80 protein-coding genes and 2 riboswitches (2 of these 82 only partly in view) are annotated in these 54165 nt (G+C 40.9%); of the genes, 14 read left to right on the plus strand and 66 right to left on the minus strand.

Annotated elements, in window-relative coordinates:
* From thiC to MKY93_RS16775, 4 genes are all read right to left on the minus strand, one after another.
* On the minus strand, positions 1-1546 hold the 5' portion of the coding sequence (gene thiC, locus MKY93_RS16760) for a phosphomethylpyrimidine synthase ThiC (RefSeq protein WP_009498660.1). Its footprint begins 230 nt before the window's first position; the window shows 1546 of its 1776 coding nt (coding positions 1-1546); it begins with the start codon at positions 1544-1546; its stop codon lies beyond the left edge, outside the window.
* A 127-nt stretch (positions 1547-1673) separates the two neighbouring features.
* A riboswitch (TPP riboswitch) is annotated at positions 1674-1790 on the minus strand.
* Between the two features lie 45 nt (positions 1791-1835).
* Positions 1836-2357, minus strand: a complete 522-nt coding sequence (locus tag MKY93_RS16765; RefSeq protein ID WP_340760356.1) for a methylated-DNA--[protein]-cysteine S-methyltransferase — start codon at positions 2355-2357, stop codon at positions 1836-1838.
* A 10-nt stretch (positions 2358-2367) separates the two neighbouring features.
* Positions 2368-2688, minus strand: a complete 321-nt coding sequence (locus MKY93_RS16770; protein WP_009498662.1) for a DMT family transporter — start codon at positions 2686-2688, stop codon at positions 2368-2370.
* The gene (locus MKY93_RS16775) at positions 2685-3029 is read right to left on the minus strand and encodes a DMT family transporter (RefSeq protein ID WP_009498664.1); all 345 of its coding nucleotides are present in this window, start codon (positions 3027-3029) and stop codon (positions 2685-2687) included. The genes MKY93_RS16770 and MKY93_RS16775 overlap by 4 nt, the downstream gene beginning before the upstream one ends.
* A 154-nt stretch (positions 3030-3183) precedes the next feature.
* A riboswitch (SAM riboswitch) is annotated at positions 3184-3287 on the plus strand.
* Between the two features lie 81 nt (positions 3288-3368).
* On the opposite strand from MKY93_RS16775, the gene MKY93_RS16780 reads away from it, so the two are divergent.
* The gene (locus tag MKY93_RS16780) at positions 3369-4499 is read left to right on the plus strand and encodes a methionine biosynthesis PLP-dependent protein (RefSeq protein ID WP_040759850.1); all 1131 of its coding nucleotides are present in this window, start codon (positions 3369-3371) and stop codon (positions 4497-4499) included.
* 91 nt (positions 4500-4590) lie between these two features.
* Here the strand turns inward: MKY93_RS16780 and MKY93_RS16785 are convergent, their stop codons facing one another.
* The 3 genes from MKY93_RS16785 to MKY93_RS16795 form a co-directional block, all read right to left on the minus strand.
* Complete coding sequence (locus tag MKY93_RS16785; RefSeq protein ID WP_009498667.1) at positions 4591-4773, minus strand: hypothetical protein; 183 nt, start codon at positions 4771-4773, stop codon at positions 4591-4593.
* A gap of 290 nt (positions 4774-5063) precedes the next feature.
* Positions 5064-5579 carry a type 1 glutamine amidotransferase domain-containing protein gene (locus MKY93_RS16790; protein ID WP_078818507.1) on the minus strand — a complete coding sequence of 172 codons (516 nt, stop codon included), beginning with the start codon at positions 5577-5579 and terminating at the stop codon, positions 5064-5066.
* A 209-nt stretch (positions 5580-5788) separates the two neighbouring features.
* Complete coding sequence (locus MKY93_RS16795) at positions 5789-6022, minus strand: spectrin repeat,Rudiment single hybrid domain protein (protein WP_009498669.1); 234 nt, start codon at positions 6020-6022, stop codon at positions 5789-5791.
* Positions 6023-6568: 546 nt separating this feature from the next.
* Here MKY93_RS16795 and MKY93_RS16805 point away from each other — a divergent pair.
* The gene (locus tag MKY93_RS16805) at positions 6569-7165 is read left to right on the plus strand and encodes an Ltp family lipoprotein (protein WP_340760362.1); all 597 of its coding nucleotides are present in this window, start codon (positions 6569-6571) and stop codon (positions 7163-7165) included.
* Between the two features lie 101 nt (positions 7166-7266).
* Here MKY93_RS16805 and MKY93_RS16810 read toward each other — a convergent pair whose 3' ends face one another.
* The 33 genes from MKY93_RS16810 to MKY93_RS16970 form a co-directional block, all read right to left on the minus strand.
* Positions 7267-8007 (minus strand): peptidoglycan recognition protein family protein, encoded by a 741-nt coding sequence (locus tag MKY93_RS16810; RefSeq protein ID WP_340760364.1) that lies wholly within the window; start codon positions 8005-8007, stop codon positions 7267-7269.
* 2 nt (positions 8008-8009) lie between these two features.
* Positions 8010-8273 carry a holin gene (locus MKY93_RS16815; RefSeq protein WP_340760367.1) on the minus strand — a complete coding sequence of 88 codons (264 nt, stop codon included), beginning with the start codon at positions 8271-8273 and terminating at the stop codon, positions 8010-8012.
* A gap of 3 nt (positions 8274-8276) precedes the next feature.
* On the minus strand, positions 8277-8600 hold the full coding sequence (locus MKY93_RS16820; RefSeq protein ID WP_340760368.1) for a hypothetical protein: 324 nt from the start codon (positions 8598-8600) through the stop codon (positions 8277-8279).
* Between the two features lie 107 nt (positions 8601-8707).
* Positions 8708-9151, minus strand: a complete 444-nt coding sequence (locus tag MKY93_RS16825; protein WP_340760370.1) for a hypothetical protein — start codon at positions 9149-9151, stop codon at positions 8708-8710.
* A 71-nt stretch (positions 9152-9222) separates the two neighbouring features.
* A complete protein-coding gene (locus MKY93_RS16830; protein ID WP_445683497.1) occupies positions 9223-9360 on the minus strand; it encodes a CD1375 family protein in 138 nt (45 codons plus the stop codon).
* Entirely contained in the window at positions 9357-9548 is a 192-nt protein-coding gene (locus tag MKY93_RS16835) for a hypothetical protein (protein WP_078818510.1), read from the minus strand. Before MKY93_RS16835 ends, MKY93_RS16830 begins: the two co-directional genes overlap by 4 nt.
* A complete protein-coding gene (locus MKY93_RS16840; RefSeq protein WP_340760374.1) occupies positions 9545-11641 on the minus strand; it encodes a hypothetical protein in 2097 nt (698 codons plus the stop codon). Before MKY93_RS16840 ends, MKY93_RS16835 begins: the two co-directional genes overlap by 4 nt.
* A gap of 250 nt (positions 11642-11891) precedes the next feature.
* Positions 11892-12488 (minus strand): hypothetical protein, encoded by a 597-nt coding sequence (locus tag MKY93_RS16845; protein WP_340760377.1) that lies wholly within the window; start codon positions 12486-12488, stop codon positions 11892-11894.
* 5 nt (positions 12489-12493) lie between these two features.
* Positions 12494-12832 carry a hypothetical protein gene (locus MKY93_RS16850; protein ID WP_340760379.1) on the minus strand — a complete coding sequence of 113 codons (339 nt, stop codon included), beginning with the start codon at positions 12830-12832 and terminating at the stop codon, positions 12494-12496.
* 3 nt (positions 12833-12835) lie between these two features.
* Entirely contained in the window at positions 12836-13537 is a 702-nt protein-coding gene (locus tag MKY93_RS16855) for a hypothetical protein (protein ID WP_340760381.1), read from the minus strand.
* Entirely contained in the window at positions 13534-14703 is a 1170-nt protein-coding gene (locus MKY93_RS16860) for a baseplate J/gp47 family protein (RefSeq protein WP_340760383.1), read from the minus strand. The genes MKY93_RS16855 and MKY93_RS16860 overlap by 4 nt, the downstream gene beginning before the upstream one ends.
* The gene (locus MKY93_RS16865; RefSeq protein WP_340760386.1) at positions 14696-15052 is read right to left on the minus strand and encodes a hypothetical protein; all 357 of its coding nucleotides are present in this window, start codon (positions 15050-15052) and stop codon (positions 14696-14698) included. The genes MKY93_RS16860 and MKY93_RS16865 overlap by 8 nt, the downstream gene beginning before the upstream one ends.
* A gap of 10 nt (positions 15053-15062) precedes the next feature.
* The gene (locus MKY93_RS16870; protein ID WP_340760387.1) at positions 15063-15578 is read right to left on the minus strand and encodes a Gp138 family membrane-puncturing spike protein; all 516 of its coding nucleotides are present in this window, start codon (positions 15576-15578) and stop codon (positions 15063-15065) included.
* On the minus strand, positions 15575-16360 hold the full coding sequence (locus MKY93_RS16875; protein ID WP_445683512.1) for a phage protein: 786 nt from the start codon (positions 16358-16360) through the stop codon (positions 15575-15577). Before MKY93_RS16875 ends, MKY93_RS16870 begins: the two co-directional genes overlap by 4 nt.
* A complete protein-coding gene (locus MKY93_RS16880) occupies positions 16353-16667 on the minus strand; it encodes a phage baseplate plug family protein (RefSeq protein ID WP_340760391.1) in 315 nt (104 codons plus the stop codon). The genes MKY93_RS16875 and MKY93_RS16880 overlap by 8 nt, the downstream gene beginning before the upstream one ends.
* Positions 16664-17164 (minus strand): phage baseplate protein, encoded by a 501-nt coding sequence (locus tag MKY93_RS16885; RefSeq protein ID WP_340760393.1) that lies wholly within the window; start codon positions 17162-17164, stop codon positions 16664-16666. The genes MKY93_RS16880 and MKY93_RS16885 overlap by 4 nt, the downstream gene beginning before the upstream one ends.
* Positions 17165-17166: 2 nt before the next feature.
* On the minus strand, positions 17167-19341 hold the full coding sequence (locus MKY93_RS16890) for a phage tail protein (RefSeq protein ID WP_340760395.1): 2175 nt from the start codon (positions 19339-19341) through the stop codon (positions 17167-17169).
* A 59-nt stretch (positions 19342-19400) separates the two neighbouring features.
* Entirely contained in the window at positions 19401-19589 is a 189-nt protein-coding gene (locus MKY93_RS16895) for a hypothetical protein (protein ID WP_340760397.1), read from the minus strand.
* Complete coding sequence (locus MKY93_RS16900; RefSeq protein WP_078818523.1) at positions 19573-19827, minus strand: hypothetical protein; 255 nt, start codon at positions 19825-19827, stop codon at positions 19573-19575. The genes MKY93_RS16895 and MKY93_RS16900 overlap by 17 nt, the downstream gene beginning before the upstream one ends.
* Positions 19828-19845: 18 nt before the next feature.
* Entirely contained in the window at positions 19846-20244 is a 399-nt protein-coding gene (locus tag MKY93_RS16905; protein ID WP_340760399.1) for a phage structural protein, read from the minus strand.
* A complete protein-coding gene (locus MKY93_RS16910) occupies positions 20241-21266 on the minus strand; it encodes a DUF3383 family protein (RefSeq protein ID WP_340760401.1) in 1026 nt (341 codons plus the stop codon). The genes MKY93_RS16905 and MKY93_RS16910 overlap by 4 nt, the downstream gene beginning before the upstream one ends.
* Positions 21259-21768, minus strand: a complete 510-nt coding sequence (locus MKY93_RS16915) for a phage neck terminator protein (RefSeq protein WP_340760403.1) — start codon at positions 21766-21768, stop codon at positions 21259-21261. Before MKY93_RS16915 ends, MKY93_RS16910 begins: the two co-directional genes overlap by 8 nt.
* Positions 21755-22105 (minus strand): hypothetical protein, encoded by a 351-nt coding sequence (locus tag MKY93_RS16920; protein ID WP_340760405.1) that lies wholly within the window; start codon positions 22103-22105, stop codon positions 21755-21757. Before MKY93_RS16920 ends, MKY93_RS16915 begins: the two co-directional genes overlap by 14 nt.
* Complete coding sequence (locus MKY93_RS16925) at positions 22105-22563, minus strand: hypothetical protein (protein ID WP_340760408.1); 459 nt, start codon at positions 22561-22563, stop codon at positions 22105-22107. Before MKY93_RS16925 ends, MKY93_RS16920 begins: the two co-directional genes overlap by 1 nt.
* Complete coding sequence (locus MKY93_RS16930; RefSeq protein WP_340760409.1) at positions 22563-22955, minus strand: phage head-tail connector protein; 393 nt, start codon at positions 22953-22955, stop codon at positions 22563-22565. Before MKY93_RS16930 ends, MKY93_RS16925 begins: the two co-directional genes overlap by 1 nt.
* Positions 22933-23151 (minus strand): hypothetical protein, encoded by a 219-nt coding sequence (locus MKY93_RS16935; protein ID WP_340760411.1) that lies wholly within the window; start codon positions 23149-23151, stop codon positions 22933-22935. The genes MKY93_RS16930 and MKY93_RS16935 overlap by 23 nt, the downstream gene beginning before the upstream one ends.
* 43 nt (positions 23152-23194) lie before the next feature.
* Positions 23195-24385: a phage major capsid protein gene (locus MKY93_RS16940; protein ID WP_340760414.1), complete on the minus strand. Its 1191-nt coding sequence runs from the start codon at positions 24383-24385 to the stop codon at positions 23195-23197.
* A 20-nt stretch (positions 24386-24405) separates the two neighbouring features.
* Positions 24406-25056 (minus strand): HK97 family phage prohead protease, encoded by a 651-nt coding sequence (locus MKY93_RS16945; RefSeq protein ID WP_340760416.1) that lies wholly within the window; start codon positions 25054-25056, stop codon positions 24406-24408.
* 122 nt (positions 25057-25178) lie between these two features.
* Positions 25179-27212: a phage portal protein gene (locus tag MKY93_RS16950; protein WP_340760418.1), complete on the minus strand. Its 2034-nt coding sequence runs from the start codon at positions 27210-27212 to the stop codon at positions 25179-25181.
* Positions 27213-27225: 13 nt separating this feature from the next.
* Positions 27226-28788: a terminase large subunit gene (locus MKY93_RS16955; protein ID WP_340760421.1), complete on the minus strand. Its 1563-nt coding sequence runs from the start codon at positions 28786-28788 to the stop codon at positions 27226-27228.
* Complete coding sequence (locus tag MKY93_RS16960; protein WP_340760423.1) at positions 28781-29275, minus strand: phage terminase small subunit P27 family; 495 nt, start codon at positions 29273-29275, stop codon at positions 28781-28783. The genes MKY93_RS16955 and MKY93_RS16960 overlap by 8 nt, the downstream gene beginning before the upstream one ends.
* A gap of 167 nt (positions 29276-29442) precedes the next feature.
* Entirely contained in the window at positions 29443-29805 is a 363-nt protein-coding gene (locus MKY93_RS16965; RefSeq protein WP_340760425.1) for an HNH endonuclease, read from the minus strand.
* A gap of 12 nt (positions 29806-29817) precedes the next feature.
* The gene (locus MKY93_RS16970; RefSeq protein WP_340760427.1) at positions 29818-30066 is read right to left on the minus strand and encodes a hypothetical protein; all 249 of its coding nucleotides are present in this window, start codon (positions 30064-30066) and stop codon (positions 29818-29820) included.
* 335 nt (positions 30067-30401) lie between these two features.
* On the opposite strand from MKY93_RS16970, the gene hpaB reads away from it, so the two are divergent.
* Entirely contained in the window at positions 30402-31853 is a 1452-nt protein-coding gene (gene hpaB, locus MKY93_RS16975) for a 4-hydroxyphenylacetate 3-monooxygenase, oxygenase component (RefSeq protein ID WP_340760429.1), read from the plus strand.
* Between the two features lie 550 nt (positions 31854-32403).
* On the opposite strand, the gene MKY93_RS16980 is transcribed toward hpaB, so the two are convergent.
* The 5 genes from MKY93_RS16980 to MKY93_RS17000 all read right to left on the minus strand — a co-directional run bounded on the left by MKY93_RS16980 (position 32404) and on the right by MKY93_RS17000 (position 34628).
* The gene (locus MKY93_RS16980) at positions 32404-32952 is read right to left on the minus strand and encodes a site-specific integrase (RefSeq protein ID WP_078818537.1); all 549 of its coding nucleotides are present in this window, start codon (positions 32950-32952) and stop codon (positions 32404-32406) included.
* Positions 32949-33392, minus strand: a complete 444-nt coding sequence (locus MKY93_RS16985) for an ArpU family phage packaging/lysis transcriptional regulator (RefSeq protein ID WP_340760431.1) — start codon at positions 33390-33392, stop codon at positions 32949-32951. The genes MKY93_RS16980 and MKY93_RS16985 overlap by 4 nt, the downstream gene beginning before the upstream one ends.
* A 14-nt stretch (positions 33393-33406) precedes the next feature.
* Complete coding sequence (locus MKY93_RS16990) at positions 33407-33595, minus strand: hypothetical protein (RefSeq protein ID WP_340760433.1); 189 nt, start codon at positions 33593-33595, stop codon at positions 33407-33409.
* Positions 33596-33679: 84 nt separating this feature from the next.
* The gene (locus MKY93_RS16995; protein WP_340760435.1) at positions 33680-33847 is read right to left on the minus strand and encodes a DUF3954 domain-containing protein; all 168 of its coding nucleotides are present in this window, start codon (positions 33845-33847) and stop codon (positions 33680-33682) included.
* Between the two features lie 70 nt (positions 33848-33917).
* Positions 33918-34628: a polysaccharide deacetylase family protein gene (locus MKY93_RS17000; RefSeq protein ID WP_340760437.1), complete on the minus strand. Its 711-nt coding sequence runs from the start codon at positions 34626-34628 to the stop codon at positions 33918-33920.
* 396 nt (positions 34629-35024) lie between these two features.
* On the opposite strand from MKY93_RS17000, the gene MKY93_RS17005 reads away from it, so the two are divergent.
* From MKY93_RS17005 to MKY93_RS17020, 4 genes are all read left to right on the plus strand, one after another.
* Positions 35025-35360, plus strand: coding sequence for a L,D-transpeptidase (locus tag MKY93_RS17005; RefSeq protein WP_340760438.1), 336 nt, complete (start codon positions 35025-35027; stop codon positions 35358-35360).
* A gap of 143 nt (positions 35361-35503) precedes the next feature.
* Complete coding sequence (locus tag MKY93_RS17010; RefSeq protein WP_340760440.1) at positions 35504-35926, plus strand: ferritin-like domain-containing protein; 423 nt, start codon at positions 35504-35506, stop codon at positions 35924-35926.
* 25 nt (positions 35927-35951) lie between these two features.
* Positions 35952-36200: a hypothetical protein gene (locus tag MKY93_RS17015; RefSeq protein WP_340760442.1), complete on the plus strand. Its 249-nt coding sequence runs from the start codon at positions 35952-35954 to the stop codon at positions 36198-36200.
* Positions 36201-36323: 123 nt separating this feature from the next.
* On the plus strand, positions 36324-36704 hold the full coding sequence (locus tag MKY93_RS17020; RefSeq protein WP_340760944.1) for a DUF1259 domain-containing protein: 381 nt from the start codon (positions 36324-36326) through the stop codon (positions 36702-36704).
* A gap of 201 nt (positions 36705-36905) precedes the next feature.
* Here MKY93_RS17020 and MKY93_RS17025 read toward each other — a convergent pair whose 3' ends face one another.
* From MKY93_RS17025 to MKY93_RS17095, 16 genes are all read right to left on the minus strand, one after another.
* Complete coding sequence (locus tag MKY93_RS17025; RefSeq protein ID WP_340760444.1) at positions 36906-37319, minus strand: hypothetical protein; 414 nt, start codon at positions 37317-37319, stop codon at positions 36906-36908.
* 204 nt (positions 37320-37523) lie between these two features.
* Positions 37524-37775 carry a hypothetical protein gene (locus tag MKY93_RS17030; protein ID WP_340760446.1) on the minus strand — a complete coding sequence of 84 codons (252 nt, stop codon included), beginning with the start codon at positions 37773-37775 and terminating at the stop codon, positions 37524-37526.
* A gap of 221 nt (positions 37776-37996) precedes the next feature.
* Positions 37997-38707 (minus strand): hypothetical protein, encoded by a 711-nt coding sequence (locus MKY93_RS17035; RefSeq protein ID WP_340760449.1) that lies wholly within the window; start codon positions 38705-38707, stop codon positions 37997-37999.
* 21 nt (positions 38708-38728) lie between these two features.
* Positions 38729-39133, minus strand: coding sequence for a replication terminator protein (locus tag MKY93_RS17040; RefSeq protein WP_340760451.1), 405 nt, complete (start codon positions 39131-39133; stop codon positions 38729-38731).
* Between the two features lie 20 nt (positions 39134-39153).
* The gene (locus tag MKY93_RS17045) at positions 39154-39282 is read right to left on the minus strand and encodes a hypothetical protein (RefSeq protein ID WP_281250681.1); all 129 of its coding nucleotides are present in this window, start codon (positions 39280-39282) and stop codon (positions 39154-39156) included.
* Positions 39283-39284: 2 nt separating this feature from the next.
* A complete protein-coding gene (locus tag MKY93_RS17050; RefSeq protein WP_340760454.1) occupies positions 39285-39752 on the minus strand; it encodes a hypothetical protein in 468 nt (155 codons plus the stop codon).
* Entirely contained in the window at positions 39749-41023 is a 1275-nt protein-coding gene (locus MKY93_RS17055; protein WP_340760456.1) for a replicative DNA helicase, read from the minus strand. Before MKY93_RS17055 ends, MKY93_RS17050 begins: the two co-directional genes overlap by 4 nt.
* Positions 41008-41814: a conserved phage C-terminal domain-containing protein gene (locus MKY93_RS17060; protein ID WP_340760458.1), complete on the minus strand. Its 807-nt coding sequence runs from the start codon at positions 41812-41814 to the stop codon at positions 41008-41010. Before MKY93_RS17060 ends, MKY93_RS17055 begins: the two co-directional genes overlap by 16 nt.
* Before the next feature lie 11 nt (positions 41815-41825).
* Positions 41826-41990: a DUF6906 family protein gene (locus MKY93_RS20465; RefSeq protein ID WP_445683498.1), complete on the minus strand. Its 165-nt coding sequence runs from the start codon at positions 41988-41990 to the stop codon at positions 41826-41828.
* On the minus strand, positions 41950-42639 hold the full coding sequence (locus MKY93_RS17065) for an ORF6N domain-containing protein (protein WP_340760460.1): 690 nt from the start codon (positions 42637-42639) through the stop codon (positions 41950-41952). The genes MKY93_RS20465 and MKY93_RS17065 overlap by 41 nt, the downstream gene beginning before the upstream one ends.
* Before the next feature lie 83 nt (positions 42640-42722).
* A complete protein-coding gene (locus tag MKY93_RS17070) occupies positions 42723-43106 on the minus strand; it encodes a hypothetical protein (protein WP_340760462.1) in 384 nt (127 codons plus the stop codon).
* Between the two features lie 163 nt (positions 43107-43269).
* On the minus strand, positions 43270-43413 hold the full coding sequence (locus tag MKY93_RS17075; RefSeq protein WP_176132606.1) for a hypothetical protein: 144 nt from the start codon (positions 43411-43413) through the stop codon (positions 43270-43272).
* 9 nt (positions 43414-43422) lie between these two features.
* The gene (locus MKY93_RS17080) at positions 43423-43707 is read right to left on the minus strand and encodes a helix-turn-helix domain-containing protein (protein ID WP_078818552.1); all 285 of its coding nucleotides are present in this window, start codon (positions 43705-43707) and stop codon (positions 43423-43425) included.
* Between the two features lie 122 nt (positions 43708-43829).
* Positions 43830-44027 (minus strand): hypothetical protein, encoded by a 198-nt coding sequence (locus tag MKY93_RS17085; RefSeq protein WP_078818553.1) that lies wholly within the window; start codon positions 44025-44027, stop codon positions 43830-43832.
* Between the two features lie 12 nt (positions 44028-44039).
* Positions 44040-44228: a helix-turn-helix domain-containing protein gene (locus MKY93_RS17090; protein WP_078818554.1), complete on the minus strand. Its 189-nt coding sequence runs from the start codon at positions 44226-44228 to the stop codon at positions 44040-44042.
* Positions 44229-44258: 30 nt separating this feature from the next.
* Entirely contained in the window at positions 44259-44468 is a 210-nt protein-coding gene (locus MKY93_RS17095; protein WP_078818555.1) for a helix-turn-helix transcriptional regulator, read from the minus strand.
* Positions 44469-44637: 169 nt separating this feature from the next.
* Between MKY93_RS17095 and MKY93_RS17100 the strand changes: the two genes are divergently transcribed.
* The 3 genes from MKY93_RS17100 (at position 44638) to MKY93_RS17110 (ending at position 46758) form a co-directional block, all read left to right on the plus strand.
* Positions 44638-44994: a helix-turn-helix domain-containing protein gene (locus tag MKY93_RS17100; protein ID WP_078818556.1), complete on the plus strand. Its 357-nt coding sequence runs from the start codon at positions 44638-44640 to the stop codon at positions 44992-44994.
* An 86-nt stretch (positions 44995-45080) separates the two neighbouring features.
* Positions 45081-45584: an ImmA/IrrE family metallo-endopeptidase gene (locus tag MKY93_RS17105; protein WP_340760469.1), complete on the plus strand. Its 504-nt coding sequence runs from the start codon at positions 45081-45083 to the stop codon at positions 45582-45584.
* A complete protein-coding gene (locus MKY93_RS17110; protein WP_078818558.1) occupies positions 45577-46758 on the plus strand; it encodes a tyrosine-type recombinase/integrase in 1182 nt (393 codons plus the stop codon). The genes MKY93_RS17105 and MKY93_RS17110 overlap by 8 nt, the downstream gene beginning before the upstream one ends.
* Positions 46759-47035: 277 nt before the next feature.
* On the opposite strand, the gene MKY93_RS17115 is transcribed toward MKY93_RS17110, so the two are convergent.
* The gene (locus MKY93_RS17115) at positions 47036-47359 is read right to left on the minus strand and encodes a four-helix bundle copper-binding protein (protein WP_009498670.1); all 324 of its coding nucleotides are present in this window, start codon (positions 47357-47359) and stop codon (positions 47036-47038) included.
* Positions 47360-47524: 165 nt separating this feature from the next.
* Between MKY93_RS17115 and MKY93_RS17120 the strand changes: the two genes are divergently transcribed.
* Positions 47525-48022: a DUF3231 family protein gene (locus MKY93_RS17120; RefSeq protein ID WP_078818559.1), complete on the plus strand. Its 498-nt coding sequence runs from the start codon at positions 47525-47527 to the stop codon at positions 48020-48022.
* A 160-nt stretch (positions 48023-48182) separates the two neighbouring features.
* The gene (locus MKY93_RS17125) at positions 48183-48359 is read left to right on the plus strand and encodes a hypothetical protein (RefSeq protein WP_009498674.1); all 177 of its coding nucleotides are present in this window, start codon (positions 48183-48185) and stop codon (positions 48357-48359) included.
* Positions 48360-49069: 710 nt separating this feature from the next.
* Here MKY93_RS17125 and MKY93_RS17130 read toward each other — a convergent pair.
* The 3 genes from MKY93_RS17130 to MKY93_RS17140 are packed head-to-tail and all read right to left on the minus strand — an operon-like array spanning position 49070 to position 52652.
* On the minus strand, positions 49070-50194 hold the full coding sequence (locus MKY93_RS17130; RefSeq protein ID WP_221837557.1) for a Ger(x)C family spore germination protein: 1125 nt from the start codon (positions 50192-50194) through the stop codon (positions 49070-49072).
* On the minus strand, positions 50191-51288 hold the full coding sequence (locus tag MKY93_RS17135; protein ID WP_340760476.1) for a GerAB/ArcD/ProY family transporter: 1098 nt from the start codon (positions 51286-51288) through the stop codon (positions 50191-50193). Before MKY93_RS17135 ends, MKY93_RS17130 begins: the two co-directional genes overlap by 4 nt.
* Positions 51285-52652, minus strand: coding sequence for a spore germination protein (locus MKY93_RS17140; RefSeq protein ID WP_009498679.1), 1368 nt, complete (start codon positions 52650-52652; stop codon positions 51285-51287). The genes MKY93_RS17135 and MKY93_RS17140 overlap by 4 nt, the downstream gene beginning before the upstream one ends.
* 187 nt (positions 52653-52839) lie before the next feature.
* Here MKY93_RS17140 and tatA point away from each other — a divergent pair, with 187 nt between their 5' ends.
* Entirely contained in the window at positions 52840-53052 is a 213-nt protein-coding gene (gene tatA, locus MKY93_RS17145; RefSeq protein ID WP_078818562.1) for a twin-arginine translocase TatA/TatE family subunit, read from the plus strand.
* Entirely contained in the window at positions 53053-53862 is an 810-nt protein-coding gene (tatC, locus tag MKY93_RS17150; RefSeq protein ID WP_078818563.1) for a twin-arginine translocase subunit TatC, read from the plus strand.
* A 9-nt stretch (positions 53863-53871) separates the two neighbouring features.
* Here tatC and rpoN read toward each other — a convergent pair whose 3' ends face one another.
* Positions 53872-54165, minus strand: the final stretch of a protein-coding gene (gene rpoN, locus MKY93_RS17155) for an RNA polymerase factor sigma-54 (protein WP_245799543.1). It continues 993 nt past the right edge of the window; only the last 294 of its 1287 coding nucleotides appear in the window; the start codon falls outside the window, past its right edge — the gene reads right to left on this strand; the stop codon is at positions 53872-53874.

Genomic DNA, 54165 nt, shown 5'->3' on the forward strand with positions numbered 1-54165 from the left:
GACTCAGATTGAATTGATCTCTCCAACGAAATTCGAAGCGAGCTTTGGATAATGCATCATCGCGCTTTTGTGCATTTGGATGGCCTTTCGCTAAGTCTGCTGCATGGGCAGCTATTTTATATGTGATGACACCTTCACGAACATCCTCTTTATTTGGTAATCCGAGATGCTCTTTTGGCGTTACATAGCACAGCATCGCAGTCCCGAACCACCCGATCATCGCAGCACCAATTGCAGATGTGATGTGGTCATACGCAGGCGCGATATCTGTCGTCAACGGACCTAATGTATAGAATGGTGCCTCCTGACAAATTTCCATTTGTTTATCAACATTTTCCTTAATTAAATGCATCGGTACATGCCCAGGTCCTTCGACCATCACTTGCACATCGTGCTTCCAAGCAATTTTCGTCAGTTCACCAAGCGTATCCAGCTCAGCAAATTGCGCTTCATCATTAGCATCTGCAATCGATCCCGGACGCAAGCCATCTCCCAATGAAAATGCGATATCATACTGCTTCATGATTTCACAAATTTCCTCGAAATGCGTGTAGAGAAAACTTTCTTCATGATGAAGCATGCACCATTGCGCCATAATCGAACCGCCACGTGAGACAATGCCTGTCACTCGGTTAACCGTCAGCGGTATATAGCGTAGCAGTACCCCCGCATGAATCGTGAAATAGCTGACGCCTTGCTCGGCCTGTTCAATCAATGTGTCGCGGAAGACTTCCCATGATAAATCTTCCACTTTTCCATTCACTTTTTCGAGCGCCTGATAGAGTGGAACTGTCCCCACCGGTACAGGGGAATTTCGGATGATCCACTCACGTGTCGTATGGATATTCTTACCTGTCGATAAATCCATAATATTGTCCGCACCCCAGCGTGTTGCCCACGTCATCTTCTCCACTTCTTCTGCAATCGATGAAGAGACTGCGGAATTTCCGATATTCGCATTAATTTTGACATGAAATTTACTGCCGATAATCATAGGCTCTGCTTCGGGGTGGTTAATATTGGACGGAATGATTGCCCGTCCTCTCGCAACCTCATCGCGCACCAACTCCGATTCAACGCCTTCACGAATCGCAATGAACTCCATTTCAGGTGTGATCATCCCTTTTCGTGCATAATGCATCTGCGTAACATTCTTTCCCTTTTTAGCTCGCAGCGGTTTGCGCTTCAATAAAGGAAATTGCGCATCGTTATTCATTTGCTCTATTGAACGATAGCCATTATCCTGTGGTTTTACTTGTCTTCCTTCATATTCTTCCACGTCATTACGTTCCCATATCCAATTTTCCTTAATGGCTGGAAGTCCTTTTTTAATATCGACTTCATAGCCTGCTTCCGTGTATTTTCCGCTCGTATCATAAACGCGGAACGGTTCATTCGGAAACTCATCTTGCTCTGTCACGGTTGGTGATAGTTCAATTTCGCGCATAGGTACAAGCAAATCGGATCGACTTCCTTGTACATATACTTTTCTGCTTGCCGGAAAACAATCGTGAATGTGGATCTCTTTTTCTGTCGTTTGTTTCATTTGTCATCGTCTCCTTTGTGAGGGCAGACCATGACTCCATCCGAGTAAAGGGAATCAGCAGCACAAAAAAAGACCAGCTCCATAAAAAAAGGACCTGGTCTTTCAAAAACGCACAAAAGTACGCTGATTGATAGATTGAAAACTTCCCCACGCTGGTACGAGCCAGATCAGGTCCAAAGAGTTCGGAATGCATTTTACTCATCCCATCTCAGTCCAGTCGCGCTGGACACCCCTAGTTATGATTATTGAATTGTCGAACAACTATAGTTTATCATAGAGTAATGCTTTGTCAACTAGAGGAAGTAAAAGAATTACCTTCCATTCGAATCAACCGATCTTTCAGTTGCTGACCATCCCGGTAGCCCGATAGACTTCCATTTTTTGCGATGACCCGATGACATGGGATGACAAGCAACAACGGATTCTTTCCAATCGCGGAAGCAGCTGCTCGAATTGCAGAAGGATGACCGATTATCTCGGCAATGTCTGAATATGTCACCAATTGTCCATACGGGATATCTTGAAGCGCTTTCCACACCTTGTTTTGAAATGGTGTGCCTGACCAATCCACGGAGCATGTGAAATCTTGCACTTCTCCAGACAAGTAACTTCTCACTTCATCTGCGTATTCACTTAATCTGTCTGCATTTTCCTTCACTTCGCCAGCGCCATATTGTTTGGTGAGCCAACTCTTCATTTTTTCCTCAGCATCTTCAGCTAAGCCTACATAGAGAAGGCCTCTTTCAGTCGCTGCCATTGTTACGTTCCAACCTTCCACATCAAAACTTGTCCAATAAACCAGTTTCCCCACTACCTTTCTATTAGCCAAACAGCTTCAATCCAACGGCCCCTACTATAATCAATGACAAAAAGAAAATCCTTTTCACACTTGCAGACTCTTTAAAGATTAGAATACCAGCCAGGACTGCCCCTGCCGCTCCCAATCCTGTCCAGACTGCATAAGCCGTACTCATTTGAATATCGCGCATCGCTAACGATAAAAAAACAAAGCCGAAACTGAATACTCCAACTATGAGTAGGAGACGCTTGATCGTACGTTTCTGCAAGTAATAATTGATGCTTATAACCCCAAAGATTTCTCCAAGACTGGCAATCGCTAAATAAACCCAAGCCAACGTCAACTGCCCCCTTCTTGATTCGCTTCATCCGACTGCTCATCTGTAGTCAGTTTGATACCAACAACCCCGATGACAATCAAACAGATAAATGACAGCGTAATCCAGGTGAAGTCCGCGTGGAAAACGAAAATATCAACTAATAGAATGGCTGCAGCGCCTGAACCGGTGAAGACAGCATAAACAGTCCCTGAAGGCAATTTCTCACATGCCTTAATAATGAAATAAAAACTAAATATAATCGCGCCTCCAGTTCCGATCCAATGCAGAAACGTCTCCGAATAGCGCAGTCCCACCACCCAAAATATTTCTACGACCGCAGCTAAAGCGACATAACTCCAAGCCAAAGTTAACGTCTCCTTTCATTCGCTCTATAGTGTCTATTAGTATAACAAACCTTTCAGTTAAACGAAAAAAGCATTCCTAGTAGAAGTAAGCTTGCATCTGCTATGTTCGCATGATAGAATGAATCCACTAATAATTTTTCCTATATTAAGAATATTCTTATCGAGAGAGACGGAGGGATAGGCCCAAAGAAGTCTCAGCAACCAGCCAGCTTGGCATGGTGCTAATTCCAAGGGTGAACACCGCCTTGAAGATGAGAATACTGAAGAAAATGTTGTATGTTCGAGGGCCTATTCGAAATGAAGAGGCTCTTTTTTATTTTTCTGAAGGGGATGGATACTATGACAAACAATGAATTAGAAACAAGATTAGTCCAGCTGGGGAATAACAGCGATAAGAAAACGGGCGCAGTCAATACACCGATTTATTTATCAACAGCTTATCATCACGAAGGGTTAGGTCAGTCTACCGGCTACGATTATACGCGGACAAAAAATCCGACTCGTTCTATTTTGGAAGACGGCATTGCCGATTTAGAATCCGGTGATCAAGGCTATGCCTGCAGCTCCGGAATGGCAGCTATTCAACTAATCTTGTCACTGTTTAAAACAGGTGACGAAATCCTTGCCCCTGAGGACCTGTATGGCGGCACCTATCGTTTATTCCAACAGTATGAGAAAACCTATCAGATTTCTACACACTACCTAACATTTGAAGATGTTTCAGAAGTTGAACAAGCAATTACAGATCGTACAAAAGCGATATTTTTGGAGACACCTACCAACCCGCTTATGCTGCAGATTAACGTCGCAACTTATGCAGAACTTGCTAAAAAGCATGGCCTGTTGCTAATTGTTGATAATACGTTCCTTACACCGTATTTCCAACGACCGATTGAGGAAGGTGCGGATATCGTTATCCATAGCGCTACGAAATATATCGGTGGTCATAATGACGTGCTTGCTGGTCTTGTCGTAGCAAAAGGCGAAGAACTTTGCGACCGCTTGTTCACGAACCATAATGCGAGTGGCGCTACACTATCTCCGTTTGATTCATGGCTCGTAGTCCGCGGTCTCAAAACACTCCATTTGAGAATGAAGCAGCATGACGCGAATGCAAAAGAAATGGTAGCCTATTTGAAGCAAGAACCTTTAATCGCAGATGTCTTGTACGCCGGCATCGGCGGTATGCTCTCGTTCCGCGTACAAAACAGCGAGTGGGTAGGACCGTTCTTAGAGAATATGAAACTCATTTCCTTTGCAGAGAGTCTTGGAGGCGTCGAAAGTTTCATCACGTATCCAACAACACAGACGCATATGGACATTCCGATTGAAGAACGGAATCGACGCGGTGTCGATGATCGACTCTTGCGCTTCTCAGTCGGGGTGGAGGATGCGGATGATTTAATTGCCGATGTCAAACAAGCACTGTACGCTGCGAAAGAAGCAGTAGAAGCCGTAAATATTCATTAATCCCATCTCCTCTTGCGTTCAAGTGCAAGAGGATTTTTTCTTTCCTAGCAATAAAAAAGACATCCTAGAGAGAAGGATGTCTGTTAAATGCTCATTGAGTTTGCTGCCATTTCTTCTTTTCCGCTGAGTAAACAACTGTTGCCGGCACTACAATAAATGCCAATGCCGCCACACCTGCCAGCATGCCCGCCCACTCTTTACTCCCTAAGGAAAACCCGGCAGTCGTGCCTATGCCAATACCCGCTATAATTGCCAATGTAATCAACTTATACATAACAAGATCCCCGACCTTTCAAGTTAAAGATTCCCCAAAGGTTCTGAATAATTCGTTGTATTTAGCATACTCTAGTTGAGAACAATTTTCAAGTGTAAGTGAGAACCTTTTTCAATTCGAATGCTATCGGTTTATTCTACTTCACGATTAACTTGAAATATGCATATTAGTCCAACAAAAAAACTGCATTGCTTCGGGGCGGCTGTACTTTAGCGTGTTCTTTGTTCTCCCCAAAGAAAAAACTGCCCTAAAAGCCATTTCTGACTTTCAGGACAGTCTCTTTTCAACTATTATTTTTCCAACAGTTTTAAGGATTCTCTGTTAAATGCCGGGATATCATCAGGCTGACGGCTTGTGACTAGCTGATTCTGACAGACAACGACTTCTTTGTCTGCGTACTTTGCACCCGCATATTCCATATCGACACGAATCGATTTGTATCCTGTTGCGTCACGACCTTCTAATGTTTTCGCCGTGATCAATAGCTGTGGTCCATGACAGATAGCAAAAACTGGTTTGTCGGCATCCATGAATTCTTTGACAAACTTTACGAAACGATCATCTGCGCGCAAAATATCTGGGGAGAATCCACCTGGGATAAATAAAGCATCATAATCTGATGACTTCGCATTGTCAATTCCTTTATCGACTTTTACTTTCGTGTTTTCTTTCATACCGGTAACTGCCGATCCAGCTTCCGTCCCAATCACTTCGACTTCATGTCCAGCATCTTTATAGGCTTTGGCCGGCTTCGTATATTCTGAGTCCTCAAACATGTCTCCTAGTACTGTTGCGATCTTTGCCATTGCTTACCACTCCTTATGTGATGTTCTAGACCTACTATTCCACGAATTAAAAGATCTAAACATCGCACGGCTAAGCTGTATCTTATCCTCAGTATCTAAATTTACGGTCGTATTCGTTTCATCTTTCCAGAAAATTCGCCTGCTTATATCAACTTGAATCTCTGTGCATATTCCTGGTACTTTTCTAATTACATTAGAAAAAAACTCGTTTAAAAAAATATACCAATGATGACAAGAGCGGCGATAATAAGACCCCCAACGGTTTGGACCAGTTCCGTCGACACAACCGGCTTCTTCTGAAAGACATTAATCAATTCCAAGTCTTCACGCAATTGCTTCACTTCTTTACGAAGCTCTTCTACTTCTGTATTCAGCGTACTGATTTCCTGCGATTGCTTAGAAATTAGTTCATTTTTTTGCGGAGATGTTTCATTCGTATCCATAGATCTAATCGCTCCTCCAAGTTTTCTTCTTTATACGTTTTTATAACCGCTTAAGTTTCGTTTCATTGAAAAACTTTCCATTTGCATTTTCAGCTGTTCGGGTGTATTATAAATTTACAAGCTGTATTGTTCGTATGACATTAAGTTTTAACCTTTAAGCTGTAACAGGGAGTTTATTACGGAACGGAAATGGCATGCCGGGTTCCTTTTAGCAACTCGGACGTACAGGAACGTTTCTGCAAACACCCACTTCGAGGAGTGGTGGTTTAAAACTTTCTATGACTAAATTACGGCAAAGACGGCTTAACAAACCGCATAGTTTCAAGGTTTGCGAGAAGGCATCACTCCAATCGAGTGATGCTTTTTTTGTGCATTTTTCTGGTTGGGGTTAAACTGGGGTTAAAACTCAAAACAATTTGTATTAAATACTGATAACCAATTAAACTGGATCACCTTCATTTTCTAAAAAATATTTGAAAAACCGAATAGCCTTTCTTACCTATATCATGTATCCTGTAAATATACATAATTATGGGAGGGGTACCATTGGGAGACAAGAAGAAAGTTAAAGTTAAAAAGCCATTTTATAAAAGATGGTGGTTTATCACTATTGTAGTTATTTTTATTTTAGGTGCTATTGGATCAACTATGGAAGAAGAGGCGGAGGAAGAACCGAAAAAAGTGGAGACTTCAGCTGATGCAAAACCAGACATTGGAAAAGAACCAGGTTTAACAGAAGAAGAAAAAACTCAAATTGCTAAAAAAGAAGAGGAAAAGAAAGCTGCAGCTGGACAGAAAGCTAAAGAAGAGAAAGAAGCTAAAGCAAAAGAAGAAAGCATCCCCAGAGAGCATAAATCTGCATTAAAGAAGGCTGAAACATATGCGAAAACTATGCAAATGTCTAAGGCTGGTATTTACGATCAATTGACTTCTGAATATGGAGAGAATTTTCCTCCTGAAGCAGCTCAATATGCTATTGATAATATTGAGTATGATTGGAAAGAAAATGCGTTGAAAAAAGCAAAGACCTATGCTGACACAATGAGTATGTCAGATGCGGCTGTTTACGATCAACTGATTTCAGAACATGGAGAAAAATTTACTGCTGAAGAAGCACAATACGCTATTGATAATTTAGAATAAAAAAAGCGACTCCGTCCGCAATGGATAGAGTCGCTTTAACTATGCATTGGCCATTTGACAAACCGTGTTGTATCAACGTTTGATTTATGGCCATATGCTTCTTATTTATTGACATCCACAATGTATTTGGCAGCCAATCCTAACAGATCGGCATCCGTGATCGTACCTTCATTCAGCTTTACTTTCCACGATTCGTGAGCGCCTTCTGCAACTGCCGCATTTACGATGATTTCACGTCTGGCTTTACTGCCTAGCGTCAATTCGGTTTCTGCTTTTAATGCTGGACTGGAAAATCTCAATTCGTCACCCTCCTTATCTACTGCAGCTACTTTCTTGCCTTCATATTCAGCCAACACCATTTGTTTAAACTGCGTCCAGTTGATTCCTTTGCGACCACCACGTAAATTGTAAGGGCAGTCTTTGCCGGACCAATGGTTATGCTGCACAACCTTGCTGATAGGGATATTATGCATTTTCATCAGCTGGGCAGCGACCGACGCGGCGTTTCTGACAGCTTGCGAAAAGTCACCATCACTATTTATACAAATCTCAATGCCGATGGATCTCGGATTTCCTGATGTGCGCGGGTATGATGCACCAGCATGCCAACAAATAGACGTATCTAAAAATGAGCGTATAGCTCGCTTTTCATCCACAGTGATATGCCAAGAAGCTTCCCTGTTGTTACCGTTTGCCTGTAATCGTGCATGTGCGTTTGCGTCAGAGCCCTTGTCTGTATTACCTGTTTCATGGATTGTGATATATTCACGCGTGTTCACCCCTGTACTAATGACTTTAACCGCAAAGCGATTTGGAACTAGATTTGATTCAATTTTGACCATTATTACTCCTCCTTGCTCGCACCTTCCTGATTATCCATCAACTCAAACAATCCTGTAGCCGACAGTCCTGCTAGTCCGCCTGCCCATAATCGCAAAACAATATCCAAGTCTGTAAATGGTGCAGCTACCGCACCAACAAAAATGCCCACCGCAAATGCGATGAGCGAAAGGTAATTGTTTTTGATATTGGCTGTCTTTTTAATAAGTTGTACCAACGCTAAGATAATTGGCGCCAGCACCGTTGCAAAGATTAATACGTCTGTCATGATTTATCCCCCTATCCATTTCTGAAACGTTTCAATCAACAAAAACAAGAGACCGCCGCCCCCGACTAATGCGCCGATCAGATGCCATTTTTGCTTGTTATTATCTTGCTTGATACCAAGCGTATGACCTAGCAATGTATTAAGCATATTGGTTTGCTCTTTCTGGTGTCGATCGATTAATTCACGCTGCTCTGTATTCTGTGTGTAGATCATGTTCTCGATTTTCGACTGCGAAGTTTGAACAACCGTAATTTCTTTTTTCACTTCGCTGTAGTTTTTTTCTAATTCAAGGATCCGTTTCTCATGGTCTTGTACAATACTTTCCATGGTTTTATCCTCCATTTCCTGCTGCGTCATATCTCACCCCACCACACTTTTCTCTTTTTGAATATAAAAAAGAACGCCCGTGTGGACGTTCCCCTTACTTTCTTTCTTCAATTTGAATATTTATTAATTTCTTTCTCTAATTCTGAAGCCTGCATTTCTAAATCTTTTTTGTAATCGTCTAGCATAACCTCGAGAAATTTAAATCCTTGCATGGCCTGTTCAAAAAGTCCATCCCTTATTAAGGTTCGTGCAAACGTGTTTTTAATTTCATTAGTATTTAAATCAACCTTCACAAATCCTTTATCCAATACATAAACAACTAGACTATGTTCTGATGGATAATAACCAATTACCGGACCACCTAACGATCCATGCTTAATTTCAGGATGCTTAAACTTATAGCCTTTATTTTTGTAAAGTTCGATAAGTGATTTGTACTTCTCGGGTTGGTCTAACAACATTTCCTCTTGTTTGTCAAGAAGCTCCGCATTTCTTTCCATTATTCGATTGTACTCTTCATCTATAACGTTGAAATTATCTACTGTAATCACTGAAGACTCACCTCCCCTCTATCTCCACATTTCGACAGAGAGGAAGTATTATCCTTCTATTTACCTAAGACTTATTTCTCTTTCTCAACCTCGGCAGCCAAATGCTCCGCAACTGGAACCTGATACTGTTCAGGTAGACTATCAATCTTCCTTGCACTAGCTTTCACCAATAGACCGTAAACAGGAATCATATAATCAAAGACCATCATTCCTCACCTCCTTCATATTTGGCAACTTTAGCAGTGAGCACTTCAATCTGCTCCTGCATGCCTGCCATCGCTCCTAGCATGATTAATTGGGTTTCATCTAATTTCTCTACCGCGTCAGATGGAAAAAGAGGCTCATAAGGTCCCTTTTCTCCATTCGGCAATGTGCGCCTTACCAAAGGTATACTCATGAGAATAACGCCCCCGATACTTGAATGATTGGTTTATCGCCTGTCCATGATAATTTGATTGCAATATGTTCAGCAGGACTATCTGACTCATACTTGAATAGATCGTTGATATAATTATCGGCTGGTCCGCTCGAATCTAATTCCATTGGCTTGAAATCTTCCGGTTCCGTTCCGTTCGTCATGCTGATCTCAGCCTTAACCGAATTATTTGGATCACGTAATATCCAGAGTGCAATACTCTTAGCAGACCCTGCTGGTGGCTTGATAGTGTATCTCATTGTAGATGAGGTCAACGGTGTAAGTTTTTTGTCTTTAGTTAGCACGATTGTTTCAGATGCCTTGAAATCATACGTATCAGCTACTTCAACGACGATGCTATTTTCACCGTCTTTTAGCTTGGACAACGAAATATCAAATGAAAACGGTCTAGCAGGTCCATTGTGAATTTCTACGTTTATACCATTGTTGATGCGATACCGAACTACTACGTCATTGCCGTCAGGATCATATGACTCCCCGGTAACGGTTACTTTATCAACGTTGATTAAATCGGATTGGTACTCGATCGGATCGATAGTTAAGGATGGAGGACGATTGGGAACGACATAGAATATACGTCTTTCAATTTCTGATTCCCCGCCCTGATTATCCGCTGCCCAGACCTCCAAGGTGTGAGCAGTGCCCTCTGTGAGTTTGCCAGTGATTTCCGTCTCGCCTTTGTAGAGTCTGCCCGACTGGAAAAGCAGTTGTTCGTTAAAAGGGATTGCTGATCCGTCAGATAGCTTGGTTTCGATGCCTCTAGCAGTGCCGCCGTTTAAGCGATAGTAGACGATTAGAACGTCTCCAACGTCTGGTTCTATTGCGGAACCTTTAATCGTAAACGTGTCTTTTTCGTAGAGAGTTTTGTTGTTTTCGGTTTCGAGCGTCAAAGTCGGTATCTTGTTGTGCTGGATCGTGAACGCTTCGGAATACACATAGTCCGAATAGACGCCGCTTGTATTTTTAGCGCGCACGCGGAACTCAACGGTCGTTAATGACTTATCTGTCGTTACGGTAAATGCACGGGTTAGTGCGTTGGTGTGCGTTCCAACATTTTGCCATGCACCGTTATTGTATCGGCTTTGGACCTCGTATGTGCTGATAGATGGTGCTGTTGATGCGCCGAATGCGAGAGTTAAGGCTTGCTTAGGTTCGAGTACGGCATTGATTGCTGGCGCTGTAAATGCCGATGGTGGTGCGATTGATTGCGATACGCGGGAACCTCGGACGTACCAATAACCATCGGAATGCACTCCGTTAACTGGGTAAGTGCCTTCAATGGCGTTAATGTCGCTTTGGATAAGCGCCCCTCTAATATCGCGCGTTTTAACTCTCCCGATACTGTGTGCCGATTTCGCTTCACTTATCTTTTGGAATCTATCAACAAAAGTTGACCCGGAGCCAGAAGAATAAACATACATACCGATAGATATATCCGAACTGTATAAATAAGTGCCGGCAGTGTAGAAGTAGATACCCTCCACTCGAAAACTGCTATATCCATTTCTAACACTGGTTTCTTCTTTATACTCAAAATCGACGTAATTTTCGGCTCCTTTATGGTATTTACTCCAATAATACATCGGTTTAGTAACCGTAAACTGCGCACTCTCCCGATAACCTGATTCTAGCCCTCCTGAATCAGCTGCCTTGACGCGCATTTTCAGCGAGGTTGCAGTCGGAATGGTATATGTGAAGCTAGGCGTCGATGTTTCGCCTACTTTCGCGAAAGAACCGCCGTTGATAGCCGCTTCCCAAATGTATTTCGACAAGTTGCCCTCCGCGTCACTGGAAGCTCCTACGGAAAATACTTTGGCGTCACCGATTTCTAGTGTTCCGGTTGGTTGTGTGAAGGCCCCTGGTGTTGTTGGCGCTGTGTTGGCCAACGTCCCTCTGACATACCAATAACCATCCGTATGGTAATCATTTGCAGGGTACGTCCCATTTTCGGCCACTAGAGTAGCTAAAAGCGTACCTGAATTCTCCCTTCTTATTAAAGAAGTCTCCGTAATATCAGCTTCATCTACATAACAGTAAATATTGTTGTAAGCCATGCTGTTTCCACTCTCGGTACTCCTGTACCTAAAGACTTTATTTAAGGATTGAGCATATCCGTAATCTTGGTAGTTAACCCTGTCGGCATCTGCATAAGACCCGAAAAAATTAAATCTTCTTGCGTCACTGTCCCACTCTATGACTCGACTGAGTCCAGTGAACATCACCCGGAAATTCTGTTGATTTCTAAATGGTGGCGTCGACCAAACCTCTTTAACTCGGTATCTGCTGTAGTTGTACTTGGCCATCTCACACCACCTCCATTACTGAATAGGTACCCCAAGCACCATTATCCATCCGTCCATCCGCGATCGTCACGTTACTACGAGCAATAACCGCGCCTTTGACGTAATCATGTTGCAACGGCTGAACAGTGATCGTAGACTCGGTGACATCCGTAATCAGCACGTCCTCATGATTGATAGCGTCGTAGACCGTCACCTCTGTAAATGGTTTAAATCCGTCTGTATTATCAACATTAAGGACGGTAGTTCCCGCCGACCGTGGGGCTGTTAGGACTGCAGCTGTTGTCTCTCGCTTAATCCGAATTGGATCTCCGATAAATGTATCTGCAAAGATACCGCTATTGCCTTTCGTGTCTCCCTCTAACGCCTGTTGGATTTTGATTTGTACAATATCACTTTCATGCAAATTCCAATGCTCTGCTAATTTAGCTATCATAATATCCATAGGGCTTAAAGTTTCCGCGTTCAAAGGTGTTCCTGGTTGAAAAATCTCTCCTTCATCCGGCTCTAAACTTACTGTTCCATCATCGTTTTGAACAAAGCGGAAACGGTTAGGAAACTCAACAATGTGATCATCAAAATTAACCTTGATATAATCCAATTTCCTCAATTTTTAACACACTCCTTCATCGGCGTTTCAACGAATGCCATTTCAAATCTAACTAAAAGGCCACGCAAACTAGTCTTTTGCAAGACCTCAATGTTTTCCGCTAATTCTCGCCCATGACGATCAATCAATCGAAAATCTTTGATTTCTCCTTCGGTAATCTTATTTAATAGAAGAAAAACACGTAGACGATTGCCTTCTACAGTTTTTTTATATAACTCGAATTCTGTAGCAACGCCATTGACCAAAACTCTTGAACCTGTAATTTCTTTAGCGATAGCGTTCAGAAAGACTTCGAAACCTAATGGAGTAATAATCGTCTTTGCCAATGCACTCAATATTTACACCTCCCCAACAAATAAATTCCCGCCCGCTAAATATCTGCCAGTCACAGGGTAATAGCCACCATTTACAATGCTGTCTGTCACAAGCGCAACGTCAGTATTCAAGCTGATTCCGTCAAATGATCTGTACGGTTTCACTCCACACGAAAACGTGCCACACAACCAATACGGATAGGTGATGGCATCACTGTATGTTGCTATTTTGATTTCGACAGGTGACAATACGAACTGCCAGTAGACTTTAACGCCACCACCCTTGATACGTTCAATGGCAATCATATTGACTGGTTTGTCGGTCTGTTGAAAGGAAATGAGTAACGCGGCAGGCTCATGGTCTAATTCTGACTTGTACCACACTTCTTCCACGCCTACATAGGCATCCCCTAAAAAGACATGACCAACTTCATTTATCGTTTCGATTTCACCTGCACTTCGATTTAGACGGATTCGCATCTTGATAAAATCCCGAAACAATTCATCTTCCTTTTGTCCGCGCTCTTCCTTAACACGTTTGGCCAAGTCGTCTAGAGGTACGCCTTCCGCATTATCAATATCCTGCCAGTCTTCAATTTTGTGAAAGACATTTTTAACGGCTTCCAATTCAGAAAAAACAAGTTGAAACACTTTGCCGATGTTGCTGTCTCTTGCTTTTCGATAGTTATCCGTCAGTTTATCTAAAGCGGCTTCAATTAGGTTCATGTGACCACAACCTTATCAGCAGAAGTGGAAGCGATCTTATCAAAATCAATCGATACATTGCCCACAATAAATTGCTTATCCGCTGACAATCCTAATTTCAAATCGATGTCATCAATACCATTCGTCTCGTGGATGGCAGCAATCAATTTGGTATAGCCTACACTTTTACCAATACCGAGTCCTGGATGCTTGTTACCGTCTCCAATATATTTCACAATACTTTCACAGACTAAATCGAACCCATTAAGTGGGAATCTGTCATTTGTAGTCAGCTTCACATCTACATAAATATCAACTGTGGAAGGTCGCGTGTAGCCAATTGGATGAGTGTTCCCATTGCTATCTACAACATCTACTACAGTCGTTCCATATGATTGGATACCACCTGTCTTAGCAATAAAAATAGTACGTGCAATTACGTCATCCTCTCCACCATGAACGAATGGAGCAATACATTTTGGTGGTAATCCATCCACTTCGATTATTTCATCATTCTCGAAAACGAAAGCATCTACTACACCAGCTGCATCTAATAAGTTGGAGCGTACTGCATCGACGTTAGAAGCGCCACCTCTGGTAGCTGATAGTCCGTTACGCTGCCGAAAAGACTCATCGTCTTCAGCGTCACGACCAACCACGATTTGCTTCAACACTTCTACACTGAAAACGCCTGCTACTGGATTCGTAATCTGATGGATAGCTGTTAAACTAACATTTCCAGACACTCCTGCTTCTAGTGCTTCGATTTCCGTGTAAGCCCATCCATCGTCATCAGCGACCGCATAAGTGAGTGTACGATATAAAATGTCACCCTCCGTTTGTACGGTGAATCCTTCTTGAATAGGAATGCCAGGATCCGCTTCTAACTTAACTGCATACCTGGCAGCTACAGCTTTTTGTCGGGTCGTACCGATAAACTTTGATGTTTTATCCAAATTGATACCCTCCGCTGTATCTGGCGACATACTGTTATAAACCTTTTCTGCCAGCATCCAAACGATAGCCAAAAACCACGCACATAAACGGATGAATAATCCTAAAAAAGTTCGTTCAGAGAGATTGATATTCTCCCCAAACAATTCACGGGATTTCATTTCCATATCTTCAATCAAATCTGCGTATTGCTTACGCTTGAAACCCTTCTTCGTCAATCCGTAGTCATCCAATCGGGAACACCTCCTCGATCACATTTCCACTGTTCATACGGACACGGACCAATACTTCTGCTTTCCTTTTAGGACGCTCTTGAAAAAACTCAACCTTTTCAACTTGATCAACCCGCTCGTCTTGATGGATCGTTTCAATAATGGCAAGTCTTGACCGTTGTTCATCGAACGGCTTAGCGAAAATAACCGAATAGGCTAGCCCGTGAAGAATATTCAAGAACCACTCTTCCTTATTTGTGGTCAACGCCCTTTCAAGAGATTGTCCTTCTTCTACTTCTTCTTCGATCACTACGAAGTTTCCAAGTTGATCAATAACAATATCGTCGTCCTCTATTTTTAAAGCCTTCATTATTTCTCACCTAACTTCCACTTGATCGTCTATCAGTAATGTTTACTAATCCACTGACGGTAGAAAGATTAATATTCCCCTGCTCACTAGTCAGATTAATATCTTGTAGCTTGGTTGCAATTGAGACCTTTCCATTTTCGTCAATGATAATTTTAGTGTCCATGTTTTCATGAGCAATGAGTAAATCATTTTCATGTTCAGCTGGCATTGGCATTTCCGATAGGCCTGAAACAATCATGGCATCATCCAAATGGTGTCGGCGTTCCCCTGCATCATCCAAAGGGTAATCATTAAAAACAACAATGACCTTATCCCCTTTTTTAAATGGCATACGAATAAAAAACGCTCCTGCTCTATGTAAAGAAACAGGAACGTCTAATATTGGAGGGAGATCACCTTGTAACGGCTGGATATCAGCTTTCATCGCCACATGATCAAACTTCAAAATTTCCGCTTGCATGGCGACACGCAAACCATCCATCATGCCTTCAGCAAAACCGTCGAAGAAACCAACCGCTTCACTCATACAGCTTTCACCTCCATTTTTGTATGCCAAGAGGAGCCATCATGACTGCCTTTCACAACACGGAAATTTCCTGTCACCGTGCGGCTCTCAATTCGAATCAAGCTGTCTTCTCTAATCCGATGATTCAGCAAGCACGTAACAGAGTAGTCAGCATCCTCACTGTCCATTTGTTCAGGCGTTCCAACTAGACCAGTATCCGAATTTAACACGAATCCTGTATTCACGCCTTTACTTTTAGGACGAATGGAGATGACGCTATTCGTAATGAGTAATTTACTTTTACAATCATTCACCACAATCTGGCGTAATTCCCGTTGCAATGGTCCGTGAACTACCTTTCCTTTTTTATAGACGACATCTTTTTCGAGTTGGATTTCGCCAACTTCTAAACCAAACAAACCGATGACGCCCCTAATAACTTGGGAAGCTCTAGTATTTTGCTTAAATGTCTTGGACACCTTCGTTTTCATCCACTCTGCCGCACCATCGCCCATTGTAACGGTTGTTATCTTATCTACACCGCTCCATGTGGTTTTAGCAGTAATGATTCCACCTGTAAAGATGGAACCGCTATTGGATTGATAACCAGCATTTAAAATACAAGGCGTACCCTTTTTCAGTTTAGAAATTGTGTCTTTGGAAAGGTTGTATATTTTGACCTCCGCTGTGCTTGGTTCTGGATCATCATCGAAATCCACTTTGAAATCAAAATGTAAATCAGGATAGTTGATTGTCTTACCTGCCACATGGAATGATGCCTTCCGAATCCACAAATCATTCATCGAGTTCACCGTCCATCATATACAGAAAAACACTTTCTTCTAACTCTTCCCATCCAATACGCTTTGCGTTTCCTGATTCATCGAAAGGAATGATTGGGGTTAATGGCTTGGTTTGTACATTTTCAAATAAAGGCTTACCATATACTAACTTTTCTCCAGCAACAATCAAGTCATCAAGACGTAATAAATCGACAGTAAAGAAATCATGTTCAGCATTGTAACGGACCTCAAACCCCCAGGTAACGTTGTCGAGTTGCATCTCGAATGAATAAGGAATTGCTTCTTTATCAATTTCAATGTAATTCATTTCTTACGCCCCTTTCGACTTTGAGTGTCCGATTTCTGCTTTGGTGTTTTCTTTTTCGGCTGCTGCTTGCCTTTACTGGTAGTCTTCTTCGTTTGCGTTTTGCTGACTGACTTTGCAGGGACAACGAGTTTCACTTCTTTTAATTTTGCAATTCGTACCTTGCGTAAAGTCAAAGAGAATTCAAAGCCATCGCTAATTTTAGCCGATCGTTTTCTCGAAAAACTCGCTATGACTACTTGCTCGAATGTTTCAACACCGATAAAAGTAAGCAGTTCTCGTTCTTGCCGAAACCGTTGGAGTCGGGCTAGTTTTTCATTAGCCCGCTCCCCAGTGATCACTCCATTAAGAGGAATGGTTTCTGGTTTAACCTGCACATGATCAGCAACGTCAGATCCTTCTTCCACAGAATGATCGGTGACTTCACTTGGTTCGTTCACTGATTCATCTATTACTGCATTGAATTCGACTTCACCACTTAGACCAATTAATTTTGACAACATTATGCAGGTTCACCCCCTCTTTTAGCCGCTAACATTGCAAAAAACTGTTCCATCATCTCAGGGAAATAGCGTTCCAATTCATGTTTAACATCTTGACCATCTGCATTACCCTGAATAATAATTTCAATTGTTGGATTAAACGAGATACCCTGAGTCGATGACTGATTCGAAGGTGGTGAGGTTTCAGGGTTGAAGGATCTAGCGATATCATACCCAACATTTTCTGCCGCATCGCTTGCATGTTCAGCCTGATCTTCAAATCCAATTTGATAACCCATCATGGTATTGACACCATACTCTTTGAAAAGACGAGACGGTGAAAAGATTTGCAGGGCACCTTTAAACTTACTTGCAATACCACTAGCGATATCACCAACTTTTTTCCATACAGCATCAGCCATGCTGTCAATTCCGCTAATTAATCCTTGGAGAATATTAGCACCAATATCAAACAAATTGATATTTGCGAAGAAGCTTTCAATATTATGCCAGATACTTTCACCGATACCCCTTATGATTTCCCAGGCTCCGCTCCAGTCACCTTGTAGTATCGCCATTCCGGCACTGATAAGGCCAAGCACAATGTCAATACCAGTTGAAATCACTGTCTTGATCAATTCCCACGCAATTGTCACTATACCTGTAATTAATGGCCATACGATTTGGAAAATCCCTTGTATAATACCCATAACCATCTGGATAGTTCCCAAAATGCTATTGAATCGTTCTTGGACAATAAACATAATGAACGCACTATTGGTATCCCAGAAGTCTTTAAAGCGGCCGACTATGCTCATTGCAAACTCCATTGCCACTCCGAAAACATTCATTACAATCTCGCTAATCCATCCGAATGCAACGGATGTAGCTTCTTTGATCCAATCCCAAGCAGCATGAACGCCATCCCTAAACCATTCGATTTTGGTGTATGCCAGTACAAGTGCACCAATAATTAAACCAATGGCAGCAACTGTTAGAACTATAGGATTAGTTAATACGGCGAATATTCCTCCTGCTGTTTTCACCGCACCCGATACCTTCGTAAATAAACTATAGAGAGGGGGTAACTTCGTCAATATACTACCGAGCACCATGAGGACAGGTCCAATACCAATAATGAAAGCAGATCCGATTAAAGCGCCATATTTGACGATTCCTTGCATAATCGGTGAAAGCTCATCAAACGCTGATTTAGCCGCCTTGACTTTATCCACTGCACTTGAAAAGAAATCTCCAAATTTTTCTCCCGCTTTTTCTGCAATTCCTCCCATATCATCTACACGAGCTGTGATATCAGAAATCAACGGTTTTAATTTGGAAAAGAAACCGCCGCCTTTACCACCCGCATCAAGGAAGGATGCTCCAAGTCGACCGACTGCTGACCACATGTTAGCCATCCCAGCGGTAAACGATTCTTCACCCATCGTTTTAGCCGCGCCGCCGATGTTATTTTCAATCGCGTTCATCAGCATTTTAGAAGATATTTTACCATCGGACGCCATTTTAAACACCGCGTCTCCGGTCACTCCGGCCTCGTCTGCCAGCCATTGATAGATGGGCAGCCCTCTGTCGGATAGTTGTTGCAACTCACCGTTATAAGCTTTACTGGATGTCTGGACTTTATTTAAAATCGAACCCATCTCGCCCATTCCCATTCCAGCAATTGCTGCCGCATCTCCGGTTAAAGTGAGATATTTAGTCAGCTCTTTCCCTGGCTTAACTCCTGCTGCCGCGGCATTAGCTGCGGTGGTTGCTGCTTCGCCCATACCAAACGATGTGCCTTTTACAGAATCTAAGGCAGATGTCATGATCACGTCAACGCCTTCTGCGTCATGACCAAGACCTTTCAGTTTGGCACGGGCTGTGTCAATACCCACAAGCCTGTCGAACCCTTTGACCAAAGCTATACCACCTAAAGCAGTAGCAGCCCCCACCGCCGGGGCAGTTATCCATTTTGTCATGTTCTTACCGATACCGCTCATTTTGGTGCCAATACCGTCTAATTTGGAAAACATGCTGCTGGTAGTAGATTCAGTGACGCTACCCATTTCCGCAATGCTGCCTCCCGAATCAATGGCACTATCACGGATATCATCCACAGCGGTGTTCACTGCCAATAGTTTATTGACGTCAGAGTTAAACATAATGTCTATTGCTAATTGTCTTAAACTCAACTAATTTCACCCGATTCGCGTTGAGACATATAAAAAAAGACACCCGATCAACGAGTGTCTTACTTTTGTTTATTTTTTGCTTCAATCTTTTCGATATAAATATCAAGGGCCGCGTTAGCTTCCATGATTTCATCCATTGTCATTTTCTGCAATTCGGGATAAGAAAACTTCTCCTCCATAACAAGGCGCCAAAACCACCAATGTTCTGTTGCACTTTTCCGATAGTGACCTTTACTCTTCGTCTCCACCTTGTTGAAAGTTGACTGCTTCCTTGACTAATTCGTCAAGTTCACCCCAATCATCAAAATCCTCTATTTTCATTTTTGGTGAAACAACAATGTGAGCGAGAACTTCCTTATACGTTTTTTCCTCACTAGGCACACCAAATTTGTTTTTACAGCGGTCACGAATCTTTAGCCATTCAACCGGGAAAACCTTTTGCAACGTAAATTCTTTTTCATTAATCGTAATTGTTTTCTGTTCCATTTAATATCTCTCCCTTAATCACTCATCTATTTCTAGTACAGGCACTACAATAATCCATTCACGCTCACTAATTTCTTTCCCGAACTCTAAGTTAGGCGGCTTTTCAATCCAGCAATCATTCCCGCCAGATGTAGAACCGAAATTTTGATCTACAACTGATACTGAAAAAGTATCTTTATCCCTAGCCATTTTTGACAAAATAGAATTAGAGGGGCTGTCTTGTGATAGCGTCACGGTAATTTTCCCCATTTTGTTTGCATTGCGTGCGCGGGCTACTTCACCTTTCGCGCCTACGTGTGCAGTGTAACTCTCTTCGTCACGTTCTACGTTTATAAATGTTCCATCAGCAAAACCTGTCAGAATCGTATTATTTACTACGACATTGGTGTCTAACGGATCGTACGTATTTACACTCATGCCGCTGCCCCTCCTTCGTTATACGTCATAGTTAAGCGTAAAGTAGTTCCATGAATCGCTCCTGCTAACGGCACAAGGATTACTAAACCATCATATACACGGTTGGCCACATCATTAGGTAGACTATTTTCACGACTGCGTGCTTGAATTTCCCACAAGCCATTCCCCGCATCATCTTTTAAAACAATGCCTTGCTCAGTTGCTCTTTTTAAAACAGCAGTAGCAGCTGATACTATTAATGCGATCCCGCTATTCTCATAAGCAACTTTTTTCTGTGTGAAAAACACTCGCGAAACTTCTTCAGTCAAACGTGCATCTAAGAAATCTTGTGATTGCATAACGTAGATATACTCACCACTTGTTACTTTGCCTTCACTCGTCTGAAGAATGCCAAATTTACGAAGATACGTATTTCCATTGTCTGTGTGCAGTTGTGTAATATCACTGATACCGATATTAGCTGCTTTCACACCATTTACCGTTTTGAATTTCCATGTGATGCTACCTGGTTCTTCGGGGGCACAGCGTGCAATTAATCCTTCTGCTACATAAGATTCCGGATCGTCGTGATAAAATAAGAATGTACGATCAGATTCAATCTCTTTAAGCAAGTCTATATTTTGTGTGGTGACACCGTATAGTTTCTTCTGCGTATCAATCCATTTGGAAAGAGCAGTAATTTCATTGTCACCGTTCTGGTCACACTCCAAGTAATACCAATCATTCTTAGTTTCAATTAATTCATTTAAAAATGTCACTAAGGTTTCAGGGTTTGATTCCGCATAAGCTATGCCAGCCATAGCGATCATTGGTGGACGCGGTGTTTGGCCAAAAATCCTTGCCGCGATTTTATAGGCAGCCGTATCTACTGGATAATCTTTGGCCACTTGCTCAATGCCTGTGTATTCGCTGTATTCTTTTTCTCCATTAGTCGCCAAAATAAAAGGAAGACCAAAGCCTTGTTGCGTTAAGGCTGCAGTCTCCCTCGTTATAATGACTTCAACGTCTTTAACATTAGTCAATGATAGTCACTTCCTTTTTAAAAGGTTTATTATTAATTGTTCCTTTTACAACTTTTATTTCTTCCACAACCCTACTTTGCGTGTGGACGAATCGTAAAATCACATCAAATCCTCGCTTGCGTTCATAGTCATCCACAATCAAACTGTCACGATTCATAACAGATTGAATTTCTGCAACAACGTAACCAGCCTCCTTCAACTGCCTGTAACCAGTGAAGGTAAACCAATCGTGTGCCTGCTGGATTAAACCCGATGTATTATCAAAGTCATTTCCATAAGCTGTCAAACTTAGGGACATAGTAGGCTGAGAAGTCGATACTCTGTTAATATCCTCAACCAGATCTTCATCATAATTCGATGGTCGCCCACCAGTCGGAATGAACGACACGATTTCTTTAATAGCGATGTATGGATAAGATGGTTTTGGACTTGACTGCTCCGCTAAAATCACCGGACGTGTTAGATGGCTATCCAAACTTCTAATAATATCAGTTACTCGCAATGCCATCCCTCCTAATCACATACATTCGTAAACCCTTGCCATAAAATGAGTAATCTCGTTCTTCCATCACAGTGTAATCTAACTTACTAACTGTAACGGATTGACCACGTTCTAATTTTTTATAGGTATAGAGCTTTTCATCATCAGTGGAATACGTACCACCTTCTTCGAACTGCAAAATGTCATCCGTAAAATTTGTGATAACTGCACGGAATGGCGTTTTTGTATCAGTACCTGGCACCCAGACACCATCCACATACTCCCCATCGCTACCATCTGCACGTTCATTTAGATAAACGGTAATCATGTAGGGACGCAAAAATGAACGGAAATCCATTATTTACGCACCACCTTGAATCCAATGGCATCTCGAAGATCACCAGTTTTCACTAGATCTACGCTTGTCACATTCTCACTAATTTTTTTCGATGCAAATTTCCCTATCTCTTCGTTAATTTCATAGGCAGTGGCATTCCCTTGTATCAATAGATCCAGTAACTCCTCCGCTTTTTTATTAATACTACCTTGGTTAGCATCAAAACCTGAACGAAAATAAGAGCGTTCAGGAATATGAATATGCGTGGTAGACTTTTTGAGCGGCATTCCTTGCCCTAAAAACCAACCGCGCATCTTAGGCGTTACTTTTATATCGAAACCATATTCATGCACCCAAGCTACTGTAAAAAGTTTATCCCCACTAGGTGCATCAATAACTAACTGAATTTTGTTTCGATTTATTTGTTGCAATTGGCGAGCTAAATCTGGAATTCGATTATTGTCTCTCACTCTTGCCATTATCCATACACCATGTTTCGATATGGATCGATTAAAGCTAAAACAGATGGGGGTGCGGGGATCACCTTTCCATCTATGTGCTGTAGTGCATAATTTTTCTGACCAAGACCGTCAATTCGTTCACTAGAAACACCCATATTCCCACCTGTATTGATACGATACGTACACCATAATATACACGCATCTTCCACATCATAGGGTAGCCGCGGAATGACTTCAGAAGGTTCTTCACCAGGCAAAGTATATTCACTGGAGAAAGCCCTGCGACAATATGTTTCAATTGCTTCAGACACGGAACGAATGATGCGTTCCAATTGGTGGTCTTCATCCTTGTCTTCCACAGGAATGAACAGCTGTCTCTTCAATTCATCAATCGTTGTCAGCATCGTCATCACCCTTTTTTGCCTTTTTGGATGCAGATTTTTTAGTAGCTGTTTCTTTGACAGGTTTATTTTTGGCTGTTTCGACCACTTCTGCAATTTTGTGTTTCACGAATTGATCACCTCGATCTTTGCTAGTCTCCACAACTTCTCCTGCGGCATAACTGTAGGTAGGGGATGAAATGGATTGTAAAAGTCTCACCTTCACGTTCACACCTCCTAATTAAAAAGAGTAGTCATCGACTACCCTCTCACTCGCCTGCATGTGTAATTGTTTTAACCGCTTCTGGTACAAGCAATTTTCCATCATGACGGAACGTTGCACGGAATCCAACTTGGCCAGTCTCTGCATACAGTTCATCAAGACGTTGAATCGCAATGCCAAGACGATCCATGATGCGGTAACGACCAATATCACCAAACGCTACTGATTTTGCGCCTGCTCCAATCTCAGGCATAAAATCGGACGTTGTCACTGGGCGCCCAAGAATACGATCCGGTTCCCCTGCCTGTAGACCTGGCTGCCATAGATAATCGTTGTCACCAGTACGCTTCATTTTCCGAATGGCTTTGATAGATGAATCACCCATCAGGAATGTTCCGCGTTGACGATAGCCACGCTTGACAGAATAGAATAGGTCAATCAGGTTGTCTGCTGTTACACCGTCCGTGGTAGCTTCAACGCCTTGTTTCGCGTCAAGCAATAGACCACGTGGTTTTTCGTCACCATCACCTAACAAGAAGCTATGCTCTTCCAATTCAGATTCCGCTTCCACAAACTGAGAGCGAATTTCAGCTTCAAGATTAAAAGAGGCGTCTTGCATTAATTCCTCTGATATAAGTAAAATCCCTCCACCTTTATGTGCGCCCATATGTTGCACAGCAAAAGACATGCTTGTTTTACCGTACGTGCCTTTCTCCGCGATATAGTTAAATTTAGGACGATCAGCAACCATAGGGATTTTGCGATCTGTGGAAGACTGCATGACGGTCGCAAGCTGTCTCATGACAGTAGCCTTTGTCAATTCACGTAGTAAAGTGGTTTCAAATTCTTCAGGCGCCAAGTATCCACCTTTTGCATCTTCTGCTTTGAATAGATCACGCATTTCTCGTGGATCTGCGTTACGTCCTTCTTTCAATACATTCCAGAAAGAGTTTCGATATTCTTTAGTAGCACGTGGACCAGAACGATCTTCAGGCTCATCGTCAATCACAGGAGTAGTGTTACGCTGAGTAAATTCTCCCTCGATGCCAACTAGGCGCTCTTCACGTTCAATTTGGGAACGTAGGCTGTCCACTTCTTTCATGATTTTATCGTAATGCTCTAGTTCGTCAGCAGCCAGTGAACGCTTTTCTGTTGTTTCTCGTTCTAAAATTCCACGTGCCTCTTTTACCAATCCAGCACGCTTGTTACGTAATTCTTGTACTTTTGCAATAGTCATATAGATGACCTCCAATTAATTTAATAGTTTTCTTCCAATACCAAGCGTCTCATCAATATATCAATTGAATATGATGGAGTAGGCTCATTCGGTGGTGCCTGCCGTTCTTCTTGCATTACATCCTTAATTACAGAACGCAAGATTTCTTTAAAATCTACATCTTGAATAGCTTCTGTAACAGATCGTGCGCTGACATTCGTCGATGGATAAGCCGGAAACGGTGTAGGGCTAATCTCAATCAGCTCCACGTCTTCTAGCGTCCGAATCGATTGTTCAGGGTTCGTATTATCCCAACTATCTTTTTTGACAGAGAAGCCAAACGAAACACCATCTACGTCCTTTCGTTGAATGGCAACGCCAGCATCACGTCCCCATGAGTTATCCGGCAAATCCAATTCAAAAAGCAGCCCTCTTTCATCTTCTTCGAGACGTAGAGTGCTACCATTCGTTGAGCCTAGCGGAAAGTCAGAATTATGATTCCACAACGCTTTGATATTATTTTTTGATATAGATTCGGCAAACGCGCCTTTTTGAATCTTTTCCCTAAATCCGTACAAGGGTACAGATAGCTGATCAAATACGGCAGCATACCCTCGTAAAGTAGTGGGTTTGCCTTCTTCACTTCTCACTTCCATGTCAGTGATTGGATAATTCCTACGCTCAATTTTCAAATCCTCACCACCTTTCGATCATCAGTCTTAATTTTTGCTGATTTTCTCAAGAGACTTCCTGATTAAATTCAGCTCTTTGACAATCTCCTTCAGCAACTTTTCCACTTCTCTCACCTCGCATTTCATTCAGCCACAATCTGACAGACACAACCTCCATGCAACGGTGGATGAGAAGCAGGCTTGCGCACATTCATTGTTCCATCTTCACTTTCAAGACTCTGATCTTTACTGACAAAGTTTTGCTCAATACCAACAACCATTCCATTCAATTCGGTGCAGTATGGACAGTTATCTGATCCAAGTGCCATCCATCTCAATTTACTAATTCCTAATGCAGCAAAAGCAACTTTAGCAATGGCTCCGCAAATTTGGACAGTTTCATTCATGGCTACCTTTTCAGGACGGCGTTCTTCCCATTCAGTTAAGCGGACATCGATTTCATCCACAGGATCTAACCCTTCATCGAATGAATCACGCACAATTTTAGCGAGTTGTCCTTTTGAGCTTCCAGAATATCGTTCAGCAAAAGCTTCTAAGTATTTATCCATGAATTGACGCGCTTCATCAGTAAAAGTTTTTTTATCACCGACTTCTTTACTGGCTTCTTCGTATACGATTTCAGCCAGTGAGAGAAAAGCAGGTTTCATACGTTTTTTCAACGCTTCATTGTCGCCATAGTATTCATCCAACCAGACTTCAAAAGTTGCTGAATCACGAGTACCTAAATGTTTTATGACAGCTTCCCGAATATCAGCGGCCTCTTGTATTAAATATCGTTTTACTGCATTAGAAAAGACTTGCTCATAACGCTTAGCAAGTCTCGAACGGTTTTGTGCGGCTCGTATTTGTCGCTGCTCTTTTGTTGTTTTTTCAAATGTACGAAATTCAAGGCTCCGTTCATCTTCATCGTCTAACAAAATGGATACGTTTTCGACTGGATCCACAGAATCTAAATCGTCAGCATTAATCATATTCAGTGGAGTTAGGTACACATCACCTTTAGGTCCAATAGGATTCATATTCTCCTTATTACGAATATCATTAATGCTCATCCAACCCCATTGTCTAGCAGTTGCATAGGCATTGTATCGGCTTTGAATATCTCCACGTAACAGTCCATCCACAAGGAAACTGGCGTAATATTTCTTATGCATAAATTCAGGGATAATCTGCAATTTAATTGTTTGTTCCCATAAAGAGAACCAATATAAAAGCGTATCAGTGTAGAATTCCTGTGCCTGATGCTCAATGTTACTAAATGTGGCATTTTCCATAGAACCAATTTTATGAGGAGGCACACCGAAAATGGCTGCCATTTCCTGACGTTGGAAAGCGCGTGTTTCTAAGAACTGTGCATCTTCAGGAGGAATACCAATCTGTTTGTACTGCATTCCTTCTTCAAGAATTGCTATGCGGTGAGCATTATTGAGTCCCTTGTGGATGTCATTCCATTGTTCGCGCAATGCATCAATTTGTCCCTCGCTTTTCAACTTTCCTGGATGTTCTAATACCCCACCAGGCTTGGCGCCGTTTCCGAAAAACCTTGCACCGTATTCGGTAACAGACATACCCATGCCAATTGATTCACGGAACATACGAACAACTGAGTAACCTTTCAATCCATCAAAGCCTGGACCAACCAAATGAAACATTCGCCATTTCGGAAGAATGGTTGTTCCACCTTTAGGCAACGTCACTAAATATTCAACGTCTCCAGTCTTTGAAAACCGTGGCGTCACTCTATCTGGCGTTAATGGCCATAAAGCTTTCGGCATTCCATCCGCACCATATTCAATTTCTGCATAGCCGTTTCCCCACACAAGAAGATGAGTATTAAGCGCATCACGAAATGACAAACTCGTCATAAGTGGATTCGGCTTTTCATGCAGCAAAGAATAAAGAGGATGGTCATAAGCGCGTTCCCGACCGTCTCCATTTCGTTCATATAAATGCAGTGGAAGTGAAGCGATTGGTTTCGTAATGGCGCGCACCGCAGCCCAAAATGATGAGTATGTTATTGCGTTCCGTTCGTTGACAATCGTGCCTGAAGCAGAACGACCTCCGCCCATCAAATCAACAAACCATTGTTCTACAGCATTGTCGATGGGTGTTGTCACCCAATCCCGTGCGCGCTGAATAATTCCTTTTCGTTTCAATCTCTCACCTCCCTCAAATAGACAACAGACCGCGTCTGTCATAAACAGATTCAATATCTTCTTCAAATAACATTGCAGTCGCCATGGCGTTGATCAAGGCAACCGTCAAATCAATTCGTTCCGCTGATTTGTTTTTCATCGGCTTAATATTTTCGTTACCGTCAATCGCTATGACTGTATTCCCCCAACACCAACGAGCGAGAGGGTTCTTTTCATGCGACATCTTGCCAGACTTCATAAGCCGTTCGATCATCTTCATAGCTGGACTCATATGCTTCATGTTTTGGGCAATTTCCACGACTTCCACACCTTCATTCATCAAACGTTGGGTAAGCATGCGTGAATTCCATGGGTCGGTTCCAAGCGCCGCAATGTCATACTGTTGATTTGCCGATAGTAATCTAGCTTCCACAAACTCATAATCCACTACATTTCCAGGAGTAGCATGAAGAAACTTCTGATTTACCCAACGATCGTAAGGGACTTTATCACGCAAAACACGTTCTTTCATGCTTTCATCCGGCACCCATGCATCTGTGATAAAGCGCCAATCATCAAAGCCCTCCTGTGGAGGAAACAAGTAACAAGCAGCCGTTAAGTCAGTGGTGCTTGCCAAGTCTAATCCCGGATAACAACGTTTCCCAACCAATTCAGACAGGGACCAATCGCCGTTCGTGGAATCCCACAGAGAGAGAGGCTGCCAACTGTGTTGTTTCAGTGACACCCATTGATTCAGCCGCAACCATCGGAATAGCTTTTCAGATGCTTCACTATTCTTAGCAGATATCGCTTCCTGGCGAACAGATTCAATGGGAATCGTATGACCAAGTGAAGGGTTGGCTTTATACCATGTTGCTTCATCCCAAATATCATCATCTTCTTCGGCACCGTATATTTTCACATACCAAGTCGGGTCCACCAATTCACCGTCGCGAATTTTTATAGCCTTTTCGTGAATCTCCCAACCAATCGAGTTTCGGTCTGGATCATCGCCAGCTGTTGTGATTACCCACCACAATGGCTCTTTACGTGCCGCCCCTGCTCCGAATGTCATGACGTCCCACAATTCACGGTTGGGCTGTGAATGCAGTTCATCAAAAATAACGACCGTCGGGTTGATACCGTGCTTTGTAAATGCTTCAGCAGAGAGGACTTTCAAGACAGTGCCAGTATGGATGTTCTCAATTTCTTTTCGGCTGTCTGTAATCTTCAAAACCTTGCTCAATTCTTCATCTTGCTCAATCATTCCAACGGCTGCTTTATAAGCAAGAGTTGCCTGTTGTCTATCAGAAGCACAGCAATATATTTGTCCTTGCATGCCATCGCACACCAAGTGGTAAACACTCAATGCCGCAATCAATGATGTCTTTCCGTTCTTCTTCGGTACTTCCAAATATGCATAGCGATAATGACGATATCCACTTTCATTTACCGTGCCGTATACATCCCAAATTGTGTCATGCTGCCAATCCAATAATAAAAACGGCTGACCATAAAAATCGTCAACCGCTTTCAACATCTGAACAAATTCAATTGGTTCCAGGGCACGTTGCTTATTTATTACTGGATTAGCCATCGTTACCACGACTCTTCAAAAATTTAGCCATAGGCGAATCGCCCTTTTTTTCATTCTCTGGAATGACTAACTTCAAACGTGATGTAATGGTCAGACCGAGGTCCCCAGCCAACTGCCGACAAACAGCAGCCAATTGTGAAGCTGTTCGCATCCGTTGGGCGTAGTCTTTAAAATCCTCTTTTAACTGTTTGGCAGTCATACTTTTTGCTGAACGATTCACGCGAATATAGTTATCATACGTTTCGATATACATAGCAAGCGTGTCCACATCGAGATTATCAAAGATGCCCAACTCCATAAGTTGGCCGGACAGTACCACAAACTTTTCTTTTTGCGCCTTAGTCAATCTGGATGGGGGAATCACTTTATCCGTATCTGCCTTCATGGATTCTTCGTGACTTTGACGCTGTTGAATTTCTTCCTTGGTCAATCGGTTTTTATTACCTTCTAACAAATGCAATCCAATCGGTTTCCTGTTTTTGGTCATTATTACACCACCTTTGAAAATAATTTAGAAAACGAAAAAAATGCACGCGAAGCTGGAGCGCGCTTATCTTATGAAAAAGCTGTAGAGATTGAAGTCCCCCTACCCTTTTGACGAATAAAATTAATATTATCTGCTCTTTCATCATTCAATTTGATCGATGAAGAACGTCAACGCTTCTTACTACGGTTCCCAAAGCCAGCGTCTTCCATTGCTGTCTTACGTGAGTGACAAGATGAACACAAGGGCTGCCAGTTCCTACGGTTCCAAAAGAGTTCCGTGTCTCCTCTATGTGGAATGATATGGTCCACAACATTGGCAGCTGTACGTATGCCTTGCTCTCTGCATATCACGCACAATGGGTTGTCCTGCAGGTAGCCCTTTCTTGCCTGCTGCCATCGGTACCCATAGCCCTGCTGGGTAGTAGTCCCCCGGTATCGGTTATAGTAGTGCCTATGCTCCTCACACCTACCCTCACTGGTCAGTGTCCGGCACCCTGGTTGATTGCATGGGCGCTTAGGTTTGCGTGCCATGACCCCCACCCCCTATTCAAATATTGGCCTAGACTTCACAATCTCCAATGCCTGTTCTTCTGTGAAGCCTTCTGCAATCAATCGATCGTGCTTCTTCTTTAAGAACTTAGCCTTTACATCCCACTCTTGAATAACATAGGGCAGCATCTCATTCATGTGTTCGATACTCTTTTCATATTTGTTTCTGGCGTCTAGCTTTGTTACATTTTTGGGTTGTACTGGTTTAGGTGGCGCATTACTCATACTTGGTTTTTTATGCATTGTTGGGATCTCCTTTCAAATATAAAAGACACCCGTTAGGATGCCTTTAAATTGCTTATTGATTTCTTCTACGTAAGTAAGAAGATTACTATAGGGCGCCCTCCCTTTCAAAAATCCTGATACCACATTCAGAGGTAATATCAAATTAGTTACTCCAATTCTTTCGATATTTCCTTATTGTTCAACTATCATGCTGCGCTAGTTAAAGAAAGAATATTAGCATGCTCAAGTTACATAGAATAATTTTAGTAATAAAATTATTCTATATAACTTGTTAAAACAGCTATAAACGAATAATTGTATTTAAATATCAATTAAAATTGGGGGAGTGGAACATGGGGGTTATTAACGGAAAAGATTACATTAACCGATTAAATCATCTAAATAATGAAATTTGGTACGACGGTGAAAAAATTGAGGGGTTGTTATCTGAGCACCCTGTCTTCAAAGGTCTTATCCAGACCAAAGCCGAACTTTATGATTTGCAACATGATCCAAAAATAAAAGATGAGATGACTTTTATTTCTCCAGCATCAGGAGAGCATATTGGTCTTTCCTATTTGCAACCAAAAACGAAAGAGGACTTAATTAGAAGAAGAAAGATGATTGAACATTGGGCTAGGTATTCAGGGGGTATCATGGGAAGAAGCCCAGATTACTTGAACACAGTTTTAATGAGCTTTGCCTCTTCAGTATCCTTTTTAAATAATAAGGACAAATGTTTTCCGAAAAATCTGCAAGCATTTTATGAATTTGCTAGGGAAAAGGACCTGTCGTTTACACATACCTTTATTTCTCCTCAAGTGAATCGTTCTTATATCTACATTGAAAAAACGGATGAGCCAATCGCCGCAAAAGTTATTGATAAAAATGAAAAAGGAATCATCATTAAAGGTGCACGTCTCCTTGCTACGCAAGGTGGTTTAACAGATGAAGTATTAGTATTTAGCGTAGGTAGATTTCTATTTAATGAAGATGAAGCTTTTGCCTTTTCAATCCCTTCTAACACAAAAGGATTAAAGTTTATTTGTAGGGAAACATTCAGCGGCGGACAATCTTCTTTTAATTATCCATTAAGCTCGCGGTTCGAAGAAATGGATTCTATCGTTGTCTTTGACAATGTATTAGTCCCTTGGAATAGGGTATTTTATTACAACAATGCAGAAGTAGCCGAAGAATTCCCAATTCAAAGCTCTTTCCATCCCTTTACTAAGCACCAAGTATTGACAAGACAAATTGTAAAAACAGAGTTCGTCTTAGGTGTTGCTGAGCTACTTATCGAAACGATTAATATAAGCAAGTATCACCATATCCAAGAAAAGATGTCAGAAATCATCATTGGTCTAGAAACGATGAAAGCATTGTTAGAAAAATCGGAAAATAACGCAAAATTAGATGAATGGGGATATATGCGTCCAGAAATTTTCCCACTTCAAGTTGCTGGTAACATCTTTCCTAAAATCTATCCTCGTTTCACTGAAATTATCCAGCTAATCGGAGCTAGTGGAATGATTACATTACCAACCGAGAAAGCATTTCATTCTATTATTAGAAATGACTTAGATTTTTATCTTCAAGGAGCTACTAAGACCGCAGAAGAACGAGTAAAAATATTTCGTTTAGCTTGGGATCTAACGATGAGTTCATTTGGAACAAGACAAACCCAGTATGAGCGATACTTTTTTGGCGACCCGATTCGATTATCCAGCGATTTATATAAGAAATATCCAAAAAAAGAATATGTAAAGGTAATTAGTAATTTCTTGAATCTAAAAAAAGAAGAGTAATAGAAATTCCATTATTGTCTTAAGTGAATACAGGTTAAATAATTCCTTTTTAAGATCAAAATACTACGCTCAATCTTTTTATACATTGAGCGTTCTCCTATTTTTGCAATGATTCCATGCTATTTTAGCTTTCTTTAAATCCTCTATATCAACATTAAATGCATAGAAAGAACACAACATGTTGTCCGCTATTTCCGTAGCGTTTTGGTTAATATGGATGGTTTGAGTCAGAAGCGGCTAACCAAACCACCTCACATTAAACAATAACACCCTGAATTCCTAATGCTCTGCCGTAAGTCTGCCAGTTGTCTGCCACAATTATTTTCTCTCTTTCGGTTACCTTTAATCAGGAGTGTGTGTAATTCAAGCAAACGCTATAAGCCTTGCCCCTATTGCTCTAATCCATATTCTCTAATTCGAGTTACACAATCACTATTTAAAGGTAATTGATAGGCAGTCTTCTTCTGATAATCATTCAACTTAATTCATCTATTTTTAGGCAAATAAAAAAGGCATCCAATCGGACGCCTCTTTCTAAACGTTTTATCATTCATAATCCTTCAAACCTTTCCATCGCTTGGTCTAATGCATCTTGTGTGACGCCTATATATCGAAGCGTCGTCTTTTCTTCTGTATGGTTGAAGATCTCCATGAGCATCACTACGTCTTTATACTTCTGGTAAAAATGATAGCCGAATGTCTTTCGCAATGTATGTGTGCCAATACCGTCAAGTCCAACATATTCTGCAGCCTCTCTTAACATCTTGTAGGCCATGCTGCGTCCAATTGGTTTATTGACACCTTCCCGACTGGCGAACAGATACTCATCTTCTTCTTTGCCATCTACATACTTCTTCAGCTCACGTCTAAGCATAGGTGTCATCTGGACGTGTTTCCGCTTACCTGTCTTCTGTTCAGTGATTACGAAGTATTGACGCTTATTCACGTCTCTCACACGTAAAGGCAATATGTCGGAAATTCTCAATCCACTATTAATCCCCACCATAAATAAAATATAATTTCTCTCTGACTTGTCTTTGAGGAATTTCTTCATGGCTTCGATACGGTCATGATCCCGTATAGGGTTTACAAAGTTCATCGGCCAACCGCCTCCTTGAAGACTTCTATCTTGAGTGCAAATGCTAATTTATAAAACAAACGAGCTTTCAGCCTATAATAATTTCTTTCAGACATATTCAATTCTGCATAAATCTGATAATCAAACATTTCTGTTTCTTGTAAATATCTCTTATGAATAATTATGCGTTCTGTTTTGCTCAGACGGTTTACAGCATTCGCTATCCAATTTATATATTTGAGTCTAGCTTGCTCGTAATCGATATTGGCTATAGCAGCTTGTTCTGTCGATGATGACGGAAGTCTTGGAGACGGTGGCGTAAATGAATAACAGGCTGTAATAGATGGTAAGCGGTCCAAACTCACTTGCAAGGAATATAAACGGTATGTTTCCAATGCCTGCTCGACTGCTTCCTTTGTTCTGTCTCGATCAATTTCTGGTAAGTTGAACTGTAATTGCATCAATATCCCCTCCGTTATCTTCTTCTGAAAGCTCCACCTACACGCTTATACCTATCTCGATTCATGCCCATCAATTCGCGCCATTCTTTATCCGTTAATTTCTCTTCTCTGTTCTTCCTAAAGCTAGTATCGTTTTTTACTTCCGCTTGTTTGATAGGCTGTGCAAGCCCTTTTTCAGTTAGTTGTTCTTGCAATGTTCTCATCCCCTTCGCCCCTTCCAAATAAAAAAGAGGACATCAAACAAGCGTTATGCTCGTTCAATGCCCTCGGTTGTTCCGATAAGCCTATTAAAATTTAAGTATCTGCTCAGATGTTCCAGTACACGGTTTGCCGCCCTGCCAGTTTATGACCTGTTTCCCGTACCCTGCTTGTGGTATTGGGATCTCAATGAGCCTGCCATCTTTTACGATGTATGTGCCATTCTTGCGCAAATCAACTATTGCTGTTTTCTCCACCAGGACCCCTCCTCGATGTGTTATAATAATCCTGCCAAGGACGGGGAGAGATCTCTGTCTTTTCTCATTTTTACTTATCATTACTAATTTGTTTTTCTTGATGTTCAGCGCCTTGTATTTTCATGAGCTCGGAAATGGACACAAACTTATAACCTTCCTTTTTAAGTTCCGGTAGAATTGTTTTTAACGCTTCCACTGTTTGTTGACGATTACCTCCCCCATCATGAAAAAGTACGACATTCCCCTCTTTCGCACCATCCAATACAAAATTCACGATTTTCTTAACGCCTGGATTTTTCCAATCTAAAGTATCTAGGTGCCAAGACCACATGACTAATTTATAGCCCTCTTTAGTCACTGCTTCCACTAGTTCATCGGTGTATAATCCTTCGACAGGTCGAAATAAAGTAGTTTGATGTCCAGTGATCGCTTGAATTGTCTCGTGAGTTTTCCTTATCTCCATTATCAACTCAGATGATCTCATATTTCGATTGTGCGTGAATGTATGATTAGCTATTTCGTGCCCCTCGTTATACATACGAATCAATAGATCTGGGTTCTTTTCAGCATTTGCCCCAACCACAAAGAAGGTCGCATTTGCATTATGATTTTTCAAAACATCTAATATTTCTGCCGTATACTTCCGATGAGGACCATCATCAAAAGTTAAAGCAATCACCTTCTCTTCCGTATTGATTTCCCAAAGGATTTGTCCTGCTTCCTCATAATACTGTCTTCCCTTTTCGGCATACGTACTTTTAATTCCCCAAAATAGCAGCATAATGATTAATAAAGGAAAAGTCGCTTTTTTCAAAATCTCACCTCTAACCAACAGTTATTTGTTGTTAGTATTAATCGGTTCATCAAATAAATGCCTGTATCTTTTTGGGTTTTTCACTCGCTAATTTGTGCATGTATACCTTGCAATACTCCTAGCAGCAGCTCCCGCATGTAGCTAATTTAATAAATTGGATTTTTGCTCATGTTCCTCTCCTGTTGTCCATAATTTACAAAGTTTATTTATAGCCGCAATCGCAAACACTTCATCTACACTAAATGGTGAGTCTGAGCCGCTTTAAGCGGCCTTATTATCTCTTTATCTTTTGAAACAATTCCTCTTTTTTTAGCAAACGCCTTAGTTACTCCATACATTAACTAAAAAAGGAGTTGGCCCTTCATGGCGAGACGGATTGACGTGTCAACATCAAACCATCGTTTAAAACTCTTTGATGGAGACAGGCTGATAAAATCTTATCCAATTGCTGTAGGGAAAATATTGTCACCAACCCCATCTGGGATATATACGATTATCAATAAGCAATATAATCCCGGTGGTCCATTCGGAATATTTTGGATGGGTTTATCGAAACCTCATTACGGTATACATGGAACTAATAATCCAGCTTCTATCGGTAAGAACGTATCACATGGATGTATTAGAATGTTTAATCACGATGTTCTAGATTTGTCATCTAGGGTTCCGCTTGGTACCAAGGTTTTTATTCATAAATGACTCTACTAAACTTGAACCCTATACTGTGCAGGTTGTATGAATACGTAATTTCTTGGGGATGTTCATTGGTCTTCACTTTCGATAAGACAAGGTTCCTTTATTTAGGTTTAGTCATACAGTAATAAAAAAGGAGTGACACGAAATTGAATCAAAATACTATAACTTCTGTGGAGTCAGACATTTTAAATGATATTTTGAAAGCAATCAATTCTGAGTACACTACAATTTCATGTTATGAACTCTTGGCAAATCAGGCGCCGGATTCTGAAATAAAAGATCGTATTCTTGAAATTAGAAATGATGAAATCAGGCACTATGAAACTTTTTGGTATCTTTATATTTCGTTAACAGGACAGGAGCCTACTCCCCAGATAATCAAACAATGTCCTTCAGATTTTAAAGATGGGGTAGCCGCTGCCTTCATAGATGAACAGGAAACGGTAGACTTTTACCATGACGTAGCTAGAAAAACAGATAACCAGGCCGTTAAAAATGCTTTCACACAAGCGTCAGCCGATGAACAAAATCATGCGGTTTGGTTTTTATACTTTTTAAATCATGATTAATGCTAAATGATGGAGGTTTAAGAAAATGGTTAATGACAATAATCCGCAAATTGATATGATAGTTGATACCCCAGACGTACTTTTAGGAAAACTTACAGTATTTTGTTCTGCCCTTTCTAAGTTAGCCGAAAGTATTTTGACTCCAACACCAAATACTGTATTGGATCATCCAGAATATGCACATGCAAAAAAACAGCTAAAAAAAGAAATTGTTATATTAAAAAAACAAATAGATCAGTTAAATTATCAAATTACTAAAATTAATAAATGTTAACTTTATCAACTCTGAAAAAGCAGATTCTTTAAATATAAGCTTCACAAATGAGCGAAGTATCTCCATTCTGTGTATGCAACGTTTTAAATACTAAAAAGAATAGAGGTTTTCTTATTGGAATATATGAGCCTTTGTCATCAATTTGCTGGGATCGTGAATGGCAACCCTAAATTTGAGCAAGGAGTCTGCTCTGTAAATATAGGACGTAACTTTCACTTAACTATCCAAGGTCGCGTAAGTAAAAGTGCGCTTCCAGCAGGAATAACATTTGAGTCACTTGATGCTCAAGGAAATGCACTAAACCTTGCAGAAGTAGTAGTCCTTCAAGAAGAATTGCCTCTGTTTGTTGATACCCTCGCAAAAAACGGATTAATCGTGAGCGCAATTCATAATCATTGGATTTTTACCAATCCAACTATTCTATATGTTCATGCTCAATCTGTTGAGCCGCCACTTTCTTTTGCGAGAAAATTTGCGGAAGCTTTTAAAACTTTAAAGCATTGACATAGAAATTAGTACCGCAAGAATTATCGAAAACTCTGTAGGTTCCAACTATCATGCCGGTTTTTATATTTCGCATTTTTCATCCAAAATTTACTATGTTTATTTACAGCCCCACTCGCTAAAACTGTAGTCACACCAAATGGTGAGTGTAGACCGCGCTTTGCGGTCTGTTTTTTTAATGTGCTTCATCTTCGGAATACGTCACAGTTTTACAATGCTTGTCGCTAGTTTTTTAGCATCGGCAAGTAACCTTTTGTACTCATTCTCGTGTTCTGAACTGTTCACTGTTACAGAACCATCTATTCCAAAGTTATCGCTGAGTGCCATCTCCGCACGAATACCCATACTGTCCTCGTAAGAACACTGGATGCCAACTACTCCGCCTAGCATCATTATTTCTTCACCGCTGTTTGATTTCATGTCTTCTTTTATATTGTTGTACGCCTGTAAAACCTCTTGACTACGATTAGAGCCGCGACTTCTTTCGAAATCATCAAGTATAGATACTACCTCCAATATTTGTTCAAAGTGATCAACTTCGAGTGTCGCAATATCTTCATCATCGTCCCAACCAACCGTACAGTAAATTTGCAATTCAAACTTTATCTTTTTCATTTTTTCCGCCCTTTCTTATGTCGTATTTTCCGTCAACTATAAATTAAAATATAGCGTTTTATTTTCCCGCATTTGCTGCATGTATAAATTTCTTTCTTCATTCTTTCGCCTTTTATCTGCAATTGAAGAGAAAGCTTATGCTTACAAAACTTCTGTTTTAGCATTTTCAACATTCATTCACCACTCCATATAAAGTACTCTTCATCACCCATAAGCCAAACCTTCATTCCAGTCGACTATTTTTACTGGTCCATCAAACAAACCAATTGTTTCTTCCTTCCCCTCTGTCGTCTCATAAAGATAATCATATCCATGCAACGTAAAGTGGATTCGATCAGCAACGGCAGAAGGAGTGTGACCGCTAGTGATACGCAACCAATGGAACCCTGAGCTCAATTGACAATAAATTAACTCGCACTCCGCATCAAGAAGATCATCAAATGATAACTGATTCACAAGCAACAGTCCTCCTTTTCTGTAATTTCCTGATGGAGTAAGTAGCCCATCGCTGAAGCTACTAATAATAGTGCGCTACATACAATCCAATAGAATCAGTTTGTGAAATTATTCCCTGAAATTCCCCTTTCTTTTCAAACAGTTTTTATCATCTGCTGAAAGTAAAGCGGCATAGCAATATGCCGCTTTGTGTACTTTAACTCAAGGTCTATCGTTTCTTATTACGCTATAATAACCACTTTCTTTTCTTTAACCAATTCAGCAAGTTCTAGCTCAAAATAAGCTTTAATATTATGCATAGCATTTAATTCCCACGCTCCACCATCTGCTTCAAAAAGCGCAACGTTACCGCCTTCCCGAAGTCTCAGAATGAAATCCGATTCTGGCTGATTGATTTCGACAAATGAACGGTACGGCTTCAGTGATACTGGATTTGGAATAGTGTCCAATCCCCTTGTTGCAACACCTTGATTCACTGTTACATGCTGCGTAACGCCATCGTCGCTTTGAGCAAGTGAGTTTTCTTCAACGATTGAACTAATTACTTTTAACACAGTCGTTTTCGTATCACTACCCACAAAACATGCCTGAACCATAATATTAAATGCTTCACGACTCATGAATTTTTCAAACGTGATATCCGGCAGCAATGCCTTTGCCTGAATATAATTTCGGCGATCATTTTCATCGTTAAGTGCATCGTACACATTAACTTCTGTCGGGGAGGCAACTTGAATCATGATGGGGCGTTCGTGATCAAAATTGGATTTGATATAGTCGACTATTCCAGAAAGGCTCTGGATAGTGATCGTCCTCACATCCCTTTCCACATTTAATCTGTGTAGTTGCTTAGTCGAGTACGTGCGTCCCTCCGCTTCTACTGTTTCTGGTCGTTTCAGTTCTAGCAAATACTGTGCAAATTCTTTTAACATTTCCATTACCACTTTCTTTTTTTATTTAAAGTTAACGACTTTTTTGTCGGAAGCTTTCGATTTTGGTTCTTCTTCTATTTTTTCACCAACATCATCCCTGACATCGCCTTTGTCATCAAAATACGACTGGCCTTCCACTCCGCTCATGAGCTCTTTTCCTACTACTTTTCCATCATTGCTCATGCCAATAAGTATCTCTGTTCCGATTGGCTCCGGTGGCGCGATTGTTGATTTAGTTTCAACCTTGATGTCTGCCAGATTTCTTTTTTCATTTGGTTTTAGCGAGACAGTCAATGTAACCTTCCGAGCTTTTTTAAAATCCGTATTTGGGTCAGCGATATTATCTAGCACGCGCTGCAGTTCGACATTAAACTTCTCTTGAACAGCTCCCCCGATAAATTTATTTAATTCAATATTGTTTTCCATAATTTTCACCTCTTTATTTTTTACACTGCAAATAATTGATCGTACAAATTCACAAGTTCTTTGTCGCACAAATCCTCTAAATAAGACAAACCATAATTCTTTTTCAAGTGGATGGCTGTAATCAAAGCACCGCGTTCTTCCTCCGGCATAATCACACCCCCATTCTGTACAGCACGTGTTCGTTTGCTTTGGCATGTCCTACATATGCCGGATATTGGACAATGCTTTTCTTCAGTTCGTATAAGTTTTTTTCTTTTCCAGTTTCGGCAAAAGCCATGATTGGAATCATTAAGCGATCCGCCCTTGTGATTCTTCCCCCTTGATCTCGAAAAAGATTGGAATGTAACCGATTTGCGTCTAGTGCATTTTCTGCCAAATGAAAGGCGAACCAATCTTTCCGTTGTGTCTCAATTACAAACAATTTAATTCTGCCAATGCCAAGCATGTTGCTTTCAATCAGTTGATTTATGACTTCGTCCTCATACTGCAGCATCTTCAACTTTTCACTATCATCATTAGGTTGTACCAATTTATTACTAATCGCCCAGTATACGCTGTGTGCTAGTCTGGACAGATCGAGCTCCACGGCATAATCAAAGATATCTTTGACTGTAATCATGCCGATCCACTTCCCCGCGACCAATCAATGTTGTAAAGTTTACCTGTGTCTTTGACGTAAGAAACAGTTGCAGTCCCAGTAGGTCCATTTCGATGCTTTGCGACAATGATTTCAAGTAGGTTTTGATTTTCTGTTTCCTTGTCGTAGTAATCTTCGCGGTAAAGAAAGGCGATCACGTCTGCATCTTGCTCAATGTTGCCTGAGTCTCTTAAGTCGCTCATAATCGGGCGCTTTTCATCCCGCTTTTCTACCCCTCTGGATAACTGCGATAAAACCACAACCGGACAACCAAATTCTTTCGCCATCCCTTTTAGGTCATAACTGATTTGGCCAATTTTTTGCGTCTGATCTTCGCGCGGATTATCCGGTCTGATCAGCTGCAAATAATCGATATAGATAATCGGTTTTTTATCCGCGTTAGATTTAATGATCTGCCGAGCTCTTGCTTTAATCTGAGCTACCGACAATCCGCTCCGGTCGTCGATTTGGACGTCTGCATTCCCTAAATAACCAAGGGATCTGCTCCAACTATCTTTTTGTTTCGTGTCAAAATACTCATAAGGATTACGCATTCTTAAACGGTTATATCCCCCGGAGACTGCGATTAATCGAGTGATCATGGATTTACGATTCATTTCTAGAGAAAATATAATCGGCAGATGTCCAGCCCATCCGGCGTGTAACGCCAAATGATTCAGCGTGTCCGTTTTACCCATCGAAGGTCGGGCGCCGATAATGGTCATTTCTCCGTCTTGGAAACCGTTCAACAGCTTGTCCAAATCATCCAGTCCTGTCGTTGTTCCGGGATCCACTTCGAGTGGATGAAACGGCAATTCGAACAGCTCCACTAAATCGGATTGGATTGAAGCGTCATCCTGTGGTGTGTTCTCAGCTTGCAGATCGTCAAAGGATTTCTGGATTTCTGCGATGTCCCATTTTTCTGTTTGAGCCTGTTGCAGCAATCGGTTTTTCTCGCTTTCTTTCCATCCGGTGATCAAAATTTCCCTGTACTCATCGAATCGTGTGGAATTCGCGAAGTTGTTTAACTCTGAAAGATAGTTGGCGCCTCCCAATTCGGATGGTTCGGCCATCGTCAGAATCGTTATATAATCGACCGGACGGTTTTGTGTAGCTAAACGACGCATGCAGTTGAAAATGCTTTTGTGCATTTGTTTAGAGAAGAAGTCCTCTTGTATCCCGCTATCCAAAATTAAATAATTTTCTTTCAACATCGTTCCCAAAATACTTTTTTCTGCTAATTCGATTCCCATTGCTCTTCTCCCTTTCCAAAGTCTAGCTGTGGCGCTCTAGGCTGATCCGCTCTAACTGTCTGTTTATTTGATTGTTGATTTTCGTTTAAGTAATTTTCAAAGTTCTTAGGACTGAACAAGGTGGACGGACGCAGGTAGGCGTTCCAGTAAGCGTCATTCGACCATTGCTTAACTTTCACATCGATCACCGCTTTGAATTGATCTACCGTATATCCCTCAGAAAGTCGGGCATTGATAAATCTTCTGGAAGTCTTCGACGTTTCTTTGAACGACTTTCCTGCTTGTCCATTCAAGTAATTGATAATTTCAGAAACAGTGTCGAGATCATTCTCGACTTTATATTTCTTAGTACTCTTAATCTCTTTAGTTATTGCTAGGTGCATTTTGCCCTGATCACACGATGCATCTTGCCCTTCTCCATCGGTGCATTCTGCCCCATTCGAGGGGGCGTTTTGCCCTGTCGGTGAATAGCATTTGGAATAATTAACCCTATACCATTTACTCTTGTCCATTTTCATTTTGTTATGGGTGGAAGTCGATATCACGTAACCCTCTTTTTCTAGCTTCCTCATGGCTCTTTTGATAGTGTCAACTGACCAAAAGGGGAACTCTTTTTCCTTCCAGTCCGGGTAGGTCCTGACGACCCACTTATGACCATCTTTCTCCTTGTTGGAAATCAGTGACCGGAAGTGTAATTGTTGTAATAAAATAGCTTCATTCAGCCCCACTTGCATTGCCAATGAAGGCAGTACTTGCAGAGGGGGTTCGCTGATTAGTAAATTCGGATTCATGGCTAGCCCTCCTATGGCGCTGGTAGTACTTTTGGTTTTCCGGACTCCCTGTGAACAATCACCCATCGATCTTTCATCTTCTTGCTAATCAACCAATTTGAAGGAATGAGATTAAAAGATTTAATATAGTTGCATTCAGCCACTGTTGGCTTTCGACCTCGTTTCAATCGCTTCACCTCCCCAATTAGCCACAAAATTCAATGCGTCTAATAGCTGATGCCTTTTAACATCACGATAAGACCCCACGTGATAGCGCTCACGGATGGATCGGTGCAACGCCCGAAATAATACCGGACGTGCGCCAGGCTCTTTGTGCGACAGTTGATACACTCTTTCTCCTACAGCGTTACGCAGTCGTATCTGTTCCCTTGCTGGTAGGGTTACTTGCTTTATCTGTTCCTCCAAAGCATCCAACCTACTTTCTATTTGATAGATTACTTGATCAGGTAAGGCATGCTCCGTATTGTCGGGACCCCTCAAAACTGAATGTCTCTTGGCGAGGCTGTAATAGTTATCGATCAACATTCGGTACGCTTCCCAAGCGCGATCATTGTTCAGCGACTTGGCGTGTAACCATGCGCCGTGTTCAGTCCAGAGGTACAATGTGGAAACAAACTTAAGGGTCGCGTCATCTTGTCGGGTAGCTTTAAATTGCTTCAAATCTTCCCCTGTTAGTGCGAAATAATGCTTACCGATTTCATAGCGCTCATTATTGCGCTGGAAGTTACGCGTGACTGTCTTGTCAGTAGTGTCAAACGCTGCGGACAGTTGCTTAGTCGTTAGTACTCGTGCATCTTGATAATTTATTTCTTGTAGTTGCTGCATGGGATTGTCTCCTTCCCCTTGACATATCTCCTGTAATCTACGATAATTACAGGAGAACATTTGTTTTATATTTATTCAATCGCTCATTCGCAGGCCAATGCGAGTGGGCTTTTTTTATTTACTGATTCAATCCGATAAATTCCTTCAGAAGCATTAATGATTTTCTTTGTGTCATCCAACCATCGATCAGACACTCGTCCGCGCAGTAACTCGATTTCATTACTGTGTACATATGCCCTGAATACGACACCTTCGATTTCTGTTTCTAATACAACAGGGGTTTCGGCATTATGCCGCTTTACCATATCTGCGTGTTCAAACTGTGCAAGAAACTCGACAGGCTCAATAAGAAACCTACATCTTCCATTCGTTTGGCTAATGTCCAACGAATACACTGTTCCTCCGGAATCATCCATAACCGAGTCAATTTGTTGAGCCAATGCGATCAAATCATTGATCTTTTCCATTTTGCATCTCTCCTTATTTTTAGTAGATGGTTGAATCCCATCGAGTAGCCCAGAAACTAGAGTGGTATTTACCATTAATTTTGGGGGAAAATTTCGGCAGATCCTGGACTACTCGACAGGAGCCAAAGCTCCGTCTTTGTGTTATAATGTATTTAATCAAATATCATATTTCTTTAGCACAGCTGATTGACGCGCCAACGTCGATCGGCTTTTTTATTGTCATAATATCGATGCCTTCTAGCTGCATCTTTTCCACGAATTTCGCTAATTCTTTTCTTAATTTCTCCGACTGTTTTTCTTTCTTCATGACTGCCTCCTATAGAAATTTAATAAATCCTCCTACAAACTTTGTCAGCATATCCGCTAACACCACAATGTCTACGCCGTTAACAAATGCAATGCCTGCTTCCAGAGCAGTTGTATTTTTCGACATTTGAGCACTAGTTACTTGTAGCCACCTTATAAGGTCATCTGCTTTCAGCGCTCTTTCTCCGTTTTCAAGCTTAGAAATGGTCGGCCTTGAAGCTTGCATAAGCGGGGCCATTTCTTCCTGTGTTAAATCCGCTTTCTTTCTAGTTTCGCGCAAATACCCAATGTCCATAGCAACTCACTCCCCTGAAATGTTCCGATTTCGAACATGTTCCGAAACGGACCAACATTCTTCATATGAATCTAGTAATATAATTAATGAAGGTAAGTAAAAGATAATTCTGTATTTCCTCGCTACGCTCCTCTCCTTGCCTGGCAAGATTGCCAATGTATTCTGTCATTCACCACTTTTAATTCCCCAGCGAACTTCGCCAGCAGCCCGAGACGGAACTGCATCACTTCACTAGACGGACTGTTGGCAATTATCTTCATTTCTTTGTTCATCAGCCTTATAAGCCGCTTTTTTTCTGGACAAACTTGTTGACGAATCATACAATGCATCTCCTATCCAATTTTTGATTCACTTTCTTCCCCACCAGAAAGCCACCTTTCGATCGTGCCACGATGAAATAGAATACATCCCCGTGCTTTCTTGTGTGGAATTTCTCCCTGGCGAACCATCGTATAGACGGTTGTCTTTCCTACACCTATCAATGCTGCTACTTCTTTAACTGTAAGTGTGATTTTCTCCATTCCTCTCACCTCCTATCCAATTCCTTTTTATTAACAAACAGTTAAATCCTCACTTAAAAAAATTTTATCAGGAGTTGTTCCAAGAATTTCTGCAATTTTTATTGCCGTTTCATATGAAAGGCCTCTTTTGCCATTCTCAATCATCCAATAAGATTGAAAACTAACTCCAAGCTTAGAAGCCATATCTTGATATGAAAGGCCGTTTTTCTTCCTAACAATCTGCAGGTTTTCAAGTTTCATTTCACTCACCTCTTTTAACTTGGTGTTAAATACATATTAGTTTAACTCACTGTTAAAGTCAACAGTTTTAATTGAATTATTTTCTATTTAGTTAAATTGTGTTGATTATCACCTTTTTCAGTTCAATTTAACGTTTTGTTAAATTATAATTTAACTAAGGAGTGATTAGATGTTAGGTCCACGATTAAAAAAACTCAGGACAACAAAAAAATTAACGCAAAAACAACTTGCGGAAAAAATTAATGTAACAAACGTTTCAGTTTCTGGATATGAAAGTGGTAATCGTTTTCCTGACACTGATACATTGCAACGATTAGCTGATTATTTTGAGGTGACAACAGACTATTTACTAGGAAGATCAGATAACTCACACATGACAGCTGATGAAGAATTCCAATCGTTTTCCAATAATCCTAAACTTGAACATTTTTTTAAGGACATTGAAGCTAGTGATGAACAAGAACAAGAAGAACTACAGCAAATATGGGAGATTATAAAACAGAGAAAACGCAACGAAGATAAATGAGTTTGTAGTAATGCTGCATAAAGATGCCCTATTGCGGGCTTTTCTTTTACGCTCAACGAGAACATACATTCTAAAGGGGTTATTTCATGACACAATCGCATCTGGAAGATTTTATAGAAAGTTTATTAAAAGAAATCGGGGTTTTCAAACCTATACATCTAAACAAATTTTATATAGCTGATATGTTAGGTGTGTACTTGCACTTATTGGAGGTACGGAGCAGGGGTTTATGGGACGGTGATATTTATTACATCTTCCTGAATCCTAACCTAAGTAGACAACAGCGATGGCAAGATTTTGGTCATGAACTCTGTCACGGATTGCGTCATGCTGGGAATCAAAAATCTATGCCTTCATCTTTTAGAAAATTACAAGAATGGCAAGCAAATAATTTTATGTACCATTTTTGTGTACCCACATTCATGCTCAGAAGCATACAGCTACCATCCGATCAACGATTTGCAGCTGCATTAATTGCTGAAACATTCAACGTAGAATTTTCATTCGCGGAAGAGCGATTGAAAAGATACTATCAAAAAAACATATTTTTGCTAGACCACACTATGAAGGAGGGTGAGAAGCTTGGCTAATATTGAACAACGTGGTGAGAATTCGTACCGCTTTACTGTGTATCTGCCTAAAGATGCAAAAGGGCGATATCCTAAAGAAAGAATGACTTATACTGTCGAAGGCAAATATACACCCAAACAGTTACAAGAGCATTTGGATCACGAGTATTTGAAATTTAAAGCAGAAGTACTTTCTGGTAACTATGTACGTCCTGAAGCCATGACCTTTTCAACCTTTATAAAAGAATGGGATAAGAAGTACGCTTCCAAGCTCGCTAAGACGACGCACGGCAATCATGTCAGGAAACTGGATCTTCATATATTACCTGAAATAGGTCATATGGAGATGTCACAGATCAACGAGTTTATCCTAATGAAACTGTTAGATGGATTACAACGCAAGGATGGACAAGATGGTGAGTTGTCCTTTCATTCCAAACGAGATGTATATCGAACGCTAAAAAGCATTTTTAAATATGCTGTTAAGTGGAAAGTTTTGAGTCAGAATCCGATGGATGGTGTTGAGAAGCCGAAAGCTAAAGATACAGAAGAAGAATATCAGGATCTGCAAGTGTATGACGAAGATGAAATTGCACAGCTTATGGAAATCATACAAAACGAATTGCCCCATTGGCGAGCAATGTTTACACTGGCTCTGGCCGCGGGTATGCGTAGAGGTGAACTATTAGGCTTGCAGTGGAATGATATTGACTTTGACAATAATCAAATCACTATACACACGACAATTGTGCTTACCAAAGGTGGTCCTCACATTAAGAGGACAAAAACTAGGTCATCAAAGCGTACAGTTACATTGCCACTCAGCATGATGGAAGAACTAAGAACTTATCAAAAACACCATAAAAATACTCGGGAAGATTCTGGAGAACGGTGGATAGAGACAGAATATGATTGGGTGTTTTGCCAATTTAATGGTGAACATATGTATCCTTCCAGCCCTTCTAATCGATGGGCTAAGATGCTACAGAAACATAATTTCCGCTACATCCGTTTGCATGATCTGCGCCATACATCTGCCAGCCTCCTGATCGCTCAAGGCATCCACGCGAAAATTATATCAGAACGGTTGGGGCACTCCGATATATCTGTTACAATGAACACATACGGTCATGCATTTAAGTCAGCGGATCGAGCAGCTGCCGAAAAAATGGAAAGCATCTTTTTGAAAAAGTAACTGGGGTTAAATTGGGGTTAAAATTCTCACTAAAGCATAATAGCTCACGATAAATGATAACAATCGAACTGAAACGAACTGCTTTATAACAGCATTCGTACCACTTCTCACTAATTGTTGAAATGGGAAAGACCAGATTCGAGGAGTGGTGGTTTAAAACTTTCTATGACTAAATTACGGCAAAGACGGCTTTTATAACGAACGAAAACACCTTTCACATGATGTGAAAGGTGTTTTTTGTATACTTGATTCAAAAAAACTCTTTAACTTGACCTAATTACGCGGCACTTCGACATGCCTGTGCACATTTACGGCAAGCTTCTGCACACTTCTGACAATGATCATGGTCGTGTTTTGCGCATTCTTCCGCACATTTTTCACAAATGTCTGCACACAACTTGAGAATTTGCGCAGTAAATGGGCTTTCGCGAGTAATCGCTTGTATTGCATACGAACAACTATCCGCACATTCCCGATCCAATCGAATGCAATTCGCCATCATTTTAACGTCTTCTTCTTTTAAACACGCATCAAAGCATTGATTACAAGCCTTCACACAGTCTTCCAGTACACGCAATACGTCTTCATATTGAGAATTCATCCAATCGCCTCCAATTTGTTAATTCCTAAGTAATCTTCCCGCTTTCATTCATCTTAAACTGAGAGTTCCGTCTTGTTTTTAAAACTTCTAAAAACTGTATGCATAAAAAAATGATTTACGCAAAAACTATACCTGAACATTATCATGATATTAAGGAGTGATTTTTTGGGTATTTTAGACGGTAATCCGAAAGATGAGCCAATGCATTATGGTGAAGTAATTGCTGTTTGGTCGTTTATGGGCTCAAATAATGGGTTGATTAGTGGGTATGAAGCATTTGTCAATCATGCCGAGGACGCAGACTTAATCGCACTGTTGGAGGAAGCGATTAAGACGATGAAAGCTGAGAATAAAGAATTCGGCAAAGTGCTAAAAGCAAACGGTATTACGCCTCCCCCCGCGTTGCCAGAAAGACCAAAATCAAATCCAGAGGAAATTCCAGCTGGAGCTCGGTTTATGGATCCTGAAATCAGTGCGGCCGTCTCCATTAACGTAGGTCAAGGGCTTGTTTCATGTAGTATGGCAATGGGTCAATGCTTGCGTGAAGACATCGCCGCGCTATTCGCGAAGTTTCATTTGGAAAAAGTGGCGTTCGGCGCAAAATTATTGAACCTAAACAAATCAAAAGGCTGGATTATCCCGCCACCTCTTCATATGTCATGAGCTAGCTAAAACTCCGTACTGCATTCGTGCAAGACGGAGTTTTTTTATTCTCTGGCCGACCCATTAAGATGAATTTTTTTCCACTCATATAAAGCGTAATTCTGCTCAATCTATAGGTGTAGATGTCATCATCTAACAACTTTAAAGGATGTGTTTTTTAATGGATAACCGAAAAAACGATCGTCAGCGTCAAGACCAACGTCAAGATCAGCAGAACCAGCGTGAGAGACAGGATCAAGCAGAAAACATGGAGTTTGGTGAAGAGTTTAACTTCGACCAAAAACGTCAACGACAAGATGATGAGCAAAACAGAGAACGACGCAATAACCGAAAATAACTAGAGGAGGCTTTCCAATAGGCCCTCTCTAATCGATCTGGAAGCTAATTAATGAATGATTAGTCGATATCCAGAAAATATGTGCCATCTTATTGTTAGCGCTAATACAGCAGTCAATTGGCTGGTATGAGGACGGTATCGGACCGAACTCATGCCAGCCAATTGCTGTTTTCGTTAAGACAACGAAAGGTGATCTTAATATCTCGTTTCTATTTCTTCAATTTGTTAATCATTTCCCATAATACATCTCTGGTCTCGATAGCCCGAAGACTTTATCCATAAGAAATCATCTGAACGTTTAAATACTCTACGTTTATTGAGCGATTCTTACGTGTAGTGTCGCTTCACTTACCTTTAAGAACACCTCCATAAGCGTGTTTACCGAGCTGAATATTAAATACAAACTGGGATGCCACGAGAGAGAGTCTTTCCGTTATCCCCCTCTTTATTGTATTGTTCTTTTAGCTCCTGAAGAGTATTCTTCTCTAATTTAGAGGGCATGCGTTCGCCAGATTTCCTTCCTGTACTTCTGCCTCCACACCATCTTTTCCAGTCAATGTGCTATGACCAAGTCGTTCCTTTTCTATAGACACTTACGGCTTAATTTCATTGCTATTTTAGTCATAATAAAGCACTCCAAAAGTTAAATTGCTGCTCTAACTTTTGAAGTGCATCTCGAAAAAACTCTCGAATCAATGTCCTTCTTCGTATCATTGATTCGTTCCCATACTCATCAACTTCACATCCACACTCACTCTAAACTCCAATTCAGGATAGGCTTCTTTCCACGTCTCATAAAGGCCATCCTTCTGCAGTCTCGTCGCCCGGTAACGCAAGCCGAAACCGAAAGGATCCAATTTCTTTTCCTGCATATCCTTCAAGAGATGAAGTATTTTCTTTTTAATTTCCTCTTCTGCCATTTTGTCGTACTTATCCAATTTAGATAAGGACAGCCTTTGTCTAGACTCACCTATTTCTCCTGCCATTGTCACCTTCATGTCAATCGCCTCTGGCACTCCATTTTTCGTGATAATTTTGTACTTCATTTTAATTCTGTCAAAATTCAAAAGCAGCCTCATCTTACCTTGCTCCGTCTTATAAGAGAAACCATTAGCATCTTTGAAGAGAGAATTGTAATACTTTGTTTCGATGTCATCAAGCGAAGCGGACTCATTTTCGTCTCCAATAACCAGACTTTTATTGACAATAAGTTCTTCATGATCTCCATTTGTCGTAATAACTGGCAAGACAGGACTTATTCCTTCCATGTAATAATCTCGTCTCAATTGAAATAAGTAAGTGGTGATAATGAAAGGACTTTCCGTTCCGGTATCCCCAAAATAGTTAAATAAAGAGACAGAAGCAGGTGCTTCCGTTTTTGTCTCTGTTTTCAATACCTTCTCAGCGGATGGTCGCGCCGCCGCAACGTAGGCAATCAACTGAACATCCCCCCTTCTGGTAAAGAAATCCATAAATGGTCGAAGGGAGCCCGAAAGAAGTTCTTCGTTGATGACAATTACCTTCATATGTCCAAGTTCTAATACTTTATCAACATGTGTTTCTAACATTCTAATTGACTCTCCTATTGTTTCCCCCTCTTGGGAAAGATACGCATAGCTCGGCTGTGTTGACTCCTTAATGGCACCGTAGGGCAACGCAATTTTCAACGTAACTTTATAGCCATTCTCTATATTTTCCGCAGGATCCACTCCAATTGCAGAGACAAAGAACCGTTTATCAATATCTTTAAAGGCACAGCCAGATTGAAGAATAACTGTTCCTATCAGGAGGAAGGTCAAAAGTATGTCTTTAACAGAAGATCGTCTATATTTCAAGAGTTTGCCCTCCGTTTCACCAACATCAACGTCCCCATAAGCAATATAAAAAGGAATGGTAATGTACCGTAAAAATAGTTGATATACTTAAACAAACCATATTCTGTTATTTTAACAGCGACAACTATACTTACCGTCCAAAAAGCGATGATGAGAATACTGTTCGCTATCGTCCTTTTTTTTCTTTTTTCTAATTTATCGATTCCTAAAGCGCCTTGAAAAAATTTTAACGACACATGCCAATGAATCATAATGTTTAAGAACGCAATGGCAAGGAAAATCAAAAGGAATATAAAAATAATACGTTCGACTACTCCAAATTTCATTCGAATTGAATCCGTGGTTACAATCCATGGATAGAGAATATCTTCAATTCCATCAAAACCAATAAAGCCAATTGGGATAAAATAGGTTGTAAATAAAACGAAGAAGCCCATCCCTCCGACAATCAGTCCCTCTTTAATACCAAATTTCATTTTCTTCTTTATATATTTATTAAAATATAGCATGTCAAAAAAACCCAAGAATATATAGGAAGAGGCCGTAAATAGGGTATAATTGGGGAAGCTGTTTACATTCATAATCGCTACTCCAACATTATCCCAGTCCAATTGTCGATCTAAATATACTTTTAATAAGAAATATAAAATTATGGGGACAAGTAATACAAGAATGATTTCTAATGTGTACAAGACACTTCGACCTTTCATCACTAAACCAAATGTAATAAACAGAATGAAGGTGCCGACAATTGAATAAATAGGCATTTCAGGTGTTAGGTATCGGAGCAATATATCCGAATACGTAATCAACGTTGCCAACCCACTAACATACCAATTGATTGCAAAGAAAAGAAGCAACGGAACAAATAACCATTTCGATAAATATGTTTCCATTAATTCTGGAAGTGTTTTTCCAGGAAATGAACTTAGTAATCGAATCACTGACCAAGTGGCAAACACTCCGAAAATCAAAGCCAACGCCATGGAAGTAATTGCCCCATTATTACTTCCGCTTAGAAGAATCCTTGGCAAAGAGGCTGCTATATTCGCTATCATATTAGTTGTAATTAGAAAATAGACGAATCGACTCATCTCTTACCCGCCTTTAATTCCTTTTCACGATTCCACCAATACATGCGTAGGTAAGGCTGTCCTAAACTGTCTTTGTTCGACAAAAACATAATAAGCCCCAACATTCCTAAAACAAGTCCCGCCAACCCGAACAATGTCGCATAAAGTAATAGGAAAAATCGGCAGATCCTAATAGCGTAACTCATCTCATTGACCGGAATTACGAATGTAGATATGGCAACGAGGGAAACGACAATTACGATAATATTGGATGCTAAAGCAGCCTCGACAACAGCGGTTCCCAAAATTAACCCACCGACCGTTGTGGCTGTTGCACTAATCGTTACAGGAAGACGTAAACTGGCTTCCGTGAGTAGTTCGATAAAAATCAACATGAAAAACACTTCAATAAATGATGGATATGGAACACCTATCCGACTTGCTGCTACTGTAAGAGCAAGTTCTGTTCTGAATACGTCCGGATTATAGGATGTAACCCCCACATAAATTCCCGGCAGCATGAGACAAGTGAAAAGCCCGCCGTAGCGCAAGACCATAGCTCCCACCATAATCCAATAAGAATGGTACCTATCTTCCATAGATGCCATAAAGTCAAAAAAGACAATCGGCGTCACAATAGCATGCGGACTCCCATCAACCAAAATGATGACTTTTCCAGCCGTTATATTGTTAATCAATCGATCAGGGCGTCCAGAAAGAAGGCTCGTGGGGAACAGGCTGCGTTTTTTGTTATTCAAATAATATATCAACTCATCTGCAGCTTGAACCAATTCAACATCCAATGGTTGGAGTCGTTCCTTGATCTTATCCAGCACGCCCGGTCTGACTCTATCCTTATCGTAAAGAAGGGCAATACCTCGATTTGATTGTTCATCCAATTCAAGTGTCTCTACAATGAGGGATGGATCGTGATAACGTTGCCGAATTATATTGATGTTAATTTCCAAACTTTCACTCATCCCCATTTGAGGGCCATGCATAGTCGGTTCCAAATCCGCCTCTTGCACCATATTATTTGCTACAATTTTTAATTCCAGCAAGGTCAGTTGATTGTTAACCATGACCAATACATTACCTTTTGTCAGTTCGATCATTACTTCACGATCACCGGACGGTAACTTGGTTTTATACGGCAGCGAATTGATATATTCCGCGTAATGTCTTTCTTCCTTCATTTCAAAAAATGGTTTCACAATGACGGATTGCAGTTGAAGTGGGTCGACTACACTTTTCAAAAACAGAAGATGAACTTTCTTTCCTTCTATCGTCAAGGTATTTTGTACAATATCATCAGATGGTTCTAGTTTTTTGGTTAGACGTTTCATGTACTCGGGGGTATTCGGATTTTCTGTATTTTCATCCATTTTCCTGTCACTTCCTCAATGCATCTCGTATAGACCGTAGCTTGCCCGAAAGTCCATAAATTTAGTCAAAAATATCCCCTTTTCAATTCTTTCATAAAAAAATACATAGGAAATTGTTTTAGGCGGTCGGAAACTGGCTATTATATAAAAAGGACTTGATTTTTAAGGAGAGAAAGGAGGAAATGCTATGAATTTAGCAGCCATTGGAGTACCGGGGTTAATTATCATCTTAGTTATCATTTTGATTTTATTTGGACCACGTAAATTGCCCGAGGTCGGTTCTGCGGTAGGAAAAACTTTAGCAGAGTTTAAAAAATCCGCAAAGGATATAATGGATGACGATGATGACCAACCAAAAACTGAAGCACAGAAAACTGAAGTACAAGAGCAGGTGAAGTAAATGACAGTACCCACAGAAGAAAAACAAACGAATGAACACGTTGCATCTGTCGGGTCAAAAGATTCAAGTACCAACGATTCTACGATGGAGCCGACACTTGTAGAGCATTTGACGGATCTGAGAAAACAGCTGGTTAAAAGTATTGCTGTCTTTTTAGTCTTCTTCATCGGAGCTTTCAGTACGATAAATTTGTGGTTTCCTTATGTAACGAGAGGTCACAAACTTATCGTCTTGGGACCATTAGAGATCATCACCTTTTATACCACAATCTCTGCAGCGCTGGCTCTCGGTTTAGCACTGCCATTCTTATGCAATTTTTTATGGCAATTTGTGAGACCTGGTTTAAACGAAAAGGAGAGTCGATTCCTCAGTCTTTACTCGCCAGTGATGTTTATTTTATTTGCTGCTGGCTTAGCTTTTGGCTATTTCATTGTCAATCCGTTGAGTTATAACTTCCTAATCTCGTTAGGTGCAATGAATTTCGATATTTTAATTTCTGCACAAGAATATGTACGCTTTTTGCTGCTGACGACCATGCCAATCGGGTTGTTATTCGAGTTGCCAATGGTCGCTATGTTTCTTGCCGCAATCGGTTTATTGACAGGCGATACGATGAAAAAAGTACGAAAGTGGTCATATGTTGTATTGGCCGTTCTCTCTGCATTAATCACCCCGCCTGATTTTATCAGTCAGCTTATTGTACTCATTCCAATGATTCTCCTGTATGAAGCAAGCATTCGCTTGGTGATACATACAGAAAAACGTGCTCAACTGAGAGCAACAGAAGAAAGCCAATCACGGCCGGTGTGATTGGCTTTTTCATAAAATCCCTTTCCGCTTGCTTGATGAAGGGATCTGCAGTTCTTCTCGATACTTACTGATCGTTCTTCTCGATACCGTAATTCCTCGTTCTTTTATAAAGTAATCCGCAATTTTTTGATCGGATAACGGTTTTCGTTTGTCTTCTTTTGCGATTAAAGCTTGTAACAAAGATTTGACGGCCGATTGGGAGATACTATCACCGTCTTGACCGGATAATTTGGAAGTGAATAAAGAACGCATTTCGAAGGAACCAACCGGAGTTTGCATTACTTTATTTGACACTGCCCGACT

The organism is Sporosarcina sp. FSL W7-1283 (assembly GCF_038003105.1).
Classification (GTDB): Bacteria; Bacillota; Bacilli; order Bacillales_A; family Planococcaceae; genus Sporosarcina; species Sporosarcina newyorkensis.

What these genes read in the sequence shown, in the direction of transcription:
- MKY93_RS17015 (WP_340760442.1), top strand. Translation starts at nt 35,952, where the DNA reads ATGGTTAATGACAATAATCCGCAAATTGATATGATAGTTGATACCCCA.
- MKY93_RS17020 (WP_340760944.1), top strand. Translation starts at nt 36,324, where the DNA reads ATGAGCCTTTGTCATCAATTTGCTGGGATCGTGAATGGCAACCCTAAA.
- MKY93_RS17075 (WP_176132606.1), bottom strand. Translation starts at nt 43,413, where the DNA reads ATGAAGAAAGAAAAACAGTCGGAGAAATTAAGAAAAGAATTAGCGAAA.
- MKY93_RS17125 (WP_009498674.1), top strand. Translation starts at nt 48,183, where the DNA reads ATGGATAACCGAAAAAACGATCGTCAGCGTCAAGACCAACGTCAAGAT.
- MKY93_RS17105 (WP_340760469.1), top strand. Translation starts at nt 45,081, where the DNA reads ATGACACAATCGCATCTGGAAGATTTTATAGAAAGTTTATTAAAAGAA.
- MKY93_RS16990 (WP_340760433.1), bottom strand. Translation starts at nt 33,595, where the DNA reads ATGAGAACATTGCAAGAACAACTAACTGAAAAAGGGCTTGCACAGCCT.
- MKY93_RS16855 (WP_340760381.1), bottom strand. Translation starts at nt 13,537, where the DNA reads ATGAACCTAATTGAAGCCGCTTTAGATAAACTGACGGATAACTATCGA.
- MKY93_RS16980 (WP_078818537.1), bottom strand. Translation starts at nt 32,952, where the DNA reads ATGAACTTTGTAAACCCTATACGGGATCATGACCGTATCGAAGCCATG.
- MKY93_RS17065 (WP_340760460.1), bottom strand. Translation starts at nt 42,639, where the DNA reads ATGCAGCAACTACAAGAAATAAATTATCAAGATGCACGAGTACTAACG.
- MKY93_RS16795 (WP_009498669.1), bottom strand. Translation starts at nt 6,022, where the DNA reads ATGGATACGAATGAAACATCTCCGCAAAAAAATGAACTAATTTCTAAG.
- tatA (WP_078818562.1), top strand. Translation starts at nt 52,840, where the DNA reads ATGAATTTAGCAGCCATTGGAGTACCGGGGTTAATTATCATCTTAGTT.
- MKY93_RS17035 (WP_340760449.1), bottom strand. Translation starts at nt 38,707, where the DNA reads ATGTTAAAAGAATTTGCACAGTATTTGCTAGAACTGAAACGACCAGAA.
- MKY93_RS17100 (WP_078818556.1), top strand. Translation starts at nt 44,638, where the DNA reads ATGTTAGGTCCACGATTAAAAAAACTCAGGACAACAAAAAAATTAACG.
- MKY93_RS16840 (WP_340760374.1), bottom strand. Translation starts at nt 11,641, where the DNA reads ATGGCTTACAACAATATTTACTGTTATGTAGATGAAGCTGATATTACG.
- MKY93_RS16880 (WP_340760391.1), bottom strand. Translation starts at nt 16,667, where the DNA reads ATGAATTACATTGAAATTGATAAAGAAGCAATTCCTTATTCATTCGAG.
- MKY93_RS17085 (WP_078818553.1), bottom strand. Translation starts at nt 44,027, where the DNA reads ATGATTCGTCAACAAGTTTGTCCAGAAAAAAAGCGGCTTATAAGGCTG.
- MKY93_RS16940 (WP_340760414.1), bottom strand. Translation starts at nt 24,385, where the DNA reads ATGACTATTGCAAAAGTACAAGAATTACGTAACAAGCGTGCTGGATTG.
- MKY93_RS16960 (WP_340760423.1), bottom strand. Translation starts at nt 29,275, where the DNA reads ATGACCAAAAACAGGAAACCGATTGGATTGCATTTGTTAGAAGGTAAT.
- MKY93_RS16780 (WP_040759850.1), top strand. Translation starts at nt 3,369, where the DNA reads ATGACAAACAATGAATTAGAAACAAGATTAGTCCAGCTGGGGAATAAC.
- MKY93_RS16820 (WP_340760368.1), bottom strand. Translation starts at nt 8,600, where the DNA reads ATGGAAAGTATTGTACAAGACCATGAGAAACGGATCCTTGAATTAGAA.
- MKY93_RS17090 (WP_078818554.1), bottom strand. Translation starts at nt 44,228, where the DNA reads ATGGAGAAAATCACACTTACAGTTAAAGAAGTAGCAGCATTGATAGGT.
- MKY93_RS17135 (WP_340760476.1), bottom strand. Translation starts at nt 51,288, where the DNA reads ATGAGTCGATTCGTCTATTTTCTAATTACAACTAATATGATAGCGAAT.
- MKY93_RS16815 (WP_340760367.1), bottom strand. Translation starts at nt 8,273, where the DNA reads ATGACAGACGTATTAATCTTTGCAACGGTGCTGGCGCCAATTATCTTA.
- MKY93_RS16925 (WP_340760408.1), bottom strand. Translation starts at nt 22,563, where the DNA reads ATGGCAAGAGTGAGAGACAATAATCGAATTCCAGATTTAGCTCGCCAA.
- tatC (WP_078818563.1), top strand. Translation starts at nt 53,053, where the DNA reads ATGACAGTACCCACAGAAGAAAAACAAACGAATGAACACGTTGCATCT.
- MKY93_RS17060 (WP_340760458.1), bottom strand. Translation starts at nt 41,814, where the DNA reads ATGAATCCGAATTTACTAATCAGCGAACCCCCTCTGCAAGTACTGCCT.
- MKY93_RS16905 (WP_340760399.1), bottom strand. Translation starts at nt 20,244, where the DNA reads ATGAGTGTAAATACGTACGATCCGTTAGACACCAATGTCGTAGTAAAT.
- MKY93_RS17095 (WP_078818555.1), bottom strand. Translation starts at nt 44,468, where the DNA reads ATGAAACTTGAAAACCTGCAGATTGTTAGGAAGAAAAACGGCCTTTCA.
- MKY93_RS17140 (WP_009498679.1), bottom strand. Translation starts at nt 52,652, where the DNA reads ATGGATGAAAATACAGAAAATCCGAATACCCCCGAGTACATGAAACGT.
- MKY93_RS16965 (WP_340760425.1), bottom strand. Translation starts at nt 29,805, where the DNA reads ATGGCACGCAAACCTAAGCGCCCATGCAATCAACCAGGGTGCCGGACA.
- MKY93_RS17045 (WP_281250681.1), bottom strand. Translation starts at nt 39,282, where the DNA reads ATGCCGGAGGAAGAACGCGGTGCTTTGATTACAGCCATCCACTTGAAA.
- MKY93_RS16790 (WP_078818507.1), bottom strand. Translation starts at nt 5,579, where the DNA reads ATGGCAAAGATCGCAACAGTACTAGGAGACATGTTTGAGGACTCAGAA.
- MKY93_RS16875 (WP_445683512.1), bottom strand. Translation starts at nt 16,360, where the DNA reads ATGAATGATTTGTGGATTCGGAAGGCATCATTCCATGTGGCAGGTAAG.
- MKY93_RS16810 (WP_340760364.1), bottom strand. Translation starts at nt 8,007, where the DNA reads ATGGTCAAAATTGAATCAAATCTAGTTCCAAATCGCTTTGCGGTTAAA.
- MKY93_RS16870 (WP_340760387.1), bottom strand. Translation starts at nt 15,578, where the DNA reads ATGAGTGAAGCGGTTGGTTTCTTCGACGGTTTTGCTGAAGGCATGATG.
- MKY93_RS17000 (WP_340760437.1), bottom strand. Translation starts at nt 34,628, where the DNA reads ATGCTGCTATTTTGGGGAATTAAAAGTACGTATGCCGAAAAGGGAAGA.
- MKY93_RS16835 (WP_078818510.1), bottom strand. Translation starts at nt 9,548, where the DNA reads ATGAGTATACCTTTGGTAAGGCGCACATTGCCGAATGGAGAAAAGGGA.
- MKY93_RS17070 (WP_340760462.1), bottom strand. Translation starts at nt 43,106, where the DNA reads ATGGAAAAGATCAATGATTTGATCGCATTGGCTCAACAAATTGACTCG.
- MKY93_RS17080 (WP_078818552.1), bottom strand. Translation starts at nt 43,707, where the DNA reads ATGGACATTGGGTATTTGCGCGAAACTAGAAAGAAAGCGGATTTAACA.
- MKY93_RS16785 (WP_009498667.1), bottom strand. Translation starts at nt 4,773, where the DNA reads ATGTATAAGTTGATTACATTGGCAATTATAGCGGGTATTGGCATAGGC.
- MKY93_RS17025 (WP_340760444.1), bottom strand. Translation starts at nt 37,319, where the DNA reads ATGAAAAAGATAAAGTTTGAATTGCAAATTTACTGTACGGTTGGTTGG.
- MKY93_RS16930 (WP_340760409.1), bottom strand. Translation starts at nt 22,955, where the DNA reads ATGACGATGCTGACAACGATTGATGAATTGAAGAGACAGCTGTTCATT.
- MKY93_RS16970 (WP_340760427.1), bottom strand. Translation starts at nt 30,066, where the DNA reads ATGCATAAAAAACCAAGTATGAGTAATGCGCCACCTAAACCAGTACAA.
- MKY93_RS16985 (WP_340760431.1), bottom strand. Translation starts at nt 33,392, where the DNA reads ATGCAATTACAGTTCAACTTACCAGAAATTGATCGAGACAGAACAAAG.
- MKY93_RS17055 (WP_340760456.1), bottom strand. Translation starts at nt 41,023, where the DNA reads ATGGGAATCGAATTAGCAGAAAAAAGTATTTTGGGAACGATGTTGAAA.
- MKY93_RS16920 (WP_340760405.1), bottom strand. Translation starts at nt 22,105, where the DNA reads ATGGATTTCCGTTCATTTTTGCGTCCCTACATGATTACCGTTTATCTA.
- MKY93_RS16900 (WP_078818523.1), bottom strand. Translation starts at nt 19,827, where the DNA reads ATGGAACAGAAAACAATTACGATTAATGAAAAAGAATTTACGTTGCAA.
- MKY93_RS16830 (WP_445683497.1), bottom strand. Translation starts at nt 9,360, where the DNA reads ATGATGGTCTTTGATTATATGATTCCTGTTTACGGTCTATTGGTGAAA.
- hpaB (WP_340760429.1), top strand. Translation starts at nt 30,402, where the DNA reads ATGGGGGTTATTAACGGAAAAGATTACATTAACCGATTAAATCATCTA.
- MKY93_RS17115 (WP_009498670.1), bottom strand. Translation starts at nt 47,359, where the DNA reads ATGAATTCTCAATATGAAGACGTATTGCGTGTACTGGAAGACTGTGTG.
- MKY93_RS16955 (WP_340760421.1), bottom strand. Translation starts at nt 28,788, where the DNA reads ATGGCTAATCCAGTAATAAATAAGCAACGTGCCCTGGAACCAATTGAA.
- MKY93_RS17040 (WP_340760451.1), bottom strand. Translation starts at nt 39,133, where the DNA reads ATGGAAAACAATATTGAATTAAATAAATTTATCGGGGGAGCTGTTCAA.
- MKY93_RS17050 (WP_340760454.1), bottom strand. Translation starts at nt 39,752, where the DNA reads ATGATTACAGTCAAAGATATCTTTGATTATGCCGTGGAGCTCGATCTG.
- MKY93_RS17005 (WP_340760438.1), top strand. Translation starts at nt 35,025, where the DNA reads ATGGCGAGACGGATTGACGTGTCAACATCAAACCATCGTTTAAAACTC.
- MKY93_RS16865 (WP_340760386.1), bottom strand. Translation starts at nt 15,052, where the DNA reads ATGAAGGCTTTAAAAATAGAGGACGACGATATTGTTATTGATCAACTT.